General features: G+C 53.0%; 58 protein-coding genes (2 of these 58 only partly in view). 49 read left to right on the top strand and 9 right to left on the bottom strand.

Features of this window, described 5'->3' with window-relative positions; all coding sequences use genetic code 11:
* Positions 1-565, top strand: the 3' portion of a protein-coding gene (locus tag L1F29_RS21080; RefSeq protein ID WP_258384012.1) for a peptidylprolyl isomerase. It extends 245 nt beyond the left edge of the window; 565 of the gene's 810 nt are visible here — the last part of the coding sequence; its start codon lies beyond the left edge, outside the window; it ends in the stop codon at positions 563-565.
* A gap of 217 nt (positions 566-782) precedes the next feature.
* On the opposite strand, the gene brfA is transcribed toward L1F29_RS21080, so the two are convergent.
* On the bottom strand, positions 783-995 hold the full coding sequence (gene brfA, locus L1F29_RS21075) for a ribosome rescue factor BrfA (RefSeq protein WP_258384011.1): 213 nt from the start codon (positions 993-995) through the stop codon (positions 783-785).
* Positions 996-1277: 282 nt separating this feature from the next.
* Here brfA and L1F29_RS21070 point away from each other — a divergent pair, with 282 nt between their 5' ends.
* The 9 genes from L1F29_RS21070 (at position 1278) to L1F29_RS21030 (ending at position 7593) form a co-directional block, all read left to right on the top strand.
* Positions 1278-1952 carry a PspA/IM30 family protein gene (locus L1F29_RS21070; RefSeq protein ID WP_258384010.1) on the top strand — a complete coding sequence of 225 codons (675 nt, stop codon included), beginning with the start codon at positions 1278-1280 and terminating at the stop codon, positions 1950-1952.
* Between the two features lie 142 nt (positions 1953-2094).
* Complete coding sequence (locus L1F29_RS21065; RefSeq protein ID WP_258384009.1) at positions 2095-2499, top strand: DUF350 domain-containing protein; 405 nt, start codon at positions 2095-2097, stop codon at positions 2497-2499.
* A gap of 24 nt (positions 2500-2523) precedes the next feature.
* On the top strand, positions 2524-3030 hold the full coding sequence (locus L1F29_RS21060; protein ID WP_258384008.1) for a DUF4178 domain-containing protein: 507 nt from the start codon (positions 2524-2526) through the stop codon (positions 3028-3030).
* Positions 3031-3042: 12 nt separating this feature from the next.
* On the top strand, positions 3043-3804 hold the full coding sequence (locus tag L1F29_RS21055; protein ID WP_258384007.1) for a DUF4247 domain-containing protein: 762 nt from the start codon (positions 3043-3045) through the stop codon (positions 3802-3804).
* Between the two features lie 387 nt (positions 3805-4191).
* Positions 4192-5037: a phosphotransferase family protein gene (locus L1F29_RS21050; protein ID WP_258384006.1), complete on the top strand. Its 846-nt coding sequence runs from the start codon at positions 4192-4194 to the stop codon at positions 5035-5037.
* 19 nt (positions 5038-5056) lie between these two features.
* Positions 5057-5629, top strand: a complete 573-nt coding sequence (locus tag L1F29_RS21045) for a GNAT family N-acetyltransferase (protein WP_258384005.1) — start codon at positions 5057-5059, stop codon at positions 5627-5629.
* The gene (locus L1F29_RS21040) at positions 5629-6150 is read left to right on the top strand and encodes a DUF2569 family protein (RefSeq protein WP_258384004.1); all 522 of its coding nucleotides are present in this window, start codon (positions 5629-5631) and stop codon (positions 6148-6150) included. Before L1F29_RS21045 ends, L1F29_RS21040 begins: the two co-directional genes overlap by 1 nt.
* A gap of 133 nt (positions 6151-6283) precedes the next feature.
* Positions 6284-6682, top strand: a complete 399-nt coding sequence (locus L1F29_RS21035) for a ribosomal maturation YjgA family protein (RefSeq protein ID WP_258384003.1) — start codon at positions 6284-6286, stop codon at positions 6680-6682.
* A gap of 53 nt (positions 6683-6735) precedes the next feature.
* Complete coding sequence (locus L1F29_RS21030) at positions 6736-7593, top strand: metallophosphoesterase (RefSeq protein ID WP_258384002.1); 858 nt, start codon at positions 6736-6738, stop codon at positions 7591-7593.
* 10 nt (positions 7594-7603) lie between these two features.
* Here the strand turns inward: L1F29_RS21030 and L1F29_RS21025 are convergent, their stop codons facing one another.
* Together L1F29_RS21025 and L1F29_RS21020 are read right to left on the bottom strand one after the other, a co-directional pair.
* On the bottom strand, positions 7604-8161 hold the full coding sequence (locus tag L1F29_RS21025) for a DUF1700 domain-containing protein (RefSeq protein WP_258384001.1): 558 nt from the start codon (positions 8159-8161) through the stop codon (positions 7604-7606).
* A 1-nt stretch (position 8162) separates the two neighbouring features.
* Positions 8163-8507, bottom strand: coding sequence for a PadR family transcriptional regulator (locus L1F29_RS21020; protein WP_258384000.1), 345 nt, complete (start codon positions 8505-8507; stop codon positions 8163-8165).
* 752 nt (positions 8508-9259) lie between these two features.
* On the opposite strand from L1F29_RS21020, the gene L1F29_RS21015 reads away from it, so the two are divergent.
* The 18 genes from L1F29_RS21015 (at position 9260) to L1F29_RS20925 (ending at position 28841) form a co-directional block, all read left to right on the top strand.
* The gene (locus tag L1F29_RS21015) at positions 9260-10054 is read left to right on the top strand and encodes a tyrosine-protein phosphatase (protein WP_258383999.1); all 795 of its coding nucleotides are present in this window, start codon (positions 9260-9262) and stop codon (positions 10052-10054) included.
* 6 nt (positions 10055-10060) lie between these two features.
* Positions 10061-10819 (top strand): YveK family protein, encoded by a 759-nt coding sequence (locus tag L1F29_RS21010; RefSeq protein ID WP_258383998.1) that lies wholly within the window; start codon positions 10061-10063, stop codon positions 10817-10819.
* The gene (locus L1F29_RS21005; RefSeq protein WP_258383997.1) at positions 10806-11480 is read left to right on the top strand and encodes a CpsD/CapB family tyrosine-protein kinase; all 675 of its coding nucleotides are present in this window, start codon (positions 10806-10808) and stop codon (positions 11478-11480) included. The genes L1F29_RS21010 and L1F29_RS21005 overlap by 14 nt, the downstream gene beginning before the upstream one ends.
* A 37-nt stretch (positions 11481-11517) precedes the next feature.
* Positions 11518-13350, top strand: a complete 1833-nt coding sequence (locus L1F29_RS21000; protein WP_258383996.1) for a polysaccharide biosynthesis protein — start codon at positions 11518-11520, stop codon at positions 13348-13350.
* 17 nt (positions 13351-13367) lie between these two features.
* Positions 13368-14780 carry an oligosaccharide flippase family protein gene (locus tag L1F29_RS20995; protein ID WP_258383995.1) on the top strand — a complete coding sequence of 471 codons (1413 nt, stop codon included), beginning with the start codon at positions 13368-13370 and terminating at the stop codon, positions 14778-14780.
* A gap of 5 nt (positions 14781-14785) precedes the next feature.
* Positions 14786-15913, top strand: a complete 1128-nt coding sequence (locus tag L1F29_RS20990) for a glycosyltransferase family 1 protein (RefSeq protein ID WP_258383994.1) — start codon at positions 14786-14788, stop codon at positions 15911-15913.
* Complete coding sequence (locus L1F29_RS20985) at positions 15903-17132, top strand: hypothetical protein (protein ID WP_258383993.1); 1230 nt, start codon at positions 15903-15905, stop codon at positions 17130-17132. The genes L1F29_RS20990 and L1F29_RS20985 overlap by 11 nt, the downstream gene beginning before the upstream one ends.
* A complete protein-coding gene (locus L1F29_RS20980) occupies positions 17119-17724 on the top strand; it encodes an acyltransferase (protein WP_258383992.1) in 606 nt (201 codons plus the stop codon). The genes L1F29_RS20985 and L1F29_RS20980 overlap by 14 nt, the downstream gene beginning before the upstream one ends.
* Positions 17725-17749: 25 nt before the next feature.
* Positions 17750-19072 carry a glycosyltransferase gene (locus L1F29_RS20975; RefSeq protein ID WP_258383991.1) on the top strand — a complete coding sequence of 441 codons (1323 nt, stop codon included), beginning with the start codon at positions 17750-17752 and terminating at the stop codon, positions 19070-19072.
* Positions 19069-20103, top strand: a complete 1035-nt coding sequence (locus L1F29_RS20970) for an NAD-dependent epimerase (protein WP_258383990.1) — start codon at positions 19069-19071, stop codon at positions 20101-20103. The genes L1F29_RS20975 and L1F29_RS20970 overlap by 4 nt, the downstream gene beginning before the upstream one ends.
* 44 nt (positions 20104-20147) lie before the next feature.
* Positions 20148-21956 carry a sugar transferase gene (locus L1F29_RS34215; protein ID WP_309252323.1) on the top strand — a complete coding sequence of 603 codons (1809 nt, stop codon included), beginning with the start codon at positions 20148-20150 and terminating at the stop codon, positions 21954-21956.
* Positions 21957-22023: 67 nt separating this feature from the next.
* A complete protein-coding gene (locus L1F29_RS20955; protein ID WP_309252322.1) occupies positions 22024-23193 on the top strand; it encodes an aminotransferase class I/II-fold pyridoxal phosphate-dependent enzyme in 1170 nt (389 codons plus the stop codon).
* Positions 23194-23299: 106 nt separating this feature from the next.
* On the top strand, positions 23300-24202 hold the full coding sequence (gene galU, locus L1F29_RS20950) for a UTP--glucose-1-phosphate uridylyltransferase GalU (protein ID WP_309252321.1): 903 nt from the start codon (positions 23300-23302) through the stop codon (positions 24200-24202).
* A complete protein-coding gene (tuaD, locus tag L1F29_RS20945) occupies positions 24203-25546 on the top strand; it encodes a UDP-glucose 6-dehydrogenase TuaD (protein ID WP_258383989.1) in 1344 nt (447 codons plus the stop codon). It begins immediately after the preceding gene.
* Complete coding sequence (locus L1F29_RS20940; RefSeq protein ID WP_258383988.1) at positions 25509-26051, top strand: VanZ family protein; 543 nt, start codon at positions 25509-25511, stop codon at positions 26049-26051. The genes tuaD and L1F29_RS20940 overlap by 38 nt, the downstream gene beginning before the upstream one ends.
* A 195-nt stretch (positions 26052-26246) precedes the next feature.
* Positions 26247-27017: a hypothetical protein gene (locus tag L1F29_RS20935; protein WP_258383987.1), complete on the top strand. Its 771-nt coding sequence runs from the start codon at positions 26247-26249 to the stop codon at positions 27015-27017.
* A gap of 6 nt (positions 27018-27023) precedes the next feature.
* On the top strand, positions 27024-27698 hold the full coding sequence (locus tag L1F29_RS20930) for a hypothetical protein (protein ID WP_258383986.1): 675 nt from the start codon (positions 27024-27026) through the stop codon (positions 27696-27698).
* A 243-nt stretch (positions 27699-27941) separates the two neighbouring features.
* A complete protein-coding gene (locus tag L1F29_RS20925) occupies positions 27942-28841 on the top strand; it encodes a helix-turn-helix transcriptional regulator (RefSeq protein ID WP_258383985.1) in 900 nt (299 codons plus the stop codon).
* Between the two features lie 84 nt (positions 28842-28925).
* Here L1F29_RS20925 and L1F29_RS20920 read toward each other — a convergent pair whose 3' ends face one another.
* The 3 genes from L1F29_RS20920 to L1F29_RS20910 all read right to left on the bottom strand — a co-directional run bounded on the left by L1F29_RS20920 (position 28926) and on the right by L1F29_RS20910 (position 33075).
* The gene (locus tag L1F29_RS20920) at positions 28926-29753 is read right to left on the bottom strand and encodes an aldo/keto reductase (RefSeq protein WP_258383984.1); all 828 of its coding nucleotides are present in this window, start codon (positions 29751-29753) and stop codon (positions 28926-28928) included.
* A 29-nt stretch (positions 29754-29782) separates the two neighbouring features.
* Positions 29783-30949 (bottom strand): iron-containing alcohol dehydrogenase, encoded by a 1167-nt coding sequence (locus L1F29_RS20915; RefSeq protein ID WP_258383983.1) that lies wholly within the window; start codon positions 30947-30949, stop codon positions 29783-29785.
* 251 nt (positions 30950-31200) lie between these two features.
* Positions 31201-33075 (bottom strand): beta-L-arabinofuranosidase domain-containing protein, encoded by a 1875-nt coding sequence (locus tag L1F29_RS20910; RefSeq protein WP_258383982.1) that lies wholly within the window; start codon positions 33073-33075, stop codon positions 31201-31203.
* Between the two features lie 269 nt (positions 33076-33344).
* Here L1F29_RS20910 and L1F29_RS20905 point away from each other — a divergent pair, with 269 nt between their 5' ends.
* From L1F29_RS20905 to L1F29_RS20880, 6 genes are all read left to right on the top strand, one after another.
* Positions 33345-34295, top strand: a complete 951-nt coding sequence (locus tag L1F29_RS20905) for a helix-turn-helix domain-containing protein (RefSeq protein ID WP_258383981.1) — start codon at positions 33345-33347, stop codon at positions 34293-34295.
* Between the two features lie 291 nt (positions 34296-34586).
* The gene (glgB, locus tag L1F29_RS20900; RefSeq protein WP_309252320.1) at positions 34587-36533 is read left to right on the top strand and encodes a 1,4-alpha-glucan branching protein GlgB; all 1947 of its coding nucleotides are present in this window, start codon (positions 34587-34589) and stop codon (positions 36531-36533) included.
* A gap of 74 nt (positions 36534-36607) precedes the next feature.
* Positions 36608-37774: a glucose-1-phosphate adenylyltransferase gene (locus tag L1F29_RS20895; RefSeq protein WP_258383980.1), complete on the top strand. Its 1167-nt coding sequence runs from the start codon at positions 36608-36610 to the stop codon at positions 37772-37774.
* A complete protein-coding gene (gene glgD / locus L1F29_RS20890) occupies positions 37771-38883 on the top strand; it encodes a glucose-1-phosphate adenylyltransferase subunit GlgD (protein ID WP_258383979.1) in 1113 nt (370 codons plus the stop codon). Before L1F29_RS20895 ends, glgD begins: the two co-directional genes overlap by 4 nt.
* A gap of 39 nt (positions 38884-38922) precedes the next feature.
* Positions 38923-40389: a glycogen synthase GlgA gene (gene glgA, locus L1F29_RS20885; protein ID WP_258383978.1), complete on the top strand. Its 1467-nt coding sequence runs from the start codon at positions 38923-38925 to the stop codon at positions 40387-40389.
* Positions 40371-42338: a glycoside hydrolase family 15 protein gene (locus tag L1F29_RS20880; protein ID WP_258383977.1), complete on the top strand. Its 1968-nt coding sequence runs from the start codon at positions 40371-40373 to the stop codon at positions 42336-42338. Before glgA ends, L1F29_RS20880 begins: the two co-directional genes overlap by 19 nt.
* A 322-nt stretch (positions 42339-42660) precedes the next feature.
* Here the strand turns inward: L1F29_RS20880 and L1F29_RS20875 are convergent, their stop codons facing one another.
* Positions 42661-42798, bottom strand: a complete 138-nt coding sequence (locus tag L1F29_RS20875) for a sporulation protein YjcZ (RefSeq protein ID WP_258383976.1) — start codon at positions 42796-42798, stop codon at positions 42661-42663.
* 310 nt (positions 42799-43108) lie between these two features.
* On the opposite strand from L1F29_RS20875, the gene L1F29_RS20870 reads away from it, so the two are divergent.
* The 4 genes from L1F29_RS20870 to gnd all read left to right on the top strand — a co-directional run bounded on the left by L1F29_RS20870 (position 43109) and on the right by gnd (position 47645).
* Positions 43109-43318, top strand: a complete 210-nt coding sequence (locus L1F29_RS20870) for a hypothetical protein (protein WP_258383975.1) — start codon at positions 43109-43111, stop codon at positions 43316-43318.
* 216 nt (positions 43319-43534) lie between these two features.
* Positions 43535-44131, top strand: coding sequence for a YkzI domain-containing protein (locus L1F29_RS20865; protein ID WP_258383974.1), 597 nt, complete (start codon positions 43535-43537; stop codon positions 44129-44131).
* 315 nt (positions 44132-44446) lie between these two features.
* Positions 44447-46048: a gluconokinase gene (locus L1F29_RS20860; protein WP_258383973.1), complete on the top strand. Its 1602-nt coding sequence runs from the start codon at positions 44447-44449 to the stop codon at positions 46046-46048.
* Positions 46049-46232: 184 nt separating this feature from the next.
* Complete coding sequence (gene gnd / locus L1F29_RS20855) at positions 46233-47645, top strand: NADP-dependent phosphogluconate dehydrogenase (protein WP_258383972.1); 1413 nt, start codon at positions 46233-46235, stop codon at positions 47643-47645.
* Positions 47646-47649: 4 nt separating this feature from the next.
* Here gnd and L1F29_RS20850 read toward each other — a convergent pair whose 3' ends face one another.
* Positions 47650-47955, bottom strand: a complete 306-nt coding sequence (locus L1F29_RS20850) for a hypothetical protein (protein ID WP_258383971.1) — start codon at positions 47953-47955, stop codon at positions 47650-47652.
* Positions 47956-48114: 159 nt separating this feature from the next.
* Here L1F29_RS20850 and L1F29_RS20845 point away from each other — a divergent pair, with 159 nt between their 5' ends.
* From L1F29_RS20845 to ptsP, 8 genes are all read left to right on the top strand, one after another.
* Positions 48115-48642, top strand: a complete 528-nt coding sequence (locus tag L1F29_RS20845; protein ID WP_258383970.1) for a shikimate kinase — start codon at positions 48115-48117, stop codon at positions 48640-48642.
* Positions 48639-49040: a fluoride efflux transporter CrcB gene (gene crcB, locus L1F29_RS20840; RefSeq protein ID WP_258383969.1), complete on the top strand. Its 402-nt coding sequence runs from the start codon at positions 48639-48641 to the stop codon at positions 49038-49040. Before L1F29_RS20845 ends, crcB begins: the two co-directional genes overlap by 4 nt.
* A complete protein-coding gene (locus L1F29_RS20835; protein WP_258383968.1) occupies positions 49037-49408 on the top strand; it encodes a fluoride efflux transporter FluC in 372 nt (123 codons plus the stop codon). The genes crcB and L1F29_RS20835 overlap by 4 nt, the downstream gene beginning before the upstream one ends.
* 73 nt (positions 49409-49481) lie before the next feature.
* A complete protein-coding gene (gene aroA, locus L1F29_RS20830) occupies positions 49482-50774 on the top strand; it encodes a 3-phosphoshikimate 1-carboxyvinyltransferase (RefSeq protein ID WP_258383967.1) in 1293 nt (430 codons plus the stop codon).
* Between the two features lie 57 nt (positions 50775-50831).
* Positions 50832-51266: a CoA-binding protein gene (locus tag L1F29_RS20825; RefSeq protein WP_258383966.1), complete on the top strand. Its 435-nt coding sequence runs from the start codon at positions 50832-50834 to the stop codon at positions 51264-51266.
* Positions 51267-51371: 105 nt separating this feature from the next.
* Entirely contained in the window at positions 51372-52046 is a 675-nt protein-coding gene (locus L1F29_RS20820; RefSeq protein WP_258383965.1) for a hypothetical protein, read from the top strand.
* 205 nt (positions 52047-52251) lie between these two features.
* Positions 52252-54135: a glucose PTS transporter subunit IIA gene (locus L1F29_RS20815; protein WP_258383964.1), complete on the top strand. Its 1884-nt coding sequence runs from the start codon at positions 52252-52254 to the stop codon at positions 54133-54135.
* Positions 54132-55871 carry a phosphoenolpyruvate--protein phosphotransferase gene (gene ptsP / locus L1F29_RS20810; protein WP_258383963.1) on the top strand — a complete coding sequence of 580 codons (1740 nt, stop codon included), beginning with the start codon at positions 54132-54134 and terminating at the stop codon, positions 55869-55871. The genes L1F29_RS20815 and ptsP overlap by 4 nt, the downstream gene beginning before the upstream one ends.
* Positions 55872-55905: 34 nt before the next feature.
* Here ptsP and L1F29_RS20805 read toward each other — a convergent pair whose 3' ends face one another.
* Positions 55906-56427 carry a type 1 glutamine amidotransferase domain-containing protein gene (locus tag L1F29_RS20805; RefSeq protein ID WP_258383962.1) on the bottom strand — a complete coding sequence of 174 codons (522 nt, stop codon included), beginning with the start codon at positions 56425-56427 and terminating at the stop codon, positions 55906-55908.
* Between the two features lie 95 nt (positions 56428-56522).
* Here L1F29_RS20805 and L1F29_RS20800 point away from each other — a divergent pair, with 95 nt between their 5' ends.
* From L1F29_RS20800 to ytxJ, 3 genes are all read left to right on the top strand, one after another.
* Positions 56523-56969: a VanZ family protein gene (locus L1F29_RS20800; protein WP_258383961.1), complete on the top strand. Its 447-nt coding sequence runs from the start codon at positions 56523-56525 to the stop codon at positions 56967-56969.
* A 133-nt stretch (positions 56970-57102) separates the two neighbouring features.
* Complete coding sequence (locus L1F29_RS20795) at positions 57103-57510, top strand: hypothetical protein (RefSeq protein ID WP_258383960.1); 408 nt, start codon at positions 57103-57105, stop codon at positions 57508-57510.
* Positions 57511-57581: 71 nt separating this feature from the next.
* Positions 57582-57671: the start of a bacillithiol system redox-active protein YtxJ gene (ytxJ, locus tag L1F29_RS20790; RefSeq protein WP_258383959.1), read on the top strand. The gene runs 267 nt beyond the window's last position; 90 of the gene's 357 nt are visible here — the first part of the coding sequence; the start codon lies at positions 57582-57584; the stop codon falls past the right edge of the window.

The following is a 57671-nucleotide window of genomic DNA, read 5'->3' as shown; positions in this document are numbered from 1 at the left end:
AAGTACCGTTCGAATCGGAAAGAAATATAAGGAGATGCCGAAGGCTGTCTTGGATCCGAGGCAAACCTACTATGCCGAGTTGGAGACCGCGAAAGGAAAAATTACGATCGAGCTGTTCGCCCAGGACGCACCGGTTACGGTCGGCAATTTCGTTGCGTTATCCAAAGACGGCTTCTACAACGATCTGCTGTTTCACCGCGTTGTAAAGGACTTTATTATCCAGACGGGGGACCCTACCGCTGCAGGAAGCGGGGGACCGGGGTATTCATTCAAGGACGAGCTCAACAACGGTCACGCCTATGAGGAAGGTATCGTTGCGATGGCCAACGCAGGCCCGAATACGAACGGCAGCCAATTCTTCATCTGTGCCGGGCCTGCCAGCTCGAATTTGAACAATTACCCGAACTACTCCATCTTCGGCAAAGTCGTCGAAGGCATGGATGTTGTACGAGCACTCTCGAAGATGCCTGTTGTGGAGAGCCCGTTGACTGGCGAAGTCAGCAAACCGAAGGAAGATCTGAAGCTGATAAAGATATCGATCAAGACGAAACCGGTCCAGCCTTAATTTTTCGCGAAGTTAACTTTCGATAGCAGCACAGCGGAAGCAAGATATCGTACGCTACCTGGAGGGAACACGCTGTTTGCAGCCAGCTCCACATAAATTCTTATATTGTTCAAAGGACCGATCATGCAGTGAAAATAATTTCATTCCTCGGGCTCCGAAGGCTCGGTTTGATATCATAATCGTATGGTGAATGGCGTATGAATGGAGTTATGTCCATTCATGAACATAAAAAAATGGAATCCCCATTCCTGCCGCCGGGATTCCACTTCTCTTTATGCTTGCGATATTGCTTGCGCATCGTCTCTTGCTTCGTCGGCGTTTGCCGCGTTACCGGGTTGATGCCCTGCCAATCCAGACGATTCTGTGCCGGATCTATCTTTCCGCTGCGGATACATCTCATTCGTTTCTTCTTCGCATCGCTTTGTGCCATAATTGCAATCTCTCCTTTATTTATGAGTCTCTTGTATTGTATCACCGATTTCGCTTCACATACTACTAAATATATGCGCAGATAATGTATTCGCAGCTTACCGAATTGAAGAGCTTAACAGCGAGTGAGGGAAGGCAGCGCGGGAGATGAAAGTATTTAAGACGGCGTACGCACATGGTACAATAGAAATTGTTTTCATGGATTTGAAACGAATCGTAGGGTGACACGTAATAATGAACATACAACAACACCACTTTACCGATTCTGAGGAGGAAATAAACCATGTCCATTTTCAAACGTTTGCGTGATCTTACACTCTCGAATGTGTATTCTCTAATCGAGAAAGCGGAAGATCCGGTGAAGCTAACTGACCAATATATCCGCGACATGCAGGAAGATTTGGAGGACGCGGAGAAGGCGGTCGCAGCTCAAATCGCGATCGAGAAGAAATTCAAGCAGCTGTATGAAGAGCAGGAAGCGCTGGTGAAGAAACGCGAGGAGCAAGCCCATACAGCCGTCCAGATGCAGAATATCGAGCTGGCCCGCCGCGCATTGGAAGAGAAGAAGGCAGCCGAAGCGAAGATGAACGAATACAAAACAAGCTTCGATCAGAACAAAGCTTCCGCCGACAATCTGCGCAGCAAGCTCGAAGAGATGCGCCGCCAGCTGACGGAGCTGAAGAACAAACGCGAGACGCTCGTTGCCCGTTATCAAGCTGCGAAAGCGCAAGCGGAGATTAACAAGTCGATGGCAGGCTTCAGCTCGGATACGGCTGTTTCCGGTATGAAGCGTATGGAAGAGAAGATGCTGCAGATGGAAGCTCAGGCCGAGGCAAGCAATGAAATGAGCAGCAAGGGCAAGTCGCTGGACGATGAATTCGCAGCGCTTGGCAAGGACAAGGCCGTTGAAGACGAGCTTGCGGCATTGATGAAGAAATACGAAAACAAAGATCAATAGTGATTCTCGCAAGCCTCGAACGATTGATGGAAAGATAGGACGTCCGATGGCCTCGATCGCGCGACTGAAGCCGATCGCACGGTCTAAGACGTCTTTTCTATGGGCGGGAGAGGTGCGACTATGATAATGGGGGATGTCAAGGATGACACTGGATAATGTAGTGGGCATGCTGGTATGGACCGGTGCAGGAGCCGTCCTGCTCGTCGTCTTAATGATGGTCGATTCCTTATTTACGCGTTATCGGGATATGGAAGAAATCCGCAATGGGAACGTGGCGGTGACGACCCGTTTTATTATTAAACTGCTGGCTCAGGCCTACATTTTATCGAGATCGATTATGACCTCGGACCTGCTTAGCGAGGCGCTGTTCGTATCGATCATATCATTCCTGATCTTACTGGTGCTTGAGAGTTTGCTGAGGATCATTCTGCGTTCGACCATGAATCTGCATCTGGATAAAGGTACGCAGGATGGCAAGATTGCGCATGCGCTGTTCGCCGGATCCATTCATGCCGCCGGAGCGCTGATTATTGGAGCATGTCTGTAACCCGCAGAGGAAGGAGCAATGGCGATGAGTATATTTAAACGAATCAAGAACATATTGGCCAAACCCGAGCCGAAGAAGCCGGAACCCGGCATGCTGTCCATCGGGCCAGGCGATGTGTGTGAAGTATCGCTTGTGACGTACCAGGTCGTCGGACGAACGCAGAACAGGCAGCGGAATTTGATCGTATTGACGCTGCAGGATGGCGCTTCCATCCGGTATTTGACCATCGAAGAGCGTGAGCGCACCCTTTATGCCCTGTACGAGCCGATTGACGGCCGTCTGGATTCCGTCGACGAGGTACCGACGATTATCGAATTGGACGATCGCACTTACCATATGGAAGAGCAATACTCCGGCTTCATAACGTCAGCAGGCAAGACGCCGTTCTTCCAAGGCGGCGAGCAGTATGTGTGGCAATATCAATCCGACGATTTAAAGCTTCTCCGGGTGGAGTGGCAGGACGGCCGGTTTATGTTATACGAAGGCGAGGATGTACTGCCCGCAGACGTTCGCGTGCTGCGAGGCGGTTAAGGAGGTTTGAGAATGCGGCACAAATGGTCCTATGCGCTTAAACTATTCCTCGTCTTCAGTCTGATCGTACCGCTTCTTGCAGCATGCGGAGGTATTAACGAAACGATAAAAGACACGTACCCGCTCGAATCGGTTAACGGCAGCGGGTCGCAGACATCTTACGTTTATCGTGCAGCAGGCAAGACGGTTCCCGAAGTGGCAAGCGAGCTGGCGGCATCATCCAAGCCGGAGCAGCAGTCGGACGAAGCGGAAGACCGGATGTTCCTCGTCTACTCCGACCGGATCGTTCATCTGCAGCAGGACGAGAAAAAGCCTGAGGATACGCTTGTTGAGGTCGATTCCAAAGAGTATGTGCGCAACAATTACAGCATGAGCTTCCTGGAAGGCTATCTGATGGCGAGCCTGCTTGGCGATTTATTCGATAACGGACGATATGGCGGCGGCAGCTATCGCGGCTATACCGACCGAGATGTCTATAAACCGAAGACGGGAACATTCCGTGCCCCGACGGTCGATGAGAAGAAAGCGATCCCGCCCATGACAGTGGAACGCAAGGGCTCGATTTTCAAACGGTCGAAGGATGCGGATGCCAGCAGCGGCAAACCCGGCAGCGGCGGCAGTATCTTCGATAAATCACCGAAGAAATCGGCCTCCAGCGGGAAGATTACAAGAGACAGCTCCGATAGCGGCAAGAAGAGCAGCTGGGTTACGCCAAGAAAATCGAAGAAACCCAAGACACGCGTGGGTGTAGGGCGCATTAAGAAGCGGCGATGATCCAAGGCGAACAAGAATCGGATATGGAAGGGGACAGACGGCGACGACGCCTATGCTGTCCTCTTTTTTGCCAATTCTACATGTTTAAGTTTCTTGCATGCATCGAACTTTCGGAGGCAGCCTCTTTTATGGTAATATGATAGTCATCTGTATTTCGAACTATTGAACGAAAGATGTGAATCAACCCGCTGCGCAGGCAGAATGTTCTTCCGATCGCTGTTGTTCCCGGGTTTCCTTGAATCATAAATTAGTGGTAGAAATCCGTGAACAAAGGCGACCGCTAGCGCTTCTCCAGAATCATTCTTCCTGCTCCGCTTTTTGTTCCAATCATTCGTTGAATCTATAGATATTTGATTAATGCATACATAAAGGAGGCTGAAGACCCCTATGAATATGACTCTAATCGCAGCCGAACTGTTTGCGGCTGGCGTATTGCCGAGCGGCGAACTTGCCATGGACAAGCTGGAGGGTGGTACGAACAGTCACGTCTATCTGATGAAGTGCGGGAAATATGACCGACTTGTACTGAAATACAATGAAGCGGGGGCTGTTGATGCGGAAGCGGCATTCTTGAAGCGTTACGTCAAGCTGCCGATTGTACCCTCGTTTCGGTACGCGGATCCCGCCAACCGTTTCCTGATCTATGAATATATCGAAGGAGCGACCACTTATTATCCTGGGAATAAGGGCGGCTTGCTTCTTGAACTGGTCCGCCAGCTGATCGCGAAGTACGAAGAAGTCGAATGGCCGGCAGGCCGCAATGTGACATGGCAGCAGGATCTCATCGAGAGAACGAAGCTGACACGAAGCGCATCCGGCGATTTGTTCACGGAGGAGGATCATGAGCTGGCAGCCGAGCTAGCGGGCAATTCCAGCCGCGTAACGGGTCCGTTCTATCATCTGCATGGGGATTGCGGGGTGCATAACTTTGTATTCGATGAAGATAGACAGCTTTCCGGCGTCATCGATCCGCTGCCGCTAATTGGACAGCCGATGTATGACTTGGCGTTCGCATTCTGCTCCTCTCCGGATGAATTGACGCCCGATGTCATTGCAGAAGTCGTGTATGACGAAGCCTGGCCGTTCTCCCGCGATCTGAAGGCACTATATGAGGAGGTCGCGATCGCGCTGTACAATCGAATTGTGACCTGCACTTATCATCATCCGCATGATTTGAGAGCCTATTTAAACGCATGGAAGCAATGGCGAATGATTGTAACTTCCAACCGATAGTGGAAAGGCTGTGAGTAGAATGCCTCGTTTATATGGGGAGCGCATCATGCTGCGCGAATACCGCGGGGAAGATTTCGTTCAGATGCGGGAATGGGTGAATGACCCGGAAGTGGTCGACAACTTGTCGGATGTGTTTCTATATCCGCATACGACTTCAGAGACCGAGACATTCCTTAATAATGTGCTGGAGAAGGACGATCATCACAGAGGATTTGTCATAGCCGATCTGGAGACGGAGGCTTATATCGGACAGATTGATTTGTTCAAGTTCGATTGGAAGAACCGGACCGCCGAGATGGGGATCGTCATCGGCAGCCGCTCTCTGCGCGGCAAAGGATATGGTGCCGAAGCGATTCGCTTGCTGCAGAAGTTCGTGTTCGACCGGCTGAACATGAACCGCCTGCAGCTTGAGGTGCACGATTTCAACGAAGCGGCGATCCGCTGCTATGACCGATGCGGCTTCCGCGAGGAAGGACGGCTTCGGGAGCGGCATTTTGTGAATGGGAAATATTCAGATACGGTGTTGATGGCAATCTTGAGAAGCGATTATGTGAAGTTAACGGCAGGGGATATCGGGAGGGAGCGAAGCTAATGCCAAGTCAGCCGTCCGAATGGCCGAGTGCAACGAAACCCGCAAATCGCGGCAATCTTGACTTAAGAGGTTTGGGCGGTTGGCTCATACTGGCGCAAATTAGCCTGTGGTATGCGTTAATCGGTTCTGTACTCTACTTATCCGCCGGTATTCTGCCGATCTTCGCCGGAGAAACCTGGGGGCGGTTAACGTCTCCGGATTCACCAATGTATGATGCTATGTGGTCGATTATCATTCCGTTCGAAGCAATCGGGAATGGAGTGCTTATCGTTCTTCTTTCGTATGTTCTCCTGTTGATGTATAGGAAGAAACGATTATTGGTGCCTATGGTAATCACTTATTTTGCAGCCGTACTGATACTCTCTACGGCCGGGTTTATACTGGCACAATATATTCCGCTTACAGCTGGCCAGGGGATCGGCAAATCACTCAGCAAGTTGATCGGAAATATGTTGACTTGTCTCATTTGGATCCCTTACTTTTTGAAGTCTGTCCGTGTAAGAAGTACGTTCGTGAACTAATTCTGTGCCAATATATAACCGAGGCAAATATACCGCCATGCTCGATGAGTTTACGAAGAATGAGGCGGGCATATTCTAGCACTAGACATAAGGATCGATGCTTAATCGACCTGAAGGACAAGGATGATGAGTCATGCGAATCAGAATAGGGTACTGCGTCACGATCGCAATCGTGATTGTGCTTGGTCTCGGTTCACGGGCTTATGCCGCATACATACCGGATTTCGTGTCGCGTCATGCAGGCGACGTACTGTGGGCGAGCATGATCTATTTCGGATTCCGGCTCATTCTGACGAACCGCAAGAAATCCGTATCGGCATGGTTCGCGGGACTCTTCAGCTTGATCATCGAATGCAGTCAGCTGTATCAAGCGGACTGGATTAACGGCGTGCGCGCAACAACAATCGGTGCGTTGGTGTTGGGATCAGGTTTTCTGCCAGCCGATCTGGTTCGTTATGCAGCAGGCATCTTGGCCGCATATGTTGCGGACCGGTTCGCCGCTTATGCGGCCGGTAAAAACAAAACGCGTTGACGGATCGTCTACTCTATGTAATCAATAGCAAGCGGAGAGGACGAGAGCATACGATGGCCAGCAACCCGAGAATGACGAGGAGACGGTTTCTTAAGTGGGTAGCCGGAAGCGGACTTGCCGCTGCGGCTGCTGCTCCAGCCTATAGCTATTATGTGGAACGAAATTGGGTCGAGGTAAATACCGTGGCCATACCGATGTTTGACGGAAACCAGAAGCACCCCTTCCGCGGTACGCGTATTGTACATTTCAGCGATGTGCATTTCGGCTACCATTTTGATAAAGATGATTTGATCCAGGTGATCAATAGAATTGAGAGATTAAAGCCGGATCTCATTTGCTTCACCGGCGATCTGGTCGATGACGGGACAGAAGGGCTAAGCCAATGCACCGATATGATGATGAGCCTGCAAGCGCCGCTGGGTAAATTTGCCGTGCTCGGCAATCATGACTACGGAATCGAAGGCAGGAGCGGCGTCTCCGACTTTTGGAAGAAGACCGGCTTCCGTCTGCTTCTTAATCGGCATGCCGCGATCGAGAAGGGCGGCAGCCGTCTGATCGTGGCAGGTGTGGATGATCTTATGCTCGGACAGCCCGACCTGGAGCGGGCCCTTGGCGGCACGCTGCCGGAGGATAAGGTGATTCTGCTGGCGCATGAGCCGGACTTCGCGGATACGGCGGCGGATTGGCCGCAGGTGAAGCTTCAGCTATCCGGACATACGCACGGCGGGCAAATCCGGCTACCGTTTATCGGCCATCTGATTGCGCCGCCGCATGGGAAGAAGTACGTGGATGGGCTTTATCATGCAGGTGCAGCTCAGCTACCGGTATACACAAATCGGGGAATAGGCACGACAACCTTGCCCATCCGATTCTGGTGCCGCCCCGAGCTTACCGTCCTGGAGCTTACATAGCAACATTTTGCTATTTCTGATGGCTGGGCAGCACCATTCTATAACGGGAAGAGAGATAGCCGATATAAGCACGCATATATTTACGGCTGTAGAAGGCAATAACGCCCAGAATGCCGCCAATAACGCCGGCATAGGCCATGCTCCATTCCGTCGGAACTTCCGTTCCGGGCCCGATGCTCATATTGATCCAAGTAACGCCAAAGCTGCGAATGATGCCGGCGACGATCGAAAGTACGGCACAGAAGCCGAATCCATAAGCAATCGTGGCAAGAACCGGAATGATCATGACGCTTAATAGTCCGTCCGTACAGTAGAATCTGATTATGGCCAGAACGTCCTTAATCGATCGGCTGGAACGGCGCTCCACCAAATACTCGCTCCGATAGGCCCTCGCAAGCTTGCGGGGGTCTCCTAATCGTGCCAAGATGACCTCCTCCGGCTGACCGCCTGCAATTCCATCCCTAATATGACTTTCAATTTCACGAACGGCGTCGAGCCGTTCCTCCTCCGGGGTCTTATGCAGCAGTTCATACAACTTTGTTAGATAAGCTCTTCCATTTGGACTCATTTTAAGATTTCTCTCCTCGATACATGACAATTTGATTCATGGCAGTAGAAAGCTTGCTCCATTCGAGCGACATAGCTTCCATTAGACGGTGACCGGCTTCGGTCAAACTATAATACTTTCGCGGAGGGCCCGCCTCGGATTCCTTCCACTGGGAGTCGATGTACTTCTCCTTCAGCAGACGGCGCAGAAGCGGATAGAGCGTTCCTTCCGTGACGGCAAGCGGCTCCCATTGGTCCAATAGCGTAACAAGTTCATAACCGTATCGTGATTTTTTGCTGATCAGCAGCAAAATACTGTATTCCAATATTCCGCGACGCGCTTGAGACGTCCATTCGGACATATCCATCTCATCCCTCCTGACGAAACTATCCTACCATAATGCTACTGTGTTCAGCAAGGTACTGGGTGATATTAGTGTGATAATGTGCGAATTGTCCAAGAAACCTTAACAAATGGAATTGAAACTGAATATATTTTCCCTATTTAATCGGTTATTAGCAGGAAAGTATACCTGTTGTTAACAATATGCTGCAAATTTCGGTAAGCGGCTAGGCCTCATATTAGGGGTTAATTCCATCGGAATTGTAATAAATGGGCGAATATTCCCGACTTTAAGCGAACCTGGGTCTTGAATAGGATCAGTCGATGGCCGTGTGAAGGAAAGGTAAACCTATGCCAACTGTCCCAAAAAAAAGGCATCTATGTCCTTGGTCCTTATCGAAGAGCCCGCCGATCGTGCTAATCCGTTCCTAGGCGATTTTTCTAAGAATAGGAAAAATACGGCTAATCTGTTGTTCTGTATGGGATGAGAGCGATTTTATTTGTAAGAAAAGTGTAAGACTATTGTTCGAAATATACATAAAATAAAGGGTGTTAGAATTCTATCATAATTGCAAATAATCGTCCTGAATCAACTATAAATGGTTAAATATGGATGTTAATTCGGAGTTAACAAAACTTGAAACTAGGGATGATAGCTTATTTTCATTTTTGCAAAATAAACAGTAACGCCTAATTGAAATTATTACCTTATTCCCTCATTGCCCTCGATCTATTTATGACATAATCGTTACGAGTCGAGATCTGGGAGGAGATGTTATGATCGATCTTCATTGTCATCTGCTGCATGGTCTTGATGACGGACCAACCAGCTTGGAGGAATCGATATCGCTTGCGCAATCGGCAGTTGACGATGGAGCGACGACCATCTATGCAACTCCGCATTATCGTGCGGGGCGTTATGATACTGAAGCGGCGGACATCCGGGAACGAACGGGCCTCTTAAACGCCGAGCTCAGGAAACGGCAAATTCCGCTGCGGGTATTGCCCGGGCAGGAGATAAGAGTATATGACGGATTGCTGGATGATTTGGAAGAAGGGAAATTGCTCCCGCTCGGAGAGTCAACTTATTTGTTATTAGAGTTCTCAGCTTCCAATGTTCCGGCAAGATTCGACGATACGCTGCACGAGCTTCGGATCGCGGGCTGGACCCCAATCATTGCTCATCCCGAACGCAATGCCGAGCTTGCTGCTGATCCTGACAAGCTGAAATCTCTGGTCGATAACGGAGCGCTATGCCAAGTGACATCGCATTCGCTTACCGGGCGTTTCGGTTCGAAGGTGAAATCGGCGGCCATCGAGATGTGCCGCCGAAATTTAATTCATTTCATCGCATCGGATTCGCATAACGGTACAACGAGGCCGTTTGAGCTGCGTTCCGCATACGAGGTTGCAGAGACCAAGCTGGGACAGGATACGATCGCTTACTATGAACGAAACGCCCGAGCGGTCATTCACAATTTAGAAGTACAACCAAAACCAACTCTTTACCGTAAAAGGCAGCTGCGGCTCTTTGCCGGATGGTCGCCATTCAAAACTCAGGATGGAGGTTAGCACCCATTGACGACTGAACTGGATTTAAAACATTATATATCGATCATTCGCAAGCGGATCTGGATTGTCGCTCTTGTTGTCGTGCTAGGAACGGCAGCGGCCGGCGTCATCAGCTATATGTTGATTAAGCCCGTCTATCAAGCCTATACGAAATTAATCGTTAATTCTCCCAACATCAAAGCAGGCATGCTGCAGTTGGATCTTAACGCAATCAATACCAATATTAGCCTGATCAATACATACAAAGAGATTATTCGCACACCGGCCATCATGGATCTGGTTGTACAGAAGCATCCCGAATTCGGCGTGACGACCGAGGAGCTCATGCAGAAGATTACGTTTAGCTCCGTGAACGGTACGCAAGTCGTCACGCTCACGTACACCGATCATGACTATAAGAAGGCAGCGAATATTGTGAACGCGATTTCGGAAGTGTTCCAAGAACAGATACCGCAGATCATGATGGTTGATAACGTCTATTTGCTTCATATGGCGAAAGTCGAGAAGATGCCTTCACCGGTCAAGCCTAATCCGAAGGTGAATATGGCAATAAGCTTCGTCCTTTGCTTCTTGCTGGGAATCGGAATCATACTGCTGCTCGATTACTTCGATGACACGATCAAGACGGAGGCGGACGTCGAGCGTGCGCTCGGACTGCCGACCTTGGGGGCTGTCCCTTCCATCAAGCAGGGCGACCTGAAGAGGAAACGGCGAAAATCTACCATCTCGGCAAAGGCGGGTGAAGCGTCTCATGTCTCAAACTGAAGCAAGACCGATTATTACGGATCTCAACCCGATGTCACCGATCTCCGAGGCTTACCGCACCTTGCGCACTAATTTGCAGTTTGCATCCGTGGACCGTACGCTCCAGCTTCTCATGGTTACATCGGCCAGCCCTCGGGAAGGCAAGACGACGACGATCAATAACTTGGCCGTTGCTTATGCCCAGAGCGAGAAGTCGGTGATTCTGGTGGATGCCGATTTGCGCAAGCCGACCGCACATCAAACCTATAATCTGTCGAACCGGTGCGGTCTGACGAATGTGCTCACCGGTCAAGCTGCGGCTGCCGATGCGATCAAAGAAACGCAGATTTCCCATTTGAGCGTACTGCCTTCGGGATTGATACCGCCTAATCCTTCAGAACTGCTCGGATCCCGCAAGATGGATCAGCTGCTCGAAGAACTGCGGTCCCGGTTCGATATTGTCCTCATCGACACGCCGCCGGTACTAGCCGTTAGCGATGCGCAGGTGATGGCCACCCGATGCGACGGCGTTCTTCTGGTCGTGAACGCCCGCAGCGTGAAGAGGCAGCAGGCTGTCAAGGCGCGCGATGCGCTGCAATTCGTACAGGCGAATATCGTCGGGGTCATGCTGAATCAAACGTCGAGCCGGGATGTGGGCGCCTATTACGAATATTCGCAGTAATCCGAAAGTCCGCACCATATTTTTGGGAGGTTAAACCATGTTTGCTGCTTACCGCACCTATTTGCTCATTGCCCTGGATTTCTCGGCCGTGGTGTTCAGCTTGGCTGTCGCTTTCAGTCTACAGTACGCGAATCCATGGAATGAGCCTCAGCAAGGCTTATGGCTCATGTATACCGTAGTGGCAGGGCTGGTCGGTCTCTTCTGTACTTTGCGGATGAAGCTGCACCGCCGAATCTATCAGTATGCCGGAGTAAGTGAAGTGATCGCGATCATTAACGCTTCGTTAGTGTCCAGCATTGTTCCTTATGCAGCTGTGGTGCTTGTATACGGCTTTACCGTACCGGCTATGATCCTCTTTCATCATTTGATCGGTATGGTGGCCTTGATGGCCGGCCCAAGACTGCTATGGCGGGCTTTTTGTGATAAATACAGCACGCGCAGACGGTCTGGGGGATACCGGACGCTTATCATCGGTGCCGGTAGCTGCGGTACGCTGGTCGCCAAGGAGCTGCAGCAGAACGATAAATCGCGTCATATTCCTATCGGATTCATCGATGACGATCCGTACAAGCAGCGGTTGACGATCTACGGCCTGCCTGTCTTCGGCAGCAGGAATGATATCGCGAAGATTACGGAAGAAGAGCGGATCGACGAAATCATTATCGCCATGCCGTCCGTCTCTAAGCTGCAAATCTCCGCGATCCTTAATATTTGCAAGCCGCTCAAGGCGAAGCTCAAGATCGCGCCTGATCTGCAGGAGGTCATTCAAGGCAGAACGTCCGCTGTCCGCGTACGCGACGTCTCCGTAGAGGATTTGCTCGGACGCGATCCGATACGAACCGACCTGGATAACATTGCGAACTACGTGGAGGGCAAAACGGTTCTCGTTACCGGCGCCGGCGGGTCCATCGGCTCCGAGCTGTGCCGTCAAATCGCGCCATTCCGCCCGGAAAGACTGCTGCTGCTCGGACATGGGGAAAACAGCATCTATTTGATCGAGATGGAGCTGAGAAGCACCTTCCCGGAATTGCCGATTGAGACCGTGATCGCCGATGTGCAGGACCGGAAACGGCTGGAGGATGTGTTTGGCAAATTCCGTCCGGCGGTCATCTTCCACGCAGCTGCTCATAAGCACGTGCCGCTCATGGAGCGGAATCCGTCCGAAGCGATCAAGAACAACGTATTCGGCACGAAGAACGTTGCCGAGTGCGCCGACCAATACGGCGCAGAGCGTTTCGTTCTCATCTCGACCGACAAGGCGGTTAACCCGACGAGCATTATGGGTACGACCAAACGGATCGCCGAAATGTTTATTCAAAGCCTGGATAAGCACAGCGAAACGAAGTTCGTTGCCGTTCGCTTCGGCAATGTTCTCGGCAGCAGAGGCAGCGTCATCCCGCGTTTCAAGGATCAGATTGCCAAGGGCGGTCCGGTCACCGTTACGCATCCGGAGATGGTCCGTTATTTCATGACCATCCCGGAAGCCGTTCAGCTCGTTATTCAAGCCGGCGCCTTCGCCAAGGGCGGCGAAGTGTTCATTCTCGATATGGGCAAGCCTGTCAAAATATATGATCTGGCTGTCGATTTGATCCGGTTGTCCGGCTATGAACCGAATATCGATATCGAGGTTAAGTTTTCCGGGATCCGCGAAGGCGAGAAGCTCTACGAAGAGCTGCTGACCAATGAGGAAGGCATGTCTTCGACCAAGCATAACCGTATCTTTATCGGAAGGCCGATGCAGATTAACCGGACGGAGCTTGAATTCGAGATCCGCAAGCTGGAACAAGTGATCGGCCAGCATCCGAATGAAATCCGCGCCGTACTTAAGCACCTCGTGCCCACGTATAGCAACGTTTCGAACGTGTCTTAAGGGGGCGGTCCGGTTCCATGGCTAAAGTCGAAACACTCGCAGCTCAGGAGCAAAGCTCCTCCGTAAAGAAGATGCTGAGGCGGGGAGGCAGCATCAGCTTCCTCATTAACTCCAGCGGTATGGCACTGGCTCTGCTCATGCAGGTTATGCTGGCCCGTATGCTGGGTGCGGCAGCTTACGGCACCTATGCCTTCGTCTCGACGGTGGTCACGTTTCTCGTATTTCCGACCAAGCTTGGCTTCGATACGTCAATCGTCCGGTTGGTCGCATCGTACCGTGCCATGAATGAATGGGGGTTCATTAAGGGGCTGCTCCGCAGAGCGAATCAAATTGGTATGGCTCTCTCTATGACGGCCATGATTCTGGGCGCCGTGTACTTGATCTTCAGCTCAGACTCGATGACGACCGAGAGGGTCGTGACTTATGCGGCAGGGTTGGCAACCATTCCGCTGCTGACGCTGGCAACGCTCCGGCAAAGCGTCCTGCAAGCGCTCAAGGATGTGCTGTTCTCGCAGATGCCGGAGAAAATCGTGCGCCCGATCATTACGATGGCCATCCTGGCGTGCTGGATCGGGTTATTCGGGAACGAAGCGGATGCCGGCGTGGCGATGATCAGCTTCGCTGCGGCAGTGGCCATCAGCTGGGTGATCGGGGCCGTCGTCCTGCGGAAACGGATCGGCAGTCAGATCGAAGCGGTAGAGCCAAGGTACGATACCCGCTCCTGGACGAAGCTGTCCGTATCGCTCATGCTCAATGCCGGCATGTATCTCATACTCGGCCAGCTGGGCGTCCTCATGATGGGGATGATGCATTCGGAGACGGAATCCGGTTTGTTCTCCGCAGCGGTCCGGCTTGCGACATTGGCCGCATTCGCGCTTACCGCCGTGAATATGACCGCTGCTCCGATGCTCTCCGAGCTGTACGCAACCGGCAAACGCAAGCAGCTGCAGCATGTATGCCAGACGTCGGGCTTCTCCGGCTTTGTCTTCGCCGCCATGCTGATGGTCGCATTCGCCGCAGGCGGCAAGCTGCTGCTCGGACTGTTCGGAGCCGAGTTCCGCGCTTCGTATTGGCCGATGCTGATCATGACCTTCGGTCAAGTCGTGAACGCCTATTGCGGCCAGAACGGCATGATGGCGACGATGACTGGCCGTCAGAATGCGCTCACCAAGGCGCTCATTGTGTCGACGATATTGAATATTGTCTTGAATGTCGCGCTAATTCCGCTCATAGGCATGATCGGCGCAGCCATTGCGACTACGGTCGGTCTCGTCTGCTGGAATGTGATCATGGTGGTATTCGTCTACCGGAAAATGGGTATCTTGACCGTTGCCTGGCTGCCCAAACGAGCGTGGAATCGATTGCTGGAAGCCGCACCGGTTCCTTCGGTTTCCGGCAGTGAAACTGTTCAATCAGGAAAGGAGGGATAGAGGGGATGGCAGGGAAAATCAAAGTGCTGCATGTCGTGGGAAAGATGCATCCCGGCGGGATCGAGACGCTTCTCATGAACGTGTACCGGCATACAGACCGGGAGAAGTACGAATTCCACTTCGCGGTACAAACCGATGAAAAGGCCTTCTACGATGACGAAATCGAGAGCTTAGGCGGCAAGATTCTGCATCAGCCTCACCCTCAGCGGGGGTTAAGCCGGTTCCGTAAGGAGCTGGAAGCGAACATTCGCAAGAACGGCCCCTATGCCGCCATTCACAGCCACATTTTCGGATTCAGCGGATATGTGCTCAAGATCGCCAGCGGGCTTGGCATTCCCGTTCGCATCAGCCACAGCCACACGGTTCATCGCGATGCGAAGCAGCCGCTTCTGAGGAGGATATACCGGGCTTACATGCAGCGTCTTATACTGCGCAATGCGACACATCTTCTCGGCTGCTCGCGTCATGCTTGCGAATCGTTGTTCGGCAAGGACTGCTGGGAAGACCGGCGGGTGATGATTTTTCCGAATGCAATCGCATTAGGGCCTTATGAATCGCTGCCGGCAGACCGAGCTTCGCTGCGGGCCAAGCTGGGTATTCATGATCCTGACATTCCTGTGTTCGCGCATATCGGCCGCTTTCAAGAAATGAAGAATCATTCCTTCCTGATCGACCGGTTCGCGGAATTTGCTGCGACCTGCCCGCAAGCAAAGCTGCTTTTGATCGGCGACGGCCCAGACCGGGCGCGAATCGAGGAGCAGGTGCATCGGCTCGGCCTGTCGCAGCAGGTTGAATTTCTGGGTCAGCGCAAGGACATTCCGGAGCTGCTGGGCGCTGCGGACGGATTCGTCCTCCCTTCATTAATCGAAGGCCTCGGGATCGTCGTCATTGAAGCGCAGGCGGCAGGCGTTCCTTGTCTCGTGTCGGAGGCGGTGCCGGAGGAAGCGGATCTGGAGCTCGGGCTGGTTCGTAAGCTGCGTCTTGACGATCCTCCGAACCGATGGGTTGAAGCGCTCGGAATGCTTGCGGAAACCCCGCAGCCCGAGTGGGCGAGGAGGCGCAGCGCATTAGAGAAGTCCGGCTTTAATATGGTCAGCAGCGTACGACGGTTGGAGCTTCTCTATGGGGGTTAACCGGACACTTCAGCATCCGCTGATCGCGGCCATGTACCTCGTGATGCTGATGCTGATGGCGAAGCTGCTGTTTCCGCTGGACGAGCAGATCGGGATGGTCATGTTCTTCGCCATGCTGATTCCATTCTTCTTCTTTCTGCTTCGTTGGCCGAACACGCCTGGTGCGCTGTATGGCGGAATATTTGCGATGCTGGCAGGCAAGCTCATCTATGCGGTGACGACCAACCCTGTAACGGGCCCGGATGAAATTCATTACTTCGAACAGGTAAGCACGTTTCAGAAGTTATCCGACTTCATGCCTTATGCGCTGGATCATGTCGTCACGCAATGGGCGAACATGTCGGCCTATCCGATTTTCGGCATGCTCTATATGCCCCTGTTTAAGTGGCTGGAGCTGGAGGATCCGCTGGCCATCATAATGCTGAATTCGCTGCTGCTCATACTCGTCGTCAATCAGACGTACCGTTTGAATGCGCTGCATTTCAAGTATGCATTGCCTGACGTTCGGGATGAACAAAGTCCGCGCTTCCATGGGGTTGTCATCTTCGGTCTGCTGGTGAGTCCTTCTTTCATGCTCTTGTCGTCCGTATTCGCCAAAGACGTCGCATGCGCGCTTCTCGGCTTGTATGGGGCGGGATTGTTAATCCGGCGCAAGTACGTCTTGTTTCTTCTCGTACTGGCCTATTCAACCGGACTGAGGGATTACTCGATCATCTATACGTTTGGCATATACTTTCTCTATACACAGAAGATGCGGACATCCATTACCGTCATGATTGCAGCCATGGGTTTGCTCGTGATGCAGATCGGACCGCTTGGATTAATGAACGCATCGTTATTGACGGTCTTCCTGTTCATTAGCCCCAATCCGGTCAATCTAAACAACTGGAACTCGGAGATTGCTATGAGGACCCTTGAGGCGCTGTGGATGTCGTTCATCCTGGGTGTATCGGTGCTCAATTTCCTGCGTTTCAAGGCGTCCAGGCGATTCTATATTCTGGCGTTTACCGTTCTGTTTACTTACGCCTGCACACTCGTCCTCGTCGGTTATGTAACGGTGACGGGACGGGAGATGGAGTATGGTCTGGGGACCGTCGGCGACAACATGGTCCGCAAGAAGCTGCCTGTGCTGCCGATCTTATATGTCTTAAGTGCTTACACCCTCGTATGGGGGCGCAAATGGTTTCAGACTGGAGGAGCGGGAAATGCGGGGTCGTGATTTGTTTCATAAGGCTAAGCCGCTGCTCCATGCGGCAGCGGGTGCGCTTCGGATTGTTCCTAGGCCGGTTGCGGTATGGATGTGGACGCTCAGCGACTGGCTGCCGGAGCTTGCGGGAGTGGCTTTCCGGTATTGTCTGCTCAAGAGACTCGCCAGACGATGCGGCGATAATGTGCTCGTTGGCAGGGGCGTAGAGCTGAAGTATCCCGAGCGATTGTCGATCGGGTCGAATGTAAGCATCCACAAGCATTGCTACCTGGATGCATACGGCGAACTGGACATCGAAGATGAAGTGTCCATCGCGCATCAGTCCTCGCTTGTCTCGTTTCAGCATACATGGAACGACGAGTCGGTTCCGATTCGCGACAATCCGGTCGTCTGCGGCAAAATCCGGATCGGCCGTGACGTGTGGATCGGATGCGGCGTACGGATCATGGCCGGCGTGGAAATCGGCAGCCGTACGGTCATCGCAGCCGGTGCCGTCGTTACGCGACAAGTTCCGCCTGGCGTCGTAGCTGCAGGGGTTCCGGCGAAGGTTGTGAAAACGATTGTCGCCTCTTCGCAGGGAGACCGGCCGTGGCAGCATGGATAAATAAAAAATAATGGGAGGGATTCGAATGCATGTCCTGTGGGCGCATGACCATACGTTTTATTTTAATGAAACCGGAAAATTCTTCTCAGGAGGCAAGCTGCCTTATGCGGTATGGGAACGCTATCTGGCCGTGTTCGACCAAGTGACGGTAGCATGCAGAGGCCAGAAGGCGCAGACCGATGCCGATATGAAGGGAAAAACGCTGTCCAGCGGGCCCAATGTCGACTTTCTGGTGCTGCCTTCACTGAGCAATCCTGTCAACAAGCTAACGAAGAAAGGCTACGTCGATCAATGCTTGACCGATTCGATCCGCAATGCCGATGCCGTAATTGCCCGTATGCCAAGCGAGATCGGCGCGGAAGCGATTAGGGTTGCCCGTAAGCTTGGTAAGCCGTATGCGATCGAGATGGTTGCATGCGCATGGGACGGATTATGGAATTATGGCAGCGCGCAGGGGAAAGTGTACGCTCCGATCTCGTTGTGGAAGACAAGGAAGCTCGTAAGGCAGGCACCATATGGCATCTACGTAACCGAGCGCTTCCTGCAGCAGCGTTATCCGCTGTCCAGCGCAGGAGTCTCAGGATCCTGCTCCAACGTCGAAATTCCGGAGCAGAACGAGGAGGTCCTGACGAAGCGGCTCAGACGCATTGCCGAGCTCGATTCCGGGCGCAAGACGCCTTTCCGGATCGGATTGATCGGGTCGCTGAACGGCAAGACGAAGGGAATCGATACGGCGCTTCGCGCGATCGCCCGCATCGCCGGCGAGACGCAGCCCTTCGAGCTGAATATCTTGGGAGACGGGTCCTCTGACCGCTGGAAGGCATTGGCTGCGAAGCTCGGTGTCGAGGACCGTGTAAACTTCTGCGGCGTGCTGCCGAGCGGCAATGCGGTGCTCGAATGGATCGACGGTCTTGATCTCTATATACAGCCCAGCTTTCAGGAGGGTCTGCCGAGAGCTACGATCGAGGCGATGAGCCGTGGATGCCCCGTCATCGGATCGACGGCCGGGGGGATCCCCGAGCTTGTCTCGGAACAATGGCTGCATAAGCCGGGAAACATCAAGCAGCTGGCAGCCAAGCTTAAGCATGGAATCGGCAATGTCACCTGGATGGCCGAGCAGGCGCAGCTGAACTTCGCCCGCGCCCAGCAGTATACGAAGCCGAAGCTGGATCAGAAGCGGCTATCGTTCTGGTTGTCATTCCGAGATTATGTGGTATCGCGAGCAGCAGGAGGTTATGGAACGGCAGGGGGGAAAGTGACGTCCGGAATGAACGAACAAGAAAACGGCCGCAGCGCCAAGTCGGGGCAGTATGTATCGAATGAATCGAAGGGAGCGGAGGCGCTATGACCATACTTGTTACCGGAGCAGCCGGTTTTGTCGGCTATCACTTGAGTGAACGGCTTCTTGCAGAGGGACATGAGGTTGTCGGCATCGATAATTTCAACGATTATTACGACGTTCAGTTAAAGAAAGACCGGTTCGGCATGCTGAAGCGGCATCCTTATTTCGTCGGAATTGAAGCGGACGTCGCTAAATTCAATGATCTGAGCATTATCTTTAAGAAGTACAAAATCAAGACCGTCGTCCATCTGGCGGCGCAAGCAGGAGTTCGATACAGCATCACGAACCCGTTCGCTTATCTCGACTCCAATCTGGTTGGATTCGGCAACGTGCTGGAAGCGTGCAGGCGTCATGAAATCAAACATTTGCTCTACGCATCATCCAGCTCGGTCTATGGAGCGAACGTCAAGATGCCATTCAGCGTCCATGACAGTGTCGATCATCCCGTCAGCTTATATGCCGCCACGAAAAAAGCGAATGAGCTGATGGCGCACACTTACAGCCATCTGTATGGACTGCCGACGACGGGTCTTCGTTTCTTCACGGTATATGGGCCATGGGGAAGGCCGGATATGGCGTACTTCAGCTTTACACGGGATATCGAGAGCGGTGTTCCGATCAAAGTGTTTAACGAAGGACGGATGCAGCGCGATTTTACGTACATCGACGATATCGTAGAGGGTATCGTGCGGCTGCACGGTCGGCCTCCGGAAGCGGATCCGGATTGGAACCGCGAACAACCGGATGCGGGCTCCAGCTATGCGCCATACCGGGTTTATAATATCGGGAACAACAAGCCGGTCGAATTGATGACGTTCATCAAGACGATCGAACAGAAGCTTGGCAAGCAGGCGAATCTGACCTATTTACCGATGCAGCCGGGGGATGTAGAGGCAACGTTCGCGGATATCGATGACCTTGCGCGGGATGTCGGATTCAAGCCGACAACCACACTGGATGAGGGGATTGGCCGCTTCGTCGATTGGTATCAGACCTATTACGCTTCGCGGAGGACGGCCGAACAGCTTGTTCGTTAAGAAGAGCAATCAATGACGTCGCAAGACAAAGGATGGGGAGAAGCATGAGAAAAGTGGCGCATGTGTGCACGTCGGGCATCAGCCACAAAATACTGGGCGATAAGCTGGCCTTGCTGCAAGCGGCCGGTTATGACGTAACCTTCATATCGTCAGGAGACGGAATCGATTCGACGATTCAAGCCGCTTACCCGTTCCAATGGCGGAGCGTGCCGATGAACCGGGCCATCAAGCCGTTTCAGGATATGAGATCGATCTGGCGAATGCGAAAGCTGTTCAAGACGGAACGCTACGATATCGTGCACACCCATACGGCGAAGGCTGGCATTATCGGCCGCATTGCTGCCCGGTTGTCCGGCGTGCCGATTGTCATTCATACGAGCCACGGTCTTCCGTTCTATAGCGGACAATCCCGCATCGCGTATAACGTTTACCGTCTTCTGGAGAAAGCGGGAGCATGGTTCTGCGATGCGCTGGCGTCTCAGAACCATGAGGATATCGCCGTCATGCAGCGGCTCGCGCCCTGGCGGAAGATGTATTACGAGGGCAACGGCGTCGATTTGGACAAGCTGGATTCCGCAGGCCTGAACGCGATTCATAAGCTGAAGGCCGAGGATTTGAAGCGCGCCTACGGGATCCGGGAGGATGTTCCGATGCTGCTGATGGCAGCGCGTTTCGAAACCGTTAAGGATCATAACCTGCTTCTTGACGGACTGCTTCACGCCAAGCGCGAAGGCAGACTCGGCTGGGTCACCGTTCTCGCCGGACAAGGTCCGCTGGAAGGCGAAATCCGCAAGCGGATTGAATCGGAAGGGTTAGCCGGGGACGTTGTTCTCATCGGACAGCAATCTCCGCTCGTGCCTTGGCTGCTCATGTCCGATGCGGTGACGCTGACGAGCGAGAAGGAAGGCATTCCGCGTTCGTTGATGGAGGCGATGGCTTACGGTAAGCCGGTCGTGGCTACCGATGTGCTTGGAACCCGCGAGCTCGTTCGAAGCGGAGAGGCCAAGTGGCGGAATGGGGACGAGCCGACGGGCATGCTGGTTCCCTACAAGAATGCCGAGAAGCTTGCCGATGCGCTCATCCGGTTGATGACGAATGAAGGCCTGCGGATGAAGCTTGGCATGGCCGGCCGGCGGCGGATTGAGAATCACTTTACCGAGACGGCGGTCGTCGAGCGGATTGCGGCGATGTACCGCGAGACGGAGAGGCGCGTTGGCGGGCGATGGGGAAGACGATTTCAGCTGCTGCTGAAGCGGACGGTCGATCTGACGGTCAGCTTGCCGGCAATCGCGCTGCTATCGCCGGTCATTGCGCTTACTGCGCTTGCCGTACGAATCAAGCTGGGCGGACCTGTCTTGTTCAAGCAGCAGCGTCCGGGCAAATTCGGCGTCCCCTTCCATGTGTATAAATTCAGGACGATGACGGATGCAAGGAGACCTGACGGGGAACTGCTGCCCGATGAGGTTCGATTGACCGCCTTTGGTAAATTGCTGCGCAAGCTTAGTCTCGACGAGCTGCCTCAGCTCTTCAATGTCGTTCGGGGCGATATGAGCCTGATCGGTCCTAGGCCGCTTCTTATGGAATATTTGCCACTGTATTCGGATGAGCAAGCGAGAAGGCATGATCTTAGACCCGGCATAACGGGCTGGGCGCAGGTGAACGGCCGCAACAGCGTGTCCTGGGAGGAGAAATTCCGCCTTGATGTGTGGTATGTGGATCATCAATCGTTCTGGCTCGACTTGAAAATCGCCTTTATGACAGTGTTCAAAGTGATGAAACGGGAAGGTATTCAGCAGGAAGGGCAAGCCACGGTACGCAAGTTCGTTGGCAGCAGGGAAGCAGAAGGCGCATAAGGCGCCTTCTGCGAGGACGGGTTCATTGCAATTACAGCGTACATTTACATACGAGGAGTGATAATGCTTGGCGAATCAAGGACGCATTTATCTGTCGCCTCCCCATATGGGAGAGGCCGAGCAGCGTTATGTGCAGGAGGCTTTCATAACGAACTGGATCGCCCCGCTTGGGCCGAATGTGGACGGGTTTGAACGAGAGGTTTCGGAGATGACGGGGGCACGTGGTGCTGTTGCGCTAAGCTCGGGAACAGCCGGTCTTCATCTCGCGCTCAAGCTTGCCGGTGTTGGCAGAGGGGACACGGTGTTCGTATCCACACTCACCTTCGTAGCCAGCGTCAACCCGATTCTGTATGAAGGCGCTGAGCCGGTGTTCATCGATTCGGATTTCGAAACATGGAATATGTCGCCCAAAGCGCTTGAACGGGCGCTTGTCGCGGCCCGCAAGGAAGGCCGGCTGCCGAAAGCGGTAATGGTCGTCAATCTCTACGGGCAAAGCGCGGACATGGATCCGATTATCGATCTGTGCGAACGGTTTGGCATACCGATCATCGAAGATGCAGCCGAGTCGCTGGGCGCGACCTACAAGGGCAAAGCAAGCGGGACGCTTGGCGAATTCGGGATTTACTCTTTTAACGGGAATAAAATCATCACGACCTCAGGCGGGGGGATGCTCGTATCGGATAATGCCGAGGCGCTCTCCAAAGCGAGATACTGGGCGACGCAGTCGCGCGAGCCGGCGCTGCATTACGAGCACAGCGAGGTGGGCTATAACTACCGTATGAGCAATCTGCTTGCAGGCGTCGGCCGTGGCCAGCTGCAGCAGCTGGAGAATCGCATATCGGCCCGGCGTGCCGTGTTCGACCGTTACGAACAGACGCTGGGGAACATTGAAGGCGTGTCTTTCATGCCGGAAGCCAATTTCGGCCGGTCGACAAGGTGGCTGACGGCGCTCACGATCAATCCGCATATGACCGGGATCGCAACGACAGACCTGCTGCGGGCTTTGGCCGATGAGAATATCGAGGCGAGGCCGGTCTGGAAGCCGATGCATCTTCAGCCCCTGCTCCGCAAATACGATTATTTCCCTCATATGCCTCAATACAGCGTATCGGATCAATTGTTCAAGCAAGGGATTTGCCTGCCGTCCGGGACAGCGATGAGCGTTCAGGATCAGGGTCGCGTGATAGATTGCATCTCGCATCATATCCGGCTATCGGCTAAACACGCGGCTATATGAACGCAAGCTTGAGAATCCCATGCTTATGCTTTCGAAGTAAGTTTTGCTCGAAACCGCTTCTGCAGAAGCGGTACATACTCACAAAACTATTAGGAGGTTTCCGATTATGAAAGTCCGTAAAGCGATTATCCCGGCCGCAGGCCTTGGCACTCGGTTTCTTCCGGCGACGAAAGCGCAGCCCAAAGAAATGCTGCCGATTGTGGACAAACCAACCATTCAATACATTATTGAGGAGGCTATTGCCTCCGGAATCGAGGACATTCTCATCGTAAGCGGTCGCGGTAAACGCGCCATCGAAGATCATTTCGACAAGTCCTTCGAGCTGGAGGAGACGCTGGATCAGAAAGGAAAGACGAAGGAGCTTGAACAGATCCGGGCGATTTCCGAAATGGCGAACATCCACTATATCCGGCAGAAGGAACCGAAAGGGCTTGGGCATGCGATCTGGTGCGCCCGCAGCTTTGTAGGCGACGAGCCGTTCGCCGTTCTGCTTGGCGACGATATCGTGCAATCCGAGACGCCGTGTCTCAGTCAGCTGATCCGCGTGTTCAGCCGATTCTCGTCCTCCGTCGTAGGCGTACAGCGGGTCAGCGATGAGGATGTATCCAAATACGGCATCATCGCGCCTCGCGGGTCTTCCATTGAACCGTCCGTCTTCTTCCTGGATACGCTCGTTGAGAAGCCATCCCGGAAAGCTGCGCCATCGAATTATGCCATTATGGGCCGTTATGTGCTGACGCCGGAAATTTTCGATATTCTGGAGCATCAGGCACCGGGCGCCGGCGGTGAAATCCAGCTGACGGATGCGATCAAGAAGCTGAATGATCAGAAGACTGTACTTGCTTACAATTTCGAGGGCGTTCGATACGATGTCGGCGATAAATTCGGCTTTATTAAGGCAACGCTCGATTTCGCGCTGCAGCGCGAAGACTTGAAGGGCGATATGCTGAACTACATTCAACAGGTTTACGAGCAGCATTTTCCATTACTGAACAAGGTGGCGAAATAAATGCGGAAAATTACGGTTATCGGAACAGGCTACGTCGGACTCGTATCAGGGACCTGCTTTGCCGAGGTTGGAAACCGCGTTATCTGCTGCGATGTGGACCGGAATAAGATCGAGAGGCTCCGCCGGGGCGAAATCCCGATCTATGAACCGGGGCTAGAGGAGCTCGTCGCCAAAAATATGCAGCAGGAGCGGCTTTATTTTACATCCGAGGTCGGTGAAGCGATCGAAGCTTCCGATATCATCTACATTGCCGTCGGCACGCCGATGTCGGATACGGGCGAAGCGGACATGCGGTATGTGATGTCAGCTGCTAAGAAGATCGGCGAGCATCTGAACAACCGCAAAATCATTGTTAATAAAAGCACGGTACCCGTCGGCACCGCCGAACTCGTTCGAGAGGTCGTACAGGCGAACAAGAAATATCCGTGGATTACGTTCGATGTTGTATCCAATCCGGAGTTTCTCCGCGAAGGGTCGGCGATATCGGATTGCATGAACATGGACCGTGCGGTGATCGGCTCCGATAACGCGGAGGCTGCGAAGGTGATCGCCGAGCTGCACGCGCCGTTCAATACGCGCATCTTCACGACCGATCTGGAGAGCGCCGAGATGATCAAGTATGCGGCCAACACGTTTCTGGCGACCAAAATATCGTTCATTAACGCCATTGCCAACGTATGCGAGCGCGTAGGCGCAAACGTTATCGACGTTGCGGAGGGAATGGGGCTGGACAGCCGGATCGGCAATAAATTTCTGCAGGCCGGTATCGGATATGGCGGTTCTTGTTTCCCGAAGGACACGTACGCGCTTGCTCATATCGCGGATAAAGCCGGGTATGATTTCGAGCTGTTGAAGTCGGTGATTAAGACGAATCAGCGTCAGCGCTTCATTATCATGGATAAGCTGCGTGAATCGGTAGGTGGATTGGCGGGTAAACAGGTAGCTGTACTTGGGCTTGCGTTTAAGCCGAATACCGACGATATGCGGTACGCACCGTCTCTGTCCATCATCCCTGAATTGTTGAAGCAGGGCGCCTCCGTTCGGGCTTTCGATCCGATTGCGGTAGAATCGGCACGGCGCGAGCTGCCCCATGAGGTGCAATATTTCAAAAGTGTCGAGCAGGCGGTTGCTGGAAGCGATGTATGCGTCATTCTGACCGAATGGAAAGATGTGTTGGACATGGACTTGGACCTCATACGACAAATAATGAAGCATCCGATCGTGATTGATGGCCGGAACTGCTTCGATTTGCAGACGATGCAGCGCAGCGGATTTGAATATCACTCGATCGGCCGGGCTTCTGTCAATGCGGCCGGGAGGGATCGGCATTCGGTTAATTTCTAGATGGCTGGCGCTGTTTACGCTCATCGCGTGGACGGCGCTGGTTTTCGGGTTCTCATCGCAGTCGTATTCGTCGCAATCGATACAGCCCTGGTTGAAATCGTTCATTGCGAAGGACCGTCTGACTCATGTTGTACCGGCTGTAACCTTGACTTACAGCAAGGCGGTTATCGATGCGAAGGAGGAACCGTTCCGCTTCGTGGAGTTTCTGTTCCGCAAATCGGCGCATATCTTCGTGTACGCCGTATTGGGCGGCCTGGCATTCCTGACCTTCTTGCCGAGGCTGCGGCGAACGAGCCGTGCATGTTTCATATCCTTCCTGTATATTGCAATCGTTAGCGGCTTGGATGAATGGAATCAGTCACGCGTATCCATGCGGACAAGCACGTTACAGGATGTCATCGTAAATTGTACGGGTGGGTTGATAGGCATGGCTGCTGCATCAATTATGGCCGTCTTGCTCTTCAAAGCGGGCGCTCCATGGCGAAGGCTCATAAGAAGAGACTAGAGCCTGGTTTGCGCTTCCGGCTCGGATGCTACCTTTGCTTCTGGAAGAATAGCAAGTACCTATATCAGTTGAACGATAGAGGGATATAACGAAAAGCGCCAGCGCATTGAGCGCAAAAGCTTAGATCCGTTAAAGCTGGGATGTTGATCCAGATCTTCGTTTCGACTTGCATAGCACTTTCGGGAGGTTATCGTGATGAAACAGCAGCAAAGCGATAATCGGACACAAGCGGGCAAAGCGATCTGGAGGCGATTGATCGTCGCCGTGATCTTCGTGATGCTGCTGCTTATAAGTGCGGCTTGGATCGCCTATGATCGAATGACGGACAAGCTCCTCGAAGCGCTGATGGATGAAACGATGTCCGAGCACACCTTCAATGCGTTGACCGACGCGGCCCCGGCGCCATTAGATAACATTACCGGTACTAATACTCAAGAGGACAAGGACAAGCCGTCTGCCGAAACAGGCCTGGAGTCCGGCAAGCCGACGAACGAGACATCCGGCAAGGAAGGCAGCAAGGACTCGATTAAGGATTCCGGTAAGGCAACCCATTCGGAAGCCGATCGGGAGTCACCTCATCGAAAGGCAAATAAATCTGCCGAACAACCGCCCGTGAAAGGAGGTGGGTCCACAGCGGCACCGGAAGCCGGCAAGCGGCCGAATATCTCGAAGGCGGAAGCGGAGAAAGCGGCAGGCAGCGTGACGATATCGGAAAAAATCGAAATCGGCTCCGTTCTGCTACGCCACTGGGATCATGAAGAGCTGAAGTCGTTTCGTGCCGCATTAAGCGGAGGGCTGACGATCGAGGAGAAACGAGAATTGAAGCGAAAAGCAATGGAAGTACTATCGGAAGATGAATACGATCGGTTAATTAGTATCGCACACAAATATGGGCTGAGCCGGGGAAAGAGCTATAAGCAATCCCTGAACGAAGAGAACATGTCTCGCAATCAGCCGAAGGAGTGAAGAACTGTGAAAACGCGTAAAATAGCAACTGTCATGGCCGCCGTCATGCTAGCATCTACAATCTCGCTAGTACCGGCAAAAACGACTTCCGCTCAAGGAACCAGCACATCATTCTCCCCATTCTCCCCATATTCCTTCCTAACGAATCTATGGGAATCTTTTAGTTCAGGAAAACCGCCGGGTATTGTCGTGAAGCCGGATAACAACAATGGCAAGAACAACGGCAACAACAATGGCAACAACAATGGTAACAACAATGGCAAGGATAAACCGGAGAAGCCGGGCAAGCCGGAAAAACCGGAAAAGCCTGGGAAGCCGGAGAAGCCGGAAAAACCGGAAAAGCCGGAAAAGCCGGGCAAACCTGATCAAGCAAAAATAAACAAAATTTTACAGGAAACAAAAGGTAAGCTCAATGCACTTAAGAACAGCTGCCAAATCAAACTGACCGAAATCGCCTTCCAATTCGCGAGGGCGGAAACAGGACATGAGAAGAGCGTTCTGTATAAACAGGGCCAAGCTGAGTTTGACAGCTGTTATGCATCCTTCAACAAGATTATTGACGATGCGGAAGTCCAACTGAAAAAGGCCGGCGCAAATGTGTCCGCACTGAAGCCGTACCGTCTGGCGTTCGACAGGTTCGTGGAAGAAGGCAAAGCATTGCTTAAGATGATTGTAGGTTGATGAATACGGCAGCCCCCTCAGTCGGTTAAACGGACTGAAGGGGCTGCTTGTTTATTGCTGGATGAACATGCTGAGCACGCTGCGGAATGTTCCGAATGTTATTCGATCCTTACTTGCGATGGAATCGTATGAAAATTTGCAAATGGCAGAAACTCAATATTCCTTCGCGCCTCATAGTTTGATAGAATAGACGGACAACAGGAATGATTTGCTTATTTTCACATAACTACAGGGGGTCATTGTTTGTCGTCCGTTCCGCTACTAACCTTTTTATCACCGCCGCTGCCATATTTTATCGAATCCAATCGCACGACGTACAAACCTGGGTGGGAGCATCCTAACCGGAACAATATGGGCGTGTTTGATTTGCTGTTTATTCATAGCGGTACGCTGCACATCGGCGAAGAAGACCGCACATGGTCGCTAGGTGCGGGGCAGATCCTTATTCTTCGCCCGGATCGCGGGCATTACTCGGTCAAGCCGTGCACGGAGGAAACGGTTATCGACTGGGTTCACTTTCAAACTGCCGGTGCTTGGGAGGAGATCGAAGGGACCCATGCCGGATCGCTTCGCGGTGACTATTATTCCTATGCCATTCGGCTTCCTAAGACGATGACGCTGCCCTATCCGGAAGAGGCCATCTCGTTGTTCAGCAAGCTGCATGAAGCGGCTATGGGCACTTCTCACGCGGCTTTCTGGCAGCGTCAGCAATGGTTTCTGCACCTTCTGCAGCTGTTCGACGAAGGCTGGCGGACCGATGCGGCCAAAGCGCCGATCGCCGTAGCGGAAGAAGCGGCTGCTTATTTAAAGCTTCATTACCGGACAGCTGTTACGAATGGCAAGCTTGGCGACGCGCTCGGATTGCATCCGAACTATATCGCCCGCTGCATGGGGGAAGTATTCGATTGTACCCCTCAGCAGTACTTGCTCTCGTACCGGCTGGATCAGGCGAAGCTGCTGCTGCTCAAAACCAATTGGCCGATCGCGCGCATCGCGGAGGAGACCGGGTTTAAGCAGACCCCGCATTTCTCGCGTTCCTTCTCCGAGCATGTCGGCGTTACGCCGCTTCTCTACCGGAAGAAATACACGGGCAACTCGCTCCCGCGGACAATTGTCCGCAAACCGAGTGATGACAAGAAGTAACCGGCTGCCGGCTAGAAGCTAAAAAAAGACCAAACCCGCCATCCTGCTTTTGACAGGTGGCGGGTTTGTCTATCATACATGAGATTAGAAATTGAAATTATCCGGATCGGCTCCGAAACGGTGCGAACAGTCCATTGCGTTGAGCCTCGCCATGTCCGCATCGGATAGTACGAAATCGAATATATCGGCATTTTCCTTGAGACGGTCCGGATTCGAGGACTTGGGTATCGTGACGACTTCATTCTGCAGATCCCATCTCAGTACGACCTGCGCCGGCGTCTTGCCGTAGCTGGCTGCGATCTCACGGAGTATCGGTTCGTCGAGCCGCCCATGCATGAGCGGACTCCACGCTTCAAGTTGAATACGGTGAGATTTGCAAAATTTCCGCAGCGCTTGCTGACCGAGCAGGGGATGGTATTCCACTTGGTTAACCATCGGAACGACATTTGCGATCGCCAAGATATCATCCAAGTGATGAGGCTGAAAGTTGCTGACGCCGATCGCCCGAACGGAGCCGTCATGGTACAATTTCTCCAGCGCCTTCCATGTCTCGACATACTTGCCCTTCACTGGCCAATGGATCAGGTACAGGTCAATGAACTCCAGCCCAAGCCGCTTGCGGCTGGCTTCGAATGCCGTAAGGGCAGCGTTGTAGCCGTGATCGGAATTCCATACCTTCGTTGTGATAAACAGTTCCTCCCGCGGTACTCCGCAATCACGGATAGCCCTGCCGACACCTTCCTCGTTATTATACGAAGCGGCAGTATCGATGCTCCGGTATCCGGTTGATATCGCGGACGTAACCGCTTGCTCTACCTCGTTCTCGGCAATCATATTGAAGACGCCGAGTCCGAGCCATGGCATTTGTACGCCGTTATTCAGCGTGGTTCGTTTATCGATGGAAGTTGTCATTTGGGCTTCGCCTCCTTCTCTCATACATATTACAAGCAAAGCTGAAGTATGGCTCTAACATCCTCTTGATTCAACATCTTGAATGATCCGATCGGTCCGAAGCGAACAGCCTCGTAGGCCATTCGATCCAATTGTTCGTCGCCAATGCCGAAGTCAGCCAATGTCGATGGGGCGCCAATCCGGGTGAAGAAATGACGCGTTGCTTCGATACCGGCTAATGCGAGCTCGCGATCCGACCGTCCGTTGCTCTCTATCCCCCATACCCGTACGGCATATTGCGCGAAACGGTCCGGCCGTTCATCCATCACATATTTCATCCAATTCGGAAATACGATCGAAAGCCCTGCACCGTGCGGGATATCATAGATTGCGCTGATCTCGTGCTCGATACCATGCGAGGACCAATCGTTCTCCATCCCGAGGCTGATCAATCCTCCGTTAAGCGCAAGCGTTCCGCACCACATCAGGTTTGCCCGGGCCGCATAATCGTCAGGCTTATCCAGCGCCCGTTCCGCGTTCTCGATGACGGTCAGCAGTATCGATTCACAGAGCCTTTCCTGCAGGGGAGTTTCTTGGGTCAAGCTGAAATATTGCTCGAAAACATGCGACATGATGTCAACGATCCCATTGACCGTTTGGTCACGGGGCACGGTGAAGGTTAGCGTCGGGTCGAGGATTGAGAAACGGGGATACATATAGGAGCTGCCAAAGCCCCGCTTCTGCTTCTCCTCCCAATTGGAGATGACGGAGCTGCCGTTCATCTCGGAGCCCGTAGCAGACAGCGTTAGTATGGTGCCGATCGGAAGTGCGCCGCGAATTTCCGCTTTATGAATCAGGAAATCCCATACGTCGCCTTCATAAGGAACGCCGACAGCAATCGCCTTGGCTGCATCGATTACGCTGCCGCCGCCAACGGCCAGGATGAAATCGATTCCTTCGCTGCGGCACAGCTCGATGCCTTTATGAACGGAGGTCAGCCGGGGATTCGGTTCGATTCCCCCAAGCTCGACAACGCGGATATCGGCTTCCTGAAGCTGCTTCGCGACACGGTCATGCAGACCGGTGCGTTTGATGCTTCCGCCGCCATAGACAAGCAGAACGTTGGAGCCATATCGAATCACTTTCTCGGCAAGCTGGTCAGCCGTTCCTTCTCCAAAATAGATTTCCGTCGGATTATGGAATGAGAACGAATTCATGATGGCATCACCTCCTGGATAATTTGACATGCTGCATGCGCTTTTTCAATCTGGGGTATTCATATCTGATATAGATTAAATTCTATCGATAAAAACAGATTGAAGTCAAGTTTTGTATACGTTGCGACTTTGTAAATTGATCGCCTTTACAGGCCTTACACGGTTCATACGCTCTCATTCTCTATCATTCTTGCTATTATAAACAAACCGCCGGGGAGCCGGTCCCTGGCGGTTTGTTCTGCATCGATAGGTCAGCTGCGAATGACTGGAAATTCGCCAATCCGCAAGCGCGCGCTTCCATAAGGAACGAGGGTCAATTCGACAACGGGACCGTCGGCTTGCGGGTTAAGCGGAGGGAAATCAGCGCTTTCTCCCTTCATCCGCCAATTACGGACAAGACGGCCATGCGTCTTCAATCTTACAGGCGTCTCGGCCGCAGCGAACGGCTGCTTGGGAACCGGCGAGGCGGCAGGCTCATAAGAGGCCCCTTGGATTAATCCATATTTCCATTGCGATGCGGGGAAGACCTCGTAATCGTGGAACATGTCGCGTTCTCTCAGCAGCTGCCAGTTCTCTTCGATCGGCAGCACATAGACAAGCGGTCCGCGCTCGACGCTGGCTGCAGCATTGTTGCGGAGGACGGTGCGCGCCTCCATCGGCAGCTTAAGCGTAATGATGTCGCCATCCTGCCATTGACGCTCGATACGAACGAATTGCTTGACCGCAGCTGTTTGTAACGGCTGTCCGTTAACGGATATCTCGGGAGAGACGCACCAGTTAGGAATACGAAGCGAAATCGGGAATGCGGCAGGCTGGTCCAGCTTAACTGTAATGCCGATCGTATCGCGGAACGGGTATTCCGTATCCACGGTGAGCGTAACGGCAGCGCCGCTGCCTACGGTCGAGTTAACGACGCAGGGAGCGTAGGCGGCAGCCGCCAAGCCTTCACCGTCCTTCATCCAAAGATGGGAGATCAGCTTAGGCCAGCCTTGGTGCATGTTCGAGGTACAGCAGCCGAAATGAGGCTCCAGTCCGAACAAATTCGCCTCTTCGCTGTTCGACCAGTTGCGGTGTGCGATATTGCACACGACTTGATTGACCTGCTGATCGTATTGATGGGACATCCAATCTGCCGAGATGGCGGCCGGAAGAGCATTGAAAGCGACCTTCTCCAGGATGTCCCCGAAATACCCGTCTCCGAAGATACGCAGAAGATTCTCCATCGAGAACATATATTCCACCACTGCGCAAAGCTCGACGCCCTGGCTTGGATGCGTGCCGGAGAGCCATTCGTCGCCTGAGAACATGCCGTGCGCTTGTCCGTGGTACGTCATCAAGCTCTTGATCCCGCTGTATACCGCTTCCCGTTCCTTCTCCTCATTGCTAAGCATGTACTTTACGCCGGGGGCTTTAATTCCCATCGCCACATTGACGATATGCGAACGGTGATCCCAGTGCTCGATCTTGTTCCAGAACGGGAAATTGGTGAACAGGCCGGTCCAATCCGTCGTCTGCTTGCCGATCGTATCGGCTAATTCAAGAAGGGCGGCATCGCCGGTGCGTTTATACAACCAATGAATGCTGAGCAGCATTTCTGCGCCGCGCGCCTGCGCCCATTCCGCCAAAGGCACATTTTCGATCGTATTTCTCACATAGCCGAAAAACTTCGTCATGAATGGGACGACGCGCTCATCGCCCGTTGCTTCGGCATATTGCGTCAATACTTTCAGCATGATCATATAATGCCACCAATCATGGGTATGCCGAACCTCATGATTGATTGTGTCCGTGACCGCCGGTCCGAACAGTCCGCTGTTCTGCTGGCTGTTCAAGCTCCATTCCACCCACCGCTGTGCTTTGGCTATTAGCTTGTCGTCATCCAGCAAATAGGCCAGCGGCAGCAGGCCGTCCAAATAATAAGGTCCGCGCTCCCAGCTTTCGCCGTCTCCGCCGATCCAACCGTTGCGGGGCCCAACGTCCTCCCACTGCTCGTCCAGATGGCCCGTTAAGCCGTCCGCTTGTATCCGAAGCTGATTATAGAGCCATCCCGTAGGCTTCACCGATCCTAGCGGCAAGGCTTCGAATGCAGTCGGAATGAGTTCTTTATCCGTGCTTGTCATTGTCATTGATCGACACTCCTTTATTAAGGCGCAGCGACTGCCGAAAGTTCGTAGAGCCGTATGCGCATCGTCATGAATTCATTATTACTCTACCATCCGGAGAACGGCGATTCGATATCGGTTCTTATCTTCTTTTTGTCCGATCACAACCTGTTAATGATCAATAAAATGCGATTTTACTTGATATACGATGTAGTCTTTTGATTATAGCGAACATCCAAGATAAACTATAAAGAATAGAATATTGCAATCGTAAGAGAAGGGAGTCATCCATCATGTCCGCATTTCATTTCACATCGCCTCCGCTGCCGCATTATATCGACAGCGGCGAGGATACCTATCTCATAGGCGGCGAGCATCCTTCTCGCAACCGGATCATGGTGTTCGATTTGCTCGTCGTCACGAGGGGCGCGCTATATCTCAACGAAGGAGACGAGAGATGGGAAGCGGAGGCCGGGCAATGCTTGCTGCTGCGGCCGGACCGCTACCACTATCCGACGAGGCCTTGCCGTGAGGAAACGCATTTCTACTGGCTTCATTTCTCCACTTGCGGTTCATGGGGGGAGGTGGCGGAACCGGGGACGGGAATGCCGTCGTATACCGCAGCCGCAGAAGATAAGCCGCTGCATGAAGTGATGGTGGGTGAAGGTTCCGCAGGCCATGAAGAGGATGATTCTATGGCGGCAGTTACGTCAACCGGTTACAGCCAGATCGACGCTTTTTCCATCTATGTTCCCAGGCATGTCAGGCTTCGCAATCCGGATGAGGTGTACAAGCTGCTGGAACGGATCGCCTTGTTGGATAAGCCTGCGACCGTGAATGCAAAGTGGGAGCAGCAGCTCCGGTTCCAAGAGCTGCTGATGATTCTCAAGGATGAGCGAGGGGATAATCTCGTATCGCCCCAGATTGCGGTTGCCGAGCTTGCCGCTTCGTATTTGCGCAGCCGTTACAAGCTGCCGGTTACATATGCCGAACTGGCGGATGAATTGCATTTTCACCCCAATTATATATCCCGCTGCATGAAGCAAGTGTATGGCTGTACGCCGCTTGAATATGTAACGCGCTTTCGGATCGAGCAGGCCAAACGGTTGTTGATCCATACCAATGATGCGATCGGCAAGGTTGCGGAGGAGGCCGGGTTCGGATCGTTTCCATTTTTTGTCCGTTCGTTCGTGAAGCATACGGGCTGCCGTCCCCGTGAATTTCGGAAGCAATACAGAGTGTAAGACGGTGGACACGGTCTTCTGCGGGTTGGGCATTCGGCGATATGACTGATCGCAAGATCATGCAATTGGTTAAAAGAGAGCGGATCTCTGTCGTTTGGTCATAATTGTGACGCATAAGTATACAAATATAGAAGCCGTCCCTTTCGATAGACAGGCTATAAAAATATGAATTTTCTGAAAATGGCGTGCAGACTTTCAAATCGCAGTGTATAATGGAGTAAACATACCGCTAATTTGTTAACTATTCTGACACATTCATGACAACGACCTTTTCTAGGGGGTGCTGGATTCATGATGAACGCCGTATCCGTAGGTTTATCAACGCGTGACTTGTATTTATTTAATAATGGGGATTCCTTCCACAGCTACCGGTTTCTCGGTGCTCATCCGACAAGGCTGGGCTTCGAGATCGGAGTGCGGTTTTCCGTGTGGGCCCCTCAGGCGAAGGCCGTGTACGTTGCAGGCTCGTTCAACCGATGGATAGGCGAGAATCATGCGATGGAACGGGTAGGGAAAACAGGGGTGTGGTCATTATTCATCCCGGATCTTGAACCCGGCGTCCTGTATAAGTACGAGCTGGAGACCGCAGACGGCACCCGTTTCATGAAGTCGGACCCGTATGCCTTCCGTTCCGAGCGTCGTCCCCGAACCGCATCCATCGTAACCGACCTGTCAACCTATCAATGGAATGACAGCGCTTGGCAGCTTCGACAGAAGGATGCGAACCCCTATCGCGAGCCCATGCTGATCTATGAAGTGCACTTGGGTTCATGGCGGGTAAAGGGGAAGGAGGATTTCCTGTCCTATGAGGAAATGGCCGATGAATTGATCGACTATGTGATCGGGATGGGATACACCCATATTGAGCTGCTGCCCGTAACGGAGCATCCGCTCGATAAGTCCTGGGGGTACCAGATAACCGGTTATTATTCGGCGACCAGCCGCTATGGAACACCCGAGCAGCTCATGCTATTCGTCGACCGGTGTCACCAGAAGGGGATTGGCGTCCTTCTCGACTGGGTACCCGGTCACTTTTGCAAGGACGATCATGGACTGCGTCTTTTCGACGGTACGCCAATATATGAAGGCGCGGATTGGAAAAGGGCGGAGAAACCGCTATGGGGGACACTCGCTTTCGATTTCGGGCGGAAGGAAGTACAAAGCTTTCTTATATCCAACGCAATATTCTGGATGGATGTCTTTCATATCGACGGCCTGCGGGTCGACGCGGTAGCCAGCATGATCGATCTTCATTTCGATAAACCGCCCGAGCTGCTTACCTATAACAAGTTCGGCGGCAAGGAGAACACCGACGCCATCCGCTTCTTGAAGCGTCTGAACGAGACGGTGTTTCACTATTACCCCAATGCACTGATGATTGCAGAAGATTCCTCGGCCTGGCCGGCCGTTACTTCCCCGACTTACATGGGTGGCCTTGGATTCAATTTCAAATGGAATATGGGCTGGATGAACGACATGCTCCGCTATATGTCACTTGAACCACAGGATCGCATACATCACCACAATCTCATCACGTTCTCGCTTATGTACGCTTTTTCCGAAAACTATGTTTTGCCTCTGTCTCATGACGAGGTCGTTCATGGCAAACGATCGCTGCTGAACAAAATGTCCGGTACTTACGAGCAAAAATTTGCGCACTTGCGGCTGTTCTATGGCTACTGGATGACGCATCCCGGCAAGAAACTGTTGTTCATGGGAGGCGAGTGGGGCCAGTTCGACGAATGGAAGGATGCGGAATCGCTGGATTGGAAGCTGCTGGAATACGAATCCCATGGCCGGATGAACGATTATGTCCGGAGGCTGAACGGCATCTATAAGGAGTGCAGCCCGCTGTGGGAACGGGATTGCGATCCCGGCGGCTTCGAATGGATCGATGTACATAATGCCGCGCAGAGCATCATCGTTTTCTTGCGAAGAGGGCTGGATCCGAATCATATCCATGTCATGCTGTGTAATTTTTCCAATGTACATTATGAGAATTATAGGGCAGGCATGCCGGAGGAGGGGAATTATCGGATCATTATGAACAGTGACGACATCGCTTTTGGAGGACACAGCAAGTCCGATTCGGATCCGATCCCCACGCAAGCTGTCCCTTGGCAGGGACGTGCCCAAAGCATAACCCTTTCCCTGCCTCCGTTAACGTTTCTCATGCTGGCCTTCGAGAAGGGGAAGAGCAAGAAGCTGCGGAGACACAGAATTGCGAATGGTTCATAACGGCATTCCCACTACGAATGTCCGGGCCGCATGCAGTCGATAAGGGGCGGCCTAGACGAGAGGAGCTTTCGTCCATGGTCCGGAAAGAAATGATTGCGATGCTGCTTGCTGGCGGAGAAGGGAAGAGGCTCGGCGTATTGACCAAGGACCTGGCCAAGCCTGCCGTTCATTACGGCGGCAAATACCGGATTATTGATTTTACGCTAAGCAACTGCGCGCATTCGGGAATCGATACAGTCGGCGTATTGACGCAATACCAACCGCTGGTGCTCAATGGATATCTCGGCATCGGCAGCCCGTGGGGGCTGGACCGGCGGGACGGCGGGATGTCGATCCTGCCTCCGTTTATGAAGCAGAAGGGAAGCATGTGGTACAAGGGAACGGCGAATGCCATTTATCAGAATATGGGGTTCATCGACAGGTTTGATCCGGAGTACGTGCTCATTATATCCGGCGACCATATCTATAAGATGGACTATGACCATATGCTGAAGGAACATAAGCGAAGCGGCGCGGACGTAACGATCAGCGGCATTCAAGTGGATTATACGGAAGCTGGGCGTTTCGGAATCATGCACATCGATGAGGACCGGCGGATCACCTCGTTCGAAGAGAAGCCGAAGGTTCCGACCAGCAATCTGGCTTCGATGGGGATTTATATTTTCTCCTGGCCGGTGCTTCAGCAATACCTGATACGCGATGAATCGAACCGATTGTCGGACAATGACTTCGGCAAGGACATTATCCCTGCGATGCTGCGGGACGGCGTTTCCCTACATGCTTATTTATTCTCAGGTTATTGGAAGGACGTTGGAACGATAGAAAGCCTGTGGGAAGCCAACATGGATCTGCTTACGGAGCGGCCTGCTCTTAATCTGCATGATAAGGATTGGCGGATCTATTCGGTGAATCCGAATCGGCCCGGGCATTATTCTGCGCCGGATGCCGTATTGTCCAACTCGCTGGTGTCGGAAGGTTGCGTCGTCGAAGGCCGCGTGCATCGCTCGGTTCTGTTCTATGGCGTCCGGGCAGGCGCTGATAGCATGATCGAGGAATCCGTTATTATGCCGAATTCGCAAATCGGGCAGGGTGCACGGATCTATAAAGCGATTATCGGTGAAGGAGCCATTATCGCGGACGGAGTGACCATCGGCAGTCCCGATAGCAAGACCATTACGGTTATAGGCAGTGACGAATACGTAACGAGAAGCCCTATGCTGCTGGAGGTGAAACAGCCATGAATACGAATGTGCTTGGCGTCATCAATCTGATTCATGAATCGGACGAAATGGAATCGCTGACCGCCGGTCGCTGTACGGCATCGGTTCCATTCGGCTCGAGGTACAGGCTGATCGATTTTGTGCTGTCGGGCATGGTTAATTCCGGAATTACGAAGGTGGCTGTATTTGCGCATACGAAATTCCGTTCCTTGATGGACCATCTCGGATCCGGCAAGAGCTGGGATTTGAATCACCGGCAAGGCGGCTTGTTTGTTCTCCCGCCCGTCACGGACGACATTAATGAAGTAAGGCGGGGCGACCTCTTTCATTTCTTTCAGAACCGGGATTACTTCACGCGAAGCTCGCTCGATTATGTGGTGATTACCCGCAGCCATATGGTTTGCAATATCGATTTCGAACCTGTTCTGGCTCAGCATAAGGCTACCGGCGCCGATATAACGCTCGTCTGCAAGGAGCAAACGGAATTGTTCGGCGGCATGGCGCGCAAGGTGGAAGTGAACGGTCAGGGACGCGTAACCGCTATGCAGGACCATTATGGACGCATGCAGAGCGACCTGGTTTCCATGGAGATGTACATTATGCGCAAGGATCTTCTTCTGGAGCTTGTGGAGACATCGCTTGCGCAGGGGCAGGATCATCTGGTCCGCCATGCGATTATGACCCGGCTGGATGAACTGCATGTGCAGAGCTATCTCTACGGGGGATATCTGGGCGTCGTTAATACGATATCGAGCTATTATCAGAACAGTATGCAGCTGCTTCGTCCGGACATATACCGAAAGCTGTTCTTCGAGCCTGGCGCACTCTACACGAAGGTGAAGGATGAGCCACCTGCCCGTTATGCGGAGGGGGCCATGACGAGCAATTCTCTGATTGCCAATGGCTGCATCATCGAAGGGACGGTCGTGAATAGCATCCTGTTCCGAGGCGTGCATGTACGCAAAGGCGCTGTCGTACGCAATAGTATCGTCATGCAGAACGGGGTTATCGGCGAGGACAGCAGCGTCGACCATGTCATTCTTGACAAAGACGTCTTCATTATTCCGGAACGGGACATTCGCGGCACAGACTTATCTCCGTTTCTTGCCATGAAAAGGAAGGTTATCTGATTGAGACCTGCATAATAATTACGATCAGGAGGTTATTGCATGAAACTGTTGTTCGTCGCATCGGAAGCGGTGCCGCTCGTCAAAACGGGCGGTTTGGCCGACGTAGCCGGTTCTTTGCCTAAGGCTTTGCGGGACCGCGGGGCGGAAGTCAGGGTCATGATTCCGAAATACGCAAGCATCCCCCAGTCGGTTATCGAACGAATGGAAACGGTCGCGACATTTACGGTTGGAGTCGGTTGGAGGACGCAGTACTGCGGGCTGAAGAAGGCGGAGGTAGAAGGCATAATCTATTATTTCATCGACAATGAATTCTATTTCAAGCGCGGTGACGGTATTTACGGTTATGGCGACGACGCCGAGAGATTCGTCTTCTTCTCCCTCGCCGTGCTGGAATCCTTGATCTACATGGATTATCGGCCGGAGCTGCTGCATTGTCACGATTGGCAGACAGGCTTGATTCCATTTCTGCTTAAAACCCGATACCAGCATGATCCTGCTTGCAGGGATATTGCCACCGTATACACGATTCACAATATGAAATACCAAGGCGTATTCGGTATCGAGCTTCTAATGGATTTGCTTGGTGCCGGAGGGGAGCTGTTCGGCTCGGACGGCCTTGAGTTCTACGGGGCCGGAAGCTGCATGAAAGGGGCGCTTCTCTATGCGGACAAGCTGACGACGGTCAGCCCGACTTATGCCCGGGAGATTCAAACCGATTCATACGGGGAGAGGCTGGACGGCTTGCTGCGTTACCGGTCCGCCGATTTGAGCGGCATTGTCAACGGCATCGATACCGAATCGTTCGATCCGATGGCTGATCCGGCGCTCGAGTTCCCGTATCGCAATTCATTAACGCGCAAGCGCAAGAACAAGCTGGCCCTGCAGCGGGAGCTCGGTCTGCCGGAATCGGCAGAGACTCCGCTCATCGGCGTTGTTTCGCGGCTGGTGGATCAGAAGGGCTTCTACCTTGTGGAGGCCGTCCTGGAATCGCTGGCCGAGGAGGATATGCAGCTGGTTGTGCTTGGCTCCGGAGATCCCCATTATGAGTATGTGTTCCGGAATGCGACAGAGCGATGGCCGGATAAAGTGAAGGTATGGCTGGGCTTTAACGATGCCTTGGCGAGGAGGATCTATGCCGGCAGCGATATGTATCTGATGCCCTCGTCGTTCGAACCGTGCGGACTCAGCCAGCTTATCGCGCTCCGCTACCGCTCCGTGCCGATTGTCCGCGAAACTGGCGGTCTGAAGGATACGGTGCTCGCGTACAATGAGAACACGGGAGAAGGGAACGGCTTTAGCTTCGCGCATTATAATGCGGATGATATGTTGTATACGGTTCGAAGAGCGCTGGATTGCTACCGGGACGAACACGTCTGGGAAACGATCGTCGCTAACGGCGGCAAGAGCGATTGCAGTTGGGACCAATCCGCGCGAGCCTATATGTCTGTATATGCCGGTCTTCTGTCGAAACGAAAGGAGAGCATTACATGGCCCGTCATCTCGTAATCGGCAACGGCAAGCTGCTGGTCAATCTGGATCGGAATTGTTATATCCGCGATATCTATTATCCCTACGTGGGACAGCTCAATCATGTCGGCGGTCAATACTGCCGTATCGGAATCTGGGTAAGCGGCGTTTTCTCTTGGCTGGATGAGCCGGACTGGCATTTCGACTTGAGCTATATCGAAGATTCGCTTGTCACGAATGTTATGGCGGTCAACGAACGGCTCGGCGTGGAGCTGCATATGAACGACGGCATTCACCAGAGGGAATGTATCTATCTGAAAAGAGTCGCCATTCGAAGCCTTTCGCCGGAAGCCAGGGAATTCCGGCTTTTTTTTCATCAAGATTTAATGATCGACGGCTCGGAGGTCGGCGATACGGCTGCCTATTATCCGGACAACAATACGCTGTTTCATTATAAACGTTCATCTTATTTTATGTTTAACGGGTTCTCGGACGAAGGCGGAATGATGCAGTACACGACGGGCATCAAGCGGTTTCAGTCTGCAGAAGGGACTTGGCGGGATGCTGAAGACGGAACGCTGATGGGCAATGCAATCGCTCAGGGCTCGGTAGACAGCACGATTTGCTTCCGCACTATTGTTCCCGCAGGTGGTGAAAAGTCGGTTTATTATTGGATGTCGATCGGCAATGGTTTGGAAGAGGTCAAGGCGCTCAATCAGTATGTTCAGGAGCATCATCCGGAGAAGCTTCTCAGCCGCATCGTCGTATATTGGAAGCACTGGCTGCACCGGGCGGAGTCTGACCTGGGCGATCTGCCGCCGGAGGTGTCCCGCATGTTCCGGCTAAGCCTGCTGCTGGTACGGACGCAAACCGATGAACGCGGAGCGATCATTGCTGCGAACGATACGGATATTTTGCAATATAACCGGGATCATTACAGCTATATGTGGCCCAGGGACGGAGCGCTTATAGCCGATGCGATGTCGATGGCCGGATTTCAAAGCGTCATCGCGCCATTCTTCCAATTCTGCGCACGTACGCTGTCGCCGGAAGGCTTCTTGTACCATAAATATAATCCGGATGGAACGGTCGGCTCCAGCTGGCATCCCTATATCGTACATGGGAGTCGAAGGCTGCCGATTCAAGAGGATGAAACGGCGCTCGTGCTGCTGGCGTTATGGAACGATTATCGGCGCCACCATGTGATCGAGCTGCCGCAGTCGCTGTATAACAATTTGATCCGCAAAGGCTCCGCCTTTCTCAGCGAATACATAGAAGAAGAGCTTTCGCTGCCGAAACCGAGCTATGATCTGTGGGAGGAACGCTACGGAATCTGGACCTATACGGCAGCATCCGTTTACGGCGGTCTAATGGCCGGAGCCTTCTTTACCGAGCTGTTCGGCGACTATGATCGAAGCGATTATTTGCGCAATGCGGCCAAGGAGATAAGGCAGGGGATGATCACGCATCTGTGGGATGAGGAAGCAGGGCGGTTCGCACGCGGTCTTATTCAGCAGGACGGCCGATGGATCAAGGATATGACGCTCGAGAGCAGTTTGTTCGGGATATGGGAATTTGGCGTGCTTCCAGCGGGCGACAGCCGGGTGGCGCGTACTATGGAGGCTATTAAGAAGGGCCTGACAATCCAGACGGATATCGGAGGAATTGCGCGGTATACGAATGATTATTACTTCCAGCAATCGGGTGATACCGAGCTTATACCGGGCAATCCCTGGATCATCTGCACATTGTGGGCGGCCAATTACGAAATCGAGTCAGCGGCGGGACTATGCGATTTGGAAGCGCCGAGACGCACGCTCGAGTGGGTGGCCTGCCAGGCGCTTTCCAGCGGCATATTGCCGGAGCAGCTCCATCCGATCGACGGGAGCCCGATATCGGTTGCGCCGCTCACATGGTCGCATGCAACGTTCGTCCAGACCGTCTGTAAATATGCAGCCAAGTTTAAGGCTTTAACCGCTTCGCCGTGAACGATCCCCGTGATTGCTCCGTGGCGGCGGTGAAACGATAAGAAACCGTCTTTCCGCTGATGGGGATCATGATCCGCCATTTTCGAAGGGACGGTTTTTTGTCTACGTTTATATCCAGTGCTTGGACCATTCATCGGCACCCAATAAATTCGAAATGCGTTCGTTACAGTTTGGCGGCTCTTACAATGTCATGCCCGTAACGGTCGGAGGGAACTAGAAGCTTAATTCTTCTGCATGACGAAGAGGCTAAAATGTAAAAAGGTTGAGCGGAGTGATCCCTTAGCTCAACCTCTGTCCTTCGGTTTGTTCAAGTTCTGTCAGCTTACCAGAATCCGCCGCGCAGAACGATAACGAGCAGAATGAAAAGAACGAGAATGACGCCTGCACCCGTCCATAAAATATTGTTGCATCCGTATCCGCCTGCCGGTCCATAACCGGCGCCCGCTACAGGATAGCCCACTGTACATACCTCCTGTGGTTGTTGAGTTGTTGTGATTGGGTTACTATCACACTTTTAATGTATGGTGCGGATAGGCAATTCGATTGGACGTTTGTACCGGTGCATATGCCTATGCACGCTTACGCAAGTGAGAAAGGCCATGCGCTGCATAGGCATCGGCCTTACGGTTCTGGTATCTGCCAGGGAGTCGTTGGAGGGCCGATAATAATGTCAAGTTATTGTCACGAATTTGTCCGTTTTTTCCAAATGGCTCTGCTGGCAGTGCGGCGCGGATTCCCTTATAATGCGTATATAGACTTTCACTAAGGGAGTGTTTCGCTTGACACTGGTTGATGTCAGCAGCGTATCCACGGGCTTGTTTATTACGGGCGCCGTGTTCATTTTGCTCATTTTCTCACTGCTCAGCTTTGGTATTCTGCAGATGTTCCAGCAGCGCCGGCGGGTAGGCTGGTACAGCTTTGCGGGGGCTGTTGTAAGCAGCGCTGCATTTTGGCTAATACTCGATCAATGGTTCGTTTGAAGCCCGAATAAGGCATGAACGCACAAGCCGTCCGACGTCACCACCGGTGAGGAACGGGCGGTTTTTATTTTCCTCCCGGTTCTGTATTCAAAAAATGAGGACGAGGTTAAAAATAGTCAATAATCCAAGTTGCCATTACATAGTATGGAGTATAAGATAATCACAAGAGAGAATATTCAGAACATTTGGTCAATAAGAAACGAGGGAGGGATTGCCGTGAACAAGAGCCATGAGGTGGAGTACTGCAACTTGGAACTGCGTTTCGACCGCCGGCAAATCCAAAATCTGATTCGGGATTTGATACAAGAGGGGTACTCGCTCTATTGGAGTGAAACGGATGTTTATTTTCTCATCTCCGTCCGCAGCGGGCGAAAGCTCGTCAAGCTCAGGTTCCAGCGTGTTCGCAGCCGTTATAAGATGGTTGGCGATTATATCATTAAGGACGAGAAACTGTCGGAGCTCATCGAGAAGCTGATTAATGATTCACGCGGGCATGCGGTCGTCAAACGGTTCAGGGACCGTCAGATTGTTATTGAAAGCATCATGTTTGGCGAGATCATACGACTGGTGGAGGTGTCCGGTATGGAACATCGGATTATTTATCAGAAGAAGCCATTTGTTACGTTAGAGGAAGTGATCCAGGCGTTTCAATCCAAACGTGCGGAGGAGCGTGCGGCGGTACTGCGTTATGAGTTGGATTACGAGCTTTCGGTTCTGTACGAAGCCATACAGGAGGGGCGCGAGGAGGATGCATCGTCGTCCACGGAACGTCTTAATCAGCTGAGAATTGAGATGATACAGCTTGAGTTGTAAGATTTCCACCGTAATAAATCAAAATTGATGAGCTTCCGGGTAACATAGGCCTGGGAGCTCATTTGTTTTCTCTCCGGATTTCTCTCAGCCCTCATATCGTCATGTTCGAAACGTAACAATATATTATGATCAAGATGCAAGGGGTTGAAGTCTAGTTGAAGTACAGGTAAAGTATAGCCAAACCTAGCTAGGTATTTCCCGCAATGCGGTTTGGCGGGTGCTGCAGGCACTGCCGGAGGCTTGACGGGATCGTGCTCCTAGAGCAAAGCAATCATTCTGTAGAATGGAATTATTCGGAGGAGTGTATCGATTCGGATGAGCGGGAACTCAAACAGTGGCGGCCGTAAAATCATCATAGCCGTCGATATTGGCACGACGAGCGTCAAAGTGCTGGCAGCAGATGCCGGTATCCTCAAAGGAAGCGGGGACATGACAGCGGTGATCGCGAAGGCGGCGGTGGAATATCCGCTGAACGAACCGTATCCGGGGCGTTTCGAGCAGGATCCGGATCGCATAGCCGATGCCGTAGAATCTTCTGTACGAGCTCTGCTGAAGCAGGATGCCGTCTCTGTGGATGAAATCATCGGCGTATCGTTCAGCTCAGCAATGCACAGCTTAATGGCCGTCGACGCGGATGGCGTGCCGCTTACTGCACTCATTACATGGGCCGACTTGCGTGCGGCGTCATATGCCGGTGCTCTTCGATCCGGCGGACAGGCTGCAGAAATTGCAAGACGGACCGGCGTGCCTGTCCACGCGATGACTCCCCTGTGCAAATTAATGTGGCTTCGCGATCATGAGCCCGTTACGTTTCAAGCTGCGCATGCTTTTATCGGGGTGAAGGAATACGTCCTCTACCGCTGGTTTGGCGGCTCCTATATCATGGATGAATCCGTTGCCGGTGGAACCGGATTATATAATTTGCTGGAGGGCGACTGGGACAGCGAGGCTCTTGCGCTTGCAGGCATTGATGCGGGAAGGCTTCCGCGCCTTGCGGCATCGACACATGTGCTGAAGGGCATGCGGCAAGAGACAGCCGATGCGCTTGGTTTGCCTGCCGATATTCCGGTTGTCGTCGGCGCGGCGGACGGCGTGCTGGCTAATCTCGGAGCAGGCGCGGTGGAAGAAGGCGTCGCGGCCGTAACGGTCGGTACGAGCGGCGCTGTGCGCATCGGGCTGGACCGCCCCGCTGCGGATGAGAAGGGACGATTATTCTGTTACAAGCTCGCGGACGGATTATGGTTCTCGGGAGGACCGGTCAACAGCGGAGGCGTTGTGCTTCGGTGGCTGCGCGACAAGCTAGTACCCGCCGATGCGCAAGATGCGGCGGGCAGCGGGGTTGATCCCTACGAGCGGATTGTTGCGCTCGCGATGGAAACGAAGCCTGGAGCGGACGGCCTATTGTGCCTGGCGCATCTCGCGGGAGAGCGGGCGCCGCACTGGGACGAAGACGCGCGGGGCGTCTTCTTCGGCCTGTCGCTCGGACACGACAGGCGGCATCTTCTCCGCGCCGGCCTCGAGGGCATCGTCCTCGGGCTGCGCGCGGTGGCGGAAGCGGTCGCCGCAACTGCGGGCGGGCCGCTCCGCGAGATTCGCGCCTCCGGCGGCTTCGCCCGCTCCGCGGCGCTGCGCCAGCTGATGGCCGATATATTCGGGTGTCCGGTGACCTTGGCGGACACCGAGGAAGCCTCGGCCATCGGAGCTGCCATGCTTGCCCTGCTGGCGCTGGGCGAAGCGGGCAGCCTGCGCGGGCTCGCGTCGGCCGTGCAGACCGCCGACCGGCGTGAGCCGCAGCGTGAGGCGGCCGATGTCTACGACCGCCTCTATCCGGTCTACCGCTCGCTGTACGATGCGCTCGCGCCGGCATTCGCGGACATCGCCGCCTATCAACGCGGCCTCGTCCGCAGCGATGCGTGATCGCTTGCCCGCCGGTCAGTCCGCAGCCATGCACCAAGATCGGGGAGGCCGCAGCGCAGGGATTAAGGGGTCGTTCGGCCCAAAATTCACATTTTTCTCAGGCATGGTTTTCATTCCCGATCAAAAAGAGTAAAATAGGGGTATTGTAGACTATAACGATATGATAAAGGATGGAAGAAACCAGATGTCGAAACAACAAATCGGTGTAATCGGACTTGCCGTCATGGGGAAAAACCTGGCGCTCAACATTGAAAGCAAAGGGTTTACCGTTTCGGTGTATAACCGCTCCCGCGAAAAAACAGATGATCTTATCTCGGAATCCGCAGGCAAGAACCTGGTGGGTACGTATTCTATTGAAGAATTCGTCAGCTCCCTTGAGGTTCCCCGCAAAATTCTGATTATGGTACAAGCCGGCCAGGGGACGGATGCTACAATCGACGCGCTCGTTCCGCATCTGAGCCAAGGCGATATTATTATTGACGGCGGCAACGCTTATTTCCCTGATACGCAGCGCCGCAGCAAGGATCTGGAATCGAAAGGCTTTCGTTTCATCGGCACCGGCGTTTCCGGCGGTGAAGAAGGCGCGCTGAAAGGACCGTCCATCATGCCGGGCGGCCAACAATCCGCGTATGAGCTGGTAGAACCGATCCTGACCGCGATCTCCGCCAAAGTAAACGGCGACCCTTGCTGCACATACATCGGTCCGGACGGCGCAGGCCACTACGTGAAGATGGTCCACAACGGAATCGAATACGGCGATATGCAGCTGATCTGCGAAGCGTACGACCTGCTCAAGCGCGTGCTTGGCGTAAGTACAGAAGAGCTGCAATCGATCTTCTCGGAATGGAACAAAGGGGAGCTGGACAGCTACCTGATCGAAATTACGGCGGATATTTTCTCGAAATACGATCCGGATACCAACCAGCCGATGGTTGACGTCATTCTCGATTCCGCCGGACAGAAGGGCACAGGCAAATGGACAAGCCAGAGCGCGCTTGATCTGGGCGTTCCCCTGTCGATTATTACGGAATCGGTATTCTCGCGCTTCCTGTCGGCACTCAAAGAAGAGCGCACAGCGGCCAGCAAGCTGTTGAAAGGACCGCAGACGGCGCCGTTCCAAGGCGACAAAGCCGCTTTCATTGAAGCGGTCCGTAAAGCGTTGTTCGCCAGCAAGATTTGCTCGTATGCGCAAGGCTTTGCCCAAATGCGCGCCGCATCCGATGAATACGGCTGGAATCTGCGCTATGGCGACATCGCGATGATTTTCCGCGGCGGATGCATTATCCGCGCACGCTTCCTGCAGAACATCAAGGATGCATACGACCGCAACCCGGCTCTGCCGAATCTGCTTCTGGACTCTTACTTCCAAGAGATCGTGGAGTCGTACCAAGGCGCATGGCGCGAAGTCGTTGCGGCGGCAGTTACGCAGGGCATTCCAGTTCCGGCGTTTGCCAGCGCCCTGTCCTACTACGACAGCTACCGCACAGAGCGTCTGCCGGCTAACCTGCTGCAGGCTCAGCGCGATTACTTCGGCGCGCATACGTTCAAGCGCGTGGACAAGGAAGGAACATTCCACTTCAACTGGCTGCAATCGTAAGCGGCTAGTCCGAGGAATACTGCTTAAGCGCCAGCGATGCTTCACGCAGACAGCTGCGCAGGCGGTCCGTTTCGGGGCCGCCTCCGCCGCTCCGCTGTTTGATCATTATCATCGACGCTTCGGCGAAGCTTTGAAAGATGTGCAACAATCGTGGTTGAGGAAGGTTCGATAATTCGGACGCTTCGTCAGCCACTTTCTTTTTCACATACTCGAGCATCCAGACGACATCGTCTCGGCAAAGCGGATAATCGGGGGCAAGCATGCGGTTGAAGCGATCGACCGCCTGATGGGGATCCCGGTTCAAAGCCATATTCGGATCACGCCCTTCTATATAGCGTTTCTAATAAATACGCGTATTACATCTCTACGGCAAATCGAACTTTTTTATACCCGTCCCAATGTAATAATGGTATGATAGTGGCTGGCGAAACAGACGGGAAACTCGCATGATAAGTAGGTGCATAGAGCGATGAACGAGAAGAAGAGAAAGGCGCATATCGTGCTGGTCGGCTTTATGGGGACCGGCAAATCGACGGTCTGCCAGCTGCTTGCTAAGCGGCTGGGATATGATGCCGTGGATATGGATGCGGAGATCGAGCGGCGGGAAGGACGCCGCATCAAGGATATCTTTGCCGAAGAAGGCGAAGCGGCTTTCCGCAAGGCGGAGACCGAGGCTTTGTTCGAAATCTTGGCGCGTCCGGATGTCCAGATCGTTGCAACCGGCGGCGGGGCTGTACTGGCGGAGCATAACTGTGAAGCCATGCTTAAAGACGGGTATGTCATTGCATTGACAGCGGATGCAGCCCACATCATCGCAAGGGTCGCTAACGATACGGCGCGGCCGCTGCTGCAGGGGAATGCAGCAGCGGCCGTAAACAGGCTGCTGCATGAGCGCAAGCGTGCCTACGATTTCGCACATTTAACCATCGATACAACCGATCTGACTCCTCAGCAAGTCGCCGATCGAATCGGGGAAGGCTGGCTGCAGCTCGGATGAGAACTGCCGTTTCGGTCGCGTTGCTAGGAGCGCTTGGCGCTGCTGCCAGATATGGCGTGAACCTGCTGCTGCCGTATTCGTCTAGTTCTTCTTGGCCGTGGGCGACGTTCGTCTGCAATATAGCGGGCAGCTTCGTCCTGGGTGCGGTATTTGCGGCCTTCGCCCGTTCTGTGTTGAGCGAATTTTGGAGAGAGGCGGTTGGAACCGGCTTTATCGGGGCGTTTACAACCTTTTCATCCTTCAGCATGGAGACCGTTCAAATGCTTGAGCAGGGTCATCTTCTATCAGCAGTACTGTACGCTGCATCTAGTATGGCGATTGGCTTATTAGCCGTTCTTGCCGGCCAATATCTATTCACGCCGATCCGCAAGCCTGAAGAGGAAGGACAGTCGTCATGATTACCCTTTTCCTAATTGCTTTGGGCGGGGCAGTCGGTTCTGCTGTACGTTATGGGATCGGCAGGCTGGTTCAAAGCCGGGGTTATCGTCCATATATGGGTACGATGGTCATCAATGCGGCTGGGTCGCTATTGATCGGCATAGTGGCCGGCTTATACAGCCATAATCCGAAGCCGGCGCTATATTTTTTTATTGCTGTCGGATTGCTGGGCGGCTTCACCACCTTCTCCACCTTCATGGTACAGCTGGTAACGCTGGCAAGGCAGCGTTCCTACGGCGAAGCAATTCGATACGGTATTGGTTCTTTGGCCGCGGGCTTCGCATTGACTTCTCTGGGCTATGCATTCGTTTGGCATATGCTGAACTGAGAGTGAACCAGTAATGAAGCTTTCCGGGAATAGTATACATAGAATATCGACAATAAAGGAGTACGACGAAACCATGGATGTTATTGTGACACCAACGCCTAAGCTGCAGGGCGAAATTCAAGCCCTCTCCTCCAAAAACTACACGACCCGCTACTTGCTGGTGGCGGCGTTAGCGGAAGGGACAAGCACGATTTATTACCCCGCCCACAGCGAGGATAGCGATGCAATGCGCCGTTGTATCCGGGATCTGGGCGCCGTTATCGAAGAAGATAACGAGAAGATCGTCATTACCGGCTTCGGCCGCAGCCCGAAGGATGTCAAGCAGCTGGATGTCGGCAATGCCGGTGCCGTGCTTCGCTTTCTGATGGCAATCGCGGCGCTTTGTCCGGAGGTGACCTTCATTAACCGTTACCCGGATTCGCTCGGTAAGCGCCCGCACGATGATCTTATAACCGCTCTTGGCCAGCTCGGAGTCGATGTCCAGCATAATGAGGGCAAGCTGCCGATCACGATCCGCGGCGGACAGCCTAAGGGAGGCAAGATTCAAGTTTCCGGCGCTGTCAGCTCCCAATTCTTGAGCGCGCTGCTGTTTCTGACGCCGCTGCTGGAAGAGGACAGCGAGATCGAGGTCCTCCATGATTTGAAATCGAAGGTTGTTGTCGGTCAAACCTTGGAGGTGCTGGCTCAAGCCGGCATCGTGATCGAGGCGAGTGAAGATCTTATGCATTATCGTGTGCAAGGCGGCCAACGATATGCAGCGAAGGATTACATCGTTCAGGGCGATTATCCGGGATCGGCTGCCGTCCTTGCTGCCGCTGCGGTTACGCAATCCGATGTCACCATTCATCGTCTGGAAGAGAACAGCAAGCAGGGTGAACGGGCCATCATCGATGTACTTAAGGCGATGGAGGTTCCGCTTACGCACGAGAATGGCGTCGTACACGTGCAAGGCAACGGCAAGCTCAAGGCGCTCGAATTTGACGGTGATAAGGCGACAGACGCTGTTCTTGCCATGGTGGCTGCAGCGGTATTTGCCGAAGGCACCTCGCGTTTCTATGATGTCGAGAACCTTCGCTATAAGGAATGTGACCGTATTACGGACTATTTGAACGAGCTGCGCAAGGCAGGTGCGAATGTGGAGGAACGGAGAAGCGAAATCATTGTTCACGGACGTCCCGAGGGCGTGGAAGGCGGAGTCGAAATTAACGCACACTACGACCATCGGGTCATTATGGCTCTCACGGTCGTCGGGCTGCGAGCCAAGCAGCCGCTGCGCATTCGCGATGCCCACCATGTCGCCAAATCGTATCCGATCTTCTTCGACCATCTGAAGGCGCTCGGTGCAAATGTGGAATGGGTAGATTAAGTGTAAACATATCTTTATGGGTTGGGGTATGATAATCAGGAGAGGATGTGTTCAAGAATGACTTTCCAAAATCCATCGCGTGACGAAATCAAACAGATCTTGGAACAAACGAATACGATAGCGGTAGTTGGCTTATCCGATAATCCGGAGCGAACCTCTTATATGGTATCGGAGGCGATGCAGGCCAAGGGGTACCGGATTATTCCGGTTAATCCCAATGCGGATGTCATTCTGGGAGAGAAATGCTATCCGTCCCTAAAAGACATCCCCCATCCTGTCGATTTGGTGAATGTGTTCCGCCGCAGCGAGCATACGCCTCCAATCGCAGAAGAGACGGTTGCTATCGGGGCTAAAGTGCTCTGGCTGCAGCTTGGCGTTCATAATGATGAAGCTGCAGCGATCGCACAGAAGGGCGGCGTCCAGATCATTATGGACCGGTGCATTAAGGTAGAGGATTCCATTCTTCTGCCTCAAGGAAAATCCAAATCCTAACGGACATAAATTCGTCTTGTCACTCCAACAATAAGTTAGGTTTCCGCAATGGCTCTTGCCGATTTGCGTAAAATCCAATAACGAATTTATCGAGGAGGACAAGACGTGTTTCAAAACAACCAGCAGATGTTTAACCAACAAGCCGGCAATCAATCGAATAAGTACCAGCCCGTAGGCTATGTCCAGTCCCAATATCAAGGCATTCCTAAATCAAGAGGCGGCATCTCCGCTCAGAATGCTGGGCCGGTTATTTCCCATGTTGGTTATACAGCTGCTCAATCTAATCAAAACTTGTCCCAGCAATCGCGTTCCGGCATGCAAGGAAGCGGGTTCGGCATGAATGCTTCTGTCGGTCCGGTAATCTCGCGTGTCGGTTATTCGAACGGCCAGGATTTCTATTCAAAGCAACAGCAACAGCCACAAATGCAAGCTTCGATGGCTCAACAACAGCCGCAAATGCAAGCTTCGATGGCTCAACAACAGCCGCAAATGCAAGCTTCGATGGCTCAACAACAGCCGCAAATGCAAGCTTCGATGGCACAACAACAACAACAGCCGATCATTTCGAAATTCGGCTTTACGGCTGCTCAGAATGCTTCCCGCAGCTCCGCTCAGATGGGACAGCAATCTTTCCAAGCCTCGAATTTCAGCTCGCAAGCACAATCGCAGTTCCATCCCGTCTACCAAGCGGCAGGACAGATTCAGCAGGCTGGTCCGGTCATCTCTCACGTTGGCGGTTATACGGCAGGCGGGCAATCCCAGTTCGGCCAGCGTTTCTAACAAACGAGGGCGGGCACAAAAGTGTATTCGTTTGTGGCGGCGGACCCCTGGGTCTGCCGTTTTTCTTTTGACAAAGAGTCTGCGAACGCTTACGATCAAATCACTGGCTGTAAACAGCCTCTTGCAGTGGATTTTTAGCAATTGATTCCTTGACGTGAGGATTACCCCGTTACAGCAGCAATATCGTCAGGAAGGAGGATTGTAGATGAATGTGATGGGGCAACTGCAGCAGCTGGGAAGGTCGCTTATGCTGCCTATGATCGTGCTTCCCGCAGCTGCAATATTTTTGAGCTTAAGCGGCTTGCCATGGGAGAGTTTCGGCATGCCGGGCATGCCGGGCCACCTGCAGACGGCCGGGTATGCGCTGTTCGCGTTTCTGCCGTATTTATTTGCCTTTGGCGTAGCAATGGGCATGACCGGCAATGCCATCTCAGCCGGATTAGCGGCATTGGCGGGGATGTTTATCTATACAAGCATTATCGGAGCCAGCCGGTACGAACTGGAACCAACCGTGCTTACCGGTGCGATGATTGGATATGTGACCAGTTTATTTAATGAGCGGTATAAGTCCATTAAGCTGCCCGAGTATATTCAATTTTTTGGCGGTCCGCGCTTCGTACCGTTGATCGTCAGTTTTTTTGCAGCCTTCTGGGGCATTCTGATGGTCGAAATAGCTCCTAATATTAGAGATCTCATGGTTGAGCTAGGCAATATCGTTTCATCCGGAGGCGGCTTTGGGGTCTTTCTCTTCGGATTCGTCCTGCGTATTCTCGTCGTTTTCGGCCTGCATCATCTCGTCTCCCACGTATTTTGGTTTCAGGTAGGTGGGTACGAGCTGTCGGACGGATCGATGGTATTCGGGGATTTGCCGCGTTTCTTCGCCGGTGATCCGACCGCCGGAGCATTCATGGCCGGCTTATATCCGACGATGATGTTTGCGCTGCCGGCCATCGCCTTTGCCATAATTCATGAGGCAAGGGAAGACTTAAAGCCCAAAATTCGCGTGACGTTTATGTCGGCGGCGCTCGCTTCCTTTTTAACGGGCGTCACGGAACCGATCGAGTTCGCTTTTCTTTTCGTCGCACCATATTTGTTCGTTGTCCATGCTCTGCTCTCGGGCGTTATCATGTGGATTACATATGAACTGGGCATCCGGCACGGTTTTTCCTTCTCCGCCGGCGCGATCGATTATTTGATTAACGAGCACTTGGCTACTCGAGGCTGGCTGCTGCTGCCAATCGGTATCGTATTCGGGATGATTTACTATTTTCTCTTCCGATGGGCAATCAGACGCTTCCGTATTCCGACGCCGGGCCGAGAGGAAGGATCCCAGCTTGACGAATGGGCGGGCGACATACCTTATCGGGCTCCGCTTATTCTGCAGGCGATTGGCGGCAAGGAGAACATACAGCAGATGGAAGCCTGCATTACGAGGCTTCGCCTGAAGGTAGCCAGCGATAAGCTGATCGATACGAACGCGCTCAAAAACTTGGGAGCGGCAGGCGTCATTCGTTTGGGCGGCGGCAACGTGCAAATCGTTTTCGGCACCTATTCGGAGCTTATCCGGGAAGAGATGGACAAGGCGATACGCCGCGATTTGTCCCGAGTTCTGTTCAGTTCCCCTATGCAAGGGCGGATGATACCGCTTAGCGAAGTTCCGGATCCGATCTTCGCAGGGAAGCTAGTCGGCGATGGCGTCGCGTTCTTACCGGATAAAGGCGAGCTGGTATCGCCTGTGAACGGAAAGGTTGTCCATTTATATCCAACCTTGCATGCGATAGGGATTCGAACGCCTGAAGGACTTGACGTCCTGCTTCATATCGGCATCGATACGTCGCAGATGAAAGGAGCGGGTTTTACCGCGGTTGTAGAGGAAGGGGATCAGGTGAAGCCCGGTCAACTGCTGATCAGGTTCGACCTGCAGCGTGTCCGTGCCGGCTCTAAATCACTTGCAACACCGATGGTGATTACGAATTCCGATCGTGTCTCCTCTTGGAGCTTCGCGCCGTTCAAGAGCGTGAAACGAGGACAAGCGTCAGTCATGTCGGTTGTATTGAAAGAGAGAAGCAGTGGAGGGGATACAGAATGATTCATGGAATAGGAGCTTCTGCTGGTATTGCGATCGGTAAAGCGTTCGTACTGCCGAATTGGGAATGGGATTTACCGGAACAGAAAATCGACGTTGGAGATTTAGCCAGAGAGTTCGATCGGCTATATGAAGGAATCCGCACGTCCAAGAGTGAGATCGAGCAGATGAAAGACGAGCTTCGGGAAGTGGTCGGAACCGAAGAGAGCTACATCTTCGATGCGCACATTGCCATTTTGGAAGACCCCGTATTCATGAATGAAATTCAAGGGATTATCCAGCGCCAATATAAAGCCGCTGAAGTCGCGGTCAAGGAAGCCATCGATCATTTCGTAACGATGTTCGATCTGCTCGATGACGAATATATGAAAGAGCGCGCACTGGACATCAAAGACGTCGGCAACCGGCTGCTGAAGCATCTGCTAGGCGCGCCGGAAATTACGCTTCCCGCCGATACGCAGCCTTTCATTCTCGTTGCCAAGGAGCTGTCCCCATCGCAGCTCGCCCATCTAAACCCCAACCATGTGCTCGGCATTGCCACACTGGCAGGCAGCACGACTTCGCATTCCTCGATCATGGCGAGAGCGCTGGGCGTGCCGCTTGTCGTCGGTATTGAAGGCAAGCTGGATCATGTGATCCAAACGGGAGATATGCTTATCATCGATGGTGCCACTGGTATTGTGCATCTGGAACCGAACGATAAGCTCATCGACTATTATACCGAGCAGCAGCACCGCCAGAGAGAAGCCGGACAACGGCTTAAGGGAATCGCTCAAGTCCGCTCTGTGACGCCGGACGGCAAAGTAATCGAGCTGTCGGCCAATATAAGCTCCATCAAGGAGCTGGACGTTGCCCTCAGCAGCGGGACGAGCGGGGTAGGGCTGTTCCGGACCGAATTTCTCTATATGGACCGCAACCGTCTGCCGAAGGAAGAGGAACAGACCGACGTCTACCGGAACGTGGCGGAACAGCTCAGCGGAAGATCGCTTATTATTCGCACGCTCGATATCGGCGGGGATAAACATCTGGACTATTTCGAGCTTCCGGAAGAGGAGAATCCGTTTCTCGGCTATCGTGCCATACGCATTTGCCTGGACAAAACGGATCTGTTCAAAACGCAGCTAAGAGCCATACTGCGCACGAGTGCATATGGCGAAGTGAAAATCATGTATCCGCTCATATCGTCCGTCGAAGAGGTCCGAGGGGCCAATGCGCTGCTGGAGGAAGCCAAGCGCGAGCTGCAAGCGGAGGGCATCGCCTTCAATAACGACATTGAGGTCGGAATTATGATCGAGCTGCCAGCCGCAGTCATGATTGCGGATATGCTGGCGAAAGAAGTGGACTTCTTCAGTATCGGCACGAATGATCTGGTACAGTTCACGCTGGCCGTAGACCGGATGAACGATCAAATATCTCACCTCTATGAGCCTTATCATCCTGCTGTCCTGCGCATGCTGAAGATGACGGTGGAAGCAGCGAAGCGCAATGGAACGCATATTGGCGTCTGCGGAGAGCTGGCAGGAGATGTCCGGGCGCTGCCCATCTGGCTGGCACTCGACGTCGATGAGCTGAGTATGTCCGCACATGCGATTCTGCCTATAAAAGAACGGCTGCTTAGCCTAAGGCAGCAAGACAGCCGTTCATTGTTCGATGATTTAATGCAATGCCGGACAAGTGCGGAAATCCATGAGAGCTTGAATGCATTTCATCGGCAATTCGACATGGGTTCCGAGCAATAACGGACCACGCCGATCCGAATAGCAGGGACGTTCATTAACTGCGCAGTGCGTCCACGAATGCTTTGGCATATGGCGGCAAATCCGGAGGACGGCGTGCCGAGACGATATTGCCGTCCACAACGACAGCTTCGTCGTACCAAACTGCTCCTGCATTCTCCATATCATCGCGAATGCCTGGCGTTGACGTCACTTTGCGGCCTTGAAGAATCTTAGCCGAGATGAGCACCCATCCGGCATGGCAAATTTGACCGATCGGTTTACGTGCCTCGTCCATTTCTTGCACGAGCCGAAGCACTTGAGGATAGCGTCGAAGCTTGTCCGGCGCCCATCCTCCCGGTACGAGCAAACCGTCGATCCGGCTGCCGTCCATCTCGTCGAAGGATAGATCCGCCTTGGCGGGTACGCCGTATTTGCCAATATGCGTGCGGCCTTTCTCCGGTCCCGCGAAGAGCACGACAGCGCCTTCCTCGCGTACGCGATATACCGGATACCATAATTCCAAATCTTCGAATTCGTCATCGAGCAGGCAAATAATTGTTTTTCCTTGTAAGGTCATGAGAACATCCTTTCCGAATAGTCTGCCGCGGTTAAGGGGCATTCCTATTCATTCCTAAATTATTCATTCTCATTAATTGTAACGGAGGGCAACCATTGAAGCAAACCGAGTACGCTGCTGCATCAAAGACAAGTCGCATCAAGCGGGGCTGGCTTCGATTCCTTCCCGCTGTTGCCTGGATGGCTGTTATATTCGCTTTCTCCTCGCGAACGGGCGACGAGCTTGGTACCGTTCTGCCTTGGTTTCAGAAGCTATTTCCATTCATGACCAGCTTTGACTGGGGGCACTTTGTTTCGTACTTTGTCCTCGGGCTGACGTTTGATTATGCGTTCGGCAAAAGCTCCGACCGCTTAACGGTGAAGATTCTTATTGTTTTCCTTTGTACACTGTATGGCGTTTCCGATGAATATCATCAATCTTTCGTGGGCGGCCGCTCGCCGGATATCTATGATGTGCGCAACGATGCTATTGGAGCTTCCATTGCGGTGATCTTGACCGCAATTCCTTTCATTCGGACACGCTGGCGAAAAATTGCATCATAAAGCGAAATCATGCAAAAATTACAATGCCGCTTCTAGGAGGACTTTAAGCGAAATAGGTCGAATACTTTATCGTCAAGCACTGTTTTTCCGTTATCGGAAATCATGCTTTTGTCACGAGAAGGAGTGGACCAATTTGCAAAAGCGTTGTCCTTGCGGCGATGTGATGCCGATGAAGCTGCGAACCGTCATTTATTCCGGCAAGGTAGAGATTGATAATGTGCCGATTTATTCTTGCCAGAGTTGCAACCGCAGCGAGGTATTTCCGGAGGTTAAGCCCGACCTGACCGGATTGATCGGAAAACTGGGCTCGCAACCCGTAAAACAGACTTATTTGTTTAACGAGTGGAATGAATGGGCAGATTTGTTAGTAGAGGCTTATCATGACCGACGAAGCACGGATCCGGCAGTCGTGAAATCCATGATTCAAGACCGGATCAATATGCTTCTTGATTTGTATACGATGGCGCGATCGACCCAGGATGAGGTATGGGTTGCTGACATACATAAGCGGCTCGTTCAATTAAGCCGGAGCGTGGTGTAACCGGATGTTCCCGAACATAACACCGATCGGGTGTCAAGATGTAAAGGACGTTCTAATAATGGAGTGAGGTCATGGAACAGATTCGCAATCTGATGACGTTAGACCAGTGGGAAGAAGCTTATGCCTCATCGCAAGACAGGCCGCTGCTCATCTTCAAACAC

Origin of the sequence: Paenibacillus spongiae, assembly GCF_024734895.1 — a bacterium.
GTDB lineage: Bacteria > Bacillota > Bacilli > Paenibacillales > Paenibacillaceae > Paenibacillus_Z > Paenibacillus_Z spongiae.
This window is presented reverse-complemented; position numbering and strand designations above follow the sequence as displayed.

Coding starts and splice junctions, on each gene's coding strand:
- brfA (WP_258384011.1), bottom strand. CDS start 995: ATGGCACAAAGCGATGCGAAGAAGAAACGAATGAGATGTATCCGCAGC.
- L1F29_RS21070 (WP_258384010.1), top strand. CDS start 1,278: ATGTCCATTTTCAAACGTTTGCGTGATCTTACACTCTCGAATGTGTAT.
- L1F29_RS21065 (WP_258384009.1), top strand. CDS start 2,095: ATGACACTGGATAATGTAGTGGGCATGCTGGTATGGACCGGTGCAGGA.
- L1F29_RS21060 (WP_258384008.1), top strand. CDS start 2,524: ATGAGTATATTTAAACGAATCAAGAACATATTGGCCAAACCCGAGCCG.
- L1F29_RS21055 (WP_258384007.1), top strand. CDS start 3,043: ATGCGGCACAAATGGTCCTATGCGCTTAAACTATTCCTCGTCTTCAGT.
- L1F29_RS21050 (WP_258384006.1), top strand. CDS start 4,192: ATGAATATGACTCTAATCGCAGCCGAACTGTTTGCGGCTGGCGTATTG.
- L1F29_RS21045 (WP_258384005.1), top strand. CDS start 5,057: ATGCCTCGTTTATATGGGGAGCGCATCATGCTGCGCGAATACCGCGGG.
- L1F29_RS21040 (WP_258384004.1), top strand. CDS start 5,629: ATGCCAAGTCAGCCGTCCGAATGGCCGAGTGCAACGAAACCCGCAAAT.
- L1F29_RS21035 (WP_258384003.1), top strand. CDS start 6,284: ATGCGAATCAGAATAGGGTACTGCGTCACGATCGCAATCGTGATTGTG.
- L1F29_RS21030 (WP_258384002.1), top strand. CDS start 6,736: ATGGCCAGCAACCCGAGAATGACGAGGAGACGGTTTCTTAAGTGGGTA.
- L1F29_RS21025 (WP_258384001.1), bottom strand. CDS start 8,161: ATGAGTCCAAATGGAAGAGCTTATCTAACAAAGTTGTATGAACTGCTG.
- L1F29_RS21020 (WP_258384000.1), bottom strand. CDS start 8,507: ATGGATATGTCCGAATGGACGTCTCAAGCGCGTCGCGGAATATTGGAA.
- L1F29_RS21015 (WP_258383999.1), top strand. CDS start 9,260: ATGATCGATCTTCATTGTCATCTGCTGCATGGTCTTGATGACGGACCA.
- L1F29_RS21005 (WP_258383997.1), top strand. CDS start 10,806: ATGTCTCAAACTGAAGCAAGACCGATTATTACGGATCTCAACCCGATG.
- L1F29_RS21000 (WP_258383996.1), top strand. CDS start 11,518: ATGTTTGCTGCTTACCGCACCTATTTGCTCATTGCCCTGGATTTCTCG.
- L1F29_RS20995 (WP_258383995.1), top strand. CDS start 13,368: ATGGCTAAAGTCGAAACACTCGCAGCTCAGGAGCAAAGCTCCTCCGTA.
- L1F29_RS20990 (WP_258383994.1), top strand. CDS start 14,786: ATGGCAGGGAAAATCAAAGTGCTGCATGTCGTGGGAAAGATGCATCCC.
- L1F29_RS20985 (WP_258383993.1), top strand. CDS start 15,903: ATGGGGGTTAACCGGACACTTCAGCATCCGCTGATCGCGGCCATGTAC.
- L1F29_RS20980 (WP_258383992.1), top strand. CDS start 17,119: ATGCGGGGTCGTGATTTGTTTCATAAGGCTAAGCCGCTGCTCCATGCG.
- L1F29_RS20975 (WP_258383991.1), top strand. CDS start 17,750: ATGCATGTCCTGTGGGCGCATGACCATACGTTTTATTTTAATGAAACC.
- L1F29_RS20970 (WP_258383990.1), top strand. CDS start 19,069: ATGACCATACTTGTTACCGGAGCAGCCGGTTTTGTCGGCTATCACTTG.
- L1F29_RS34215 (WP_309252323.1), top strand. CDS start 20,148: ATGAGAAAAGTGGCGCATGTGTGCACGTCGGGCATCAGCCACAAAATA.
- galU (WP_309252321.1), top strand. CDS start 23,300: ATGAAAGTCCGTAAAGCGATTATCCCGGCCGCAGGCCTTGGCACTCGG.
- tuaD (WP_258383989.1), top strand. CDS start 24,203: ATGCGGAAAATTACGGTTATCGGAACAGGCTACGTCGGACTCGTATCA.
- L1F29_RS20940 (WP_258383988.1), top strand. CDS start 25,509: ATGCGGCCGGGAGGGATCGGCATTCGGTTAATTTCTAGATGGCTGGCG.
- L1F29_RS20935 (WP_258383987.1), top strand. CDS start 26,247: ATGAAACAGCAGCAAAGCGATAATCGGACACAAGCGGGCAAAGCGATC.
- L1F29_RS20920 (WP_258383984.1), bottom strand. CDS start 29,753: ATGACAACTTCCATCGATAAACGAACCACGCTGAATAACGGCGTACAA.
- L1F29_RS20915 (WP_258383983.1), bottom strand. CDS start 30,949: ATGAATTCGTTCTCATTCCATAATCCGACGGAAATCTATTTTGGAGAA.
- L1F29_RS20910 (WP_258383982.1), bottom strand. CDS start 33,075: ATGACAATGACAAGCACGGATAAAGAACTCATTCCGACTGCATTCGAA.
- L1F29_RS20905 (WP_258383981.1), top strand. CDS start 33,345: ATGTCCGCATTTCATTTCACATCGCCTCCGCTGCCGCATTATATCGAC.
- glgB (WP_309252320.1), top strand. CDS start 34,587: ATGATGAACGCCGTATCCGTAGGTTTATCAACGCGTGACTTGTATTTA.
- L1F29_RS20895 (WP_258383980.1), top strand. CDS start 36,608: ATGGTCCGGAAAGAAATGATTGCGATGCTGCTTGCTGGCGGAGAAGGG.
- glgD (WP_258383979.1), top strand. CDS start 37,771: ATGAATACGAATGTGCTTGGCGTCATCAATCTGATTCATGAATCGGAC.
- glgA (WP_258383978.1), top strand. CDS start 38,923: ATGAAACTGTTGTTCGTCGCATCGGAAGCGGTGCCGCTCGTCAAAACG.
- L1F29_RS20880 (WP_258383977.1), top strand. CDS start 40,371: ATGGCCCGTCATCTCGTAATCGGCAACGGCAAGCTGCTGGTCAATCTG.
- L1F29_RS20860 (WP_258383973.1), top strand. CDS start 44,447: ATGAGCGGGAACTCAAACAGTGGCGGCCGTAAAATCATCATAGCCGTC.
- gnd (WP_258383972.1), top strand. CDS start 46,233: ATGTCGAAACAACAAATCGGTGTAATCGGACTTGCCGTCATGGGGAAA.
- L1F29_RS20850 (WP_258383971.1), bottom strand. CDS start 47,955: ATGGCTTTGAACCGGGATCCCCATCAGGCGGTCGATCGCTTCAACCGC.
- L1F29_RS20845 (WP_258383970.1), top strand. CDS start 48,115: ATGAACGAGAAGAAGAGAAAGGCGCATATCGTGCTGGTCGGCTTTATG.
- crcB (WP_258383969.1), top strand. CDS start 48,639: ATGAGAACTGCCGTTTCGGTCGCGTTGCTAGGAGCGCTTGGCGCTGCT.
- L1F29_RS20835 (WP_258383968.1), top strand. CDS start 49,037: ATGATTACCCTTTTCCTAATTGCTTTGGGCGGGGCAGTCGGTTCTGCT.
- aroA (WP_258383967.1), top strand. CDS start 49,482: ATGGATGTTATTGTGACACCAACGCCTAAGCTGCAGGGCGAAATTCAA.
- L1F29_RS20825 (WP_258383966.1), top strand. CDS start 50,832: ATGACTTTCCAAAATCCATCGCGTGACGAAATCAAACAGATCTTGGAA.
- L1F29_RS20815 (WP_258383964.1), top strand. CDS start 52,252: ATGAATGTGATGGGGCAACTGCAGCAGCTGGGAAGGTCGCTTATGCTG.
- ptsP (WP_258383963.1), top strand. CDS start 54,132: ATGATTCATGGAATAGGAGCTTCTGCTGGTATTGCGATCGGTAAAGCG.
- L1F29_RS20805 (WP_258383962.1), bottom strand. CDS start 56,427: ATGACCTTACAAGGAAAAACAATTATTTGCCTGCTCGATGACGAATTC.